This window comes from Limnohabitans sp. (assembly GCF_031539105.1).
In the GTDB taxonomy this organism is placed as follows: domain Bacteria; phylum Pseudomonadota; class Gammaproteobacteria; order Burkholderiales; family Burkholderiaceae_C; genus Limnohabitans.
The window spans coordinates 1-46,225 of sequence record NZ_JAVKLM010000019.1; the positions used below are offsets into that span (position 1 = coordinate 1).

Sequence of the window (46,225 nt, forward strand, 5' to 3'; positions counted from 1 at the left end):
ACATCAACGAATCTCTGATCGTCGAACTTTACTCGCGTTAATCCTGGTTGAAGTTTTCAACCTAACGCACCCCACGCTGCCCGCTCGCGCAGCGTGGTCCAGACACCCAGCCTTACCGGTGTAACGAACCGGGGGTATTGAAGGAAATCTGAATGCAAACAAATTTGCTGAAACCAAAAAATATTCACGTCGAGCAATTGGGTCACAACCGCGCCAAGGTTACCTTGGAGCCGTTTGAGCGTGGCTATGGCCACACCCTGGGTAACGCCTTGCGTCGCGTTTTGTTGTCTTCCATGGTTGGCTATGCCGTGACAGAAGTCACCATCGCTGGCGTCGTGCACGAGTACTCATCTATTGATGGTGTGCAAGAAGACGTGGTCAACATTTTGTTGAACCTCAAAGGTGTTGTGTTCAAAATGCACAACCGTGACGAAGTCACGTTGAGCTTGCGCAAAGACGGCGAAGGCGCTGTGACTGCTGCAGACATTCAAGTGCCTCACGATGTTGAAATCATCAACCCTGAGCACGTGATTGCTAATCTGTCGCAAGGCGGCAAGATCGACATCCAACTCAAAGTTGAAACAGGCCGTGGCTATGTGCCAGGCACTGTGCGTCGTTACGGCGAAGAGCCAAGCAAGTCCATCGGTCGTATCGTGTTGGATGCAGCTTTCTCTCCAGTCAGCCGCGTCAGCTACAGCGTTGAAAACGCTCGTGTTGAACAACGTACCGACCTCGACCGCTTGGTCATGGAAATTGAAACCAACGGTGCCATCACGGCTGAAGACGCTGTGCGCGCGTCATCCAAGATTTTGGTTGAGCAACTGGCTGTGTTCGCACAGTTGGAAGGCGACGCCATCAACGGCATCATGGAAGCAGCAGCGCCACGCGGCGGCCAACAGTTCGATCCGATCTTGTTGCGCCCAGTGGACGAGCTCGAGTTGACTGTTCGTTCAGCCAATTGCTTGAAAGCAGAAAACATCTATTACATCGGTGACCTGATCCAGCGCACTGAAAATGAGTTACTCAAGACCCCTAACTTGGGTCGTAAGTCACTCAACGAAATCAAAGAAGTGCTCGCTTCACGCGGCTTGACTTTGGGCATGAAACTCGAAAGCTGGCCACCTGCCGGTTTAGAGCGTCGTTAATTAAAAAATCACTGACTTAACCGTCCCCTGGCCGTACCTGATACGGCGGCCGGCAAAATATCAAAGGAAATCAAAATGCGTCACGGACACGGACTTCGCAAACTTAACCGCACAACATCACACCGCTTGGCGATGTTGCGCAACATGATGAACTCGCTCATTGAGCATGAAGCCATCAAAACCACATTGCCAAAAGCCAAAGAACTGCGTCGCGTCATTGAGCCGATGATTACTTTGGCTAAAGAGCCTACCGTTGCGAACCGCCGCTTGGCATTTGATCGCTTGCGCGATCGTGACAGCGTCGTGAAGTTGTTCAACGAATTGGGCCCACGTTTCAAGACGCGTCCAGGTGGTTACACCCGCATCTTGAAAATGGGTTTCCGCGTGGGCGACAACGCGCCGATGGCTTATGTTGAATTGGTAGACCGCGCAGAAGTTTCTGAGGCTTCTTCTACTGAAACAGCGGCTTAATAGGTTATACTAATACTCTTGACGCGCGATGGAGCAGCCTGGTAGCTCGTTGGGCTCATAACCCAAAGGTCGTAGGTTCAAATCCTACTCGCGCAACCACTTTAAAACGCCCACTGAATTTATTCAGTGGGCGTTTTTCTTGGGAGATTCACACATGGAAATCAGTCGCGTCGAGGCATTGTCACAACGCATTGTGCAAACCTATGCCTGGGGTGATGCTGTCTGGCATGTTTGGCGTGCCAACAACATCATCAATGACAGCACACAAGCGGGGCCTAAAGCCGTGGCAAATGTTGTGAATACCCGCACATCAACAAAATCACTTGTGTTGCTGCACGGCGGCTCTGGTAGCTGGACGCACTGGCTTCGTAATGTGGAACACTTCGCCCAAACACGTGAAGTCTGGGCGCTCGACATTCCCGGTTTTGGTGACTCAGATTTGCCGGTTGGCTTGACGGACGCAGATGGCTTGGTGCCTTACATCGCAGAAATTTTCACGCACAGCTTCAAGGGTAAGACTGTCGATGTGTTGGGTTTCTCATTTGGCGGTATGACCGCAGGCTTGGTGGCTGCGCAGTACCCACAGATCATTCGTCAACTGATCTTGATCGGTGCGCCAGGCTTGGGATTATTTGGCAAAGAATTACCCATGCGTGGCATGACACCCAACATGCACCTTGCAGCGCAACGTAATGTGCATAAACATAATTTAAACACCATGATGTTTGCGCACCCCGAGAGCGTGACAGAAGAGGTCATTGATTTACAACTAGCCAATGTGTCTCGTGACCGTTTACGACGCAGGCGTATTGCCCGCACTGATGTCTTGGCACAAGCACAAACGCGTTGGACATGCACAGTGCACGGTGTGTGGGGTGCGTTGGATGCCCTTTACCAAGACACCTTGCAGCAGGTGCCAGAAACACTGACGAGCATGGCCACATTCACAGTGGTGCCAGATGCTGGGCACTGGGTGATGTATGAGAGGCCTGACGCATTTCACGAGGCCGTTGATCCGTTGCTGCGACCCTAAGATAAAGGCAAACTTGACCATGCGCCGCAAGAGCGCACAATCAAAACATGCTGTACAAATTCAAATCAAAAGCCACGGGCGACCTCATCATGTTGGAGCCCCAAGGCAAACACATCCTCAAACTCATAGGCAAAGAAGCCGGCCCCAAGGGCATCATCTTGCCCAATGAGATGTTGGCTGCTATTGATGCACTGAACACAGCGGCACAGCGTGAAGAGCTGGCGATCAAAGCGGCCAAAGACACCGCAAAAGAAGCGACATGCCCCGAGGGGCAAGGAGATACAGCAAGCCCCGTTGCAGAGGGCGCGCGCACCATCACCCTCAAGCAACGTGTAGTGCCTTTCATCGACATGTTGCGCCGCGCACACGCTGAAGACAAAGAGGTTGTTTGGGGTGTTTGACAACGCGCCCAAGCACCATGCCTACGACGCACTCACACCCGATGTGGTGCTTGATGCCTTGTCTGATCTGGGGCTTGCCGTCGACGGACGAATGACAGCCTTGAGCTCGTATGAAAACCGTGTGTACCAAGTCATGCTGGATGACAACAGCTCGGTGGTGACTAAGTTCTACAGGCCTGAGCGTTGGACAGATGCCCAAATATTGGAAGAGCACAGCTTTGCCGCAGAGTTGATGGCGCAAGAGGTGCCATTGGTAGGGCCTCTCAGCTTGCATGGCAACACCTTGCACCACACGCATGACTTTGCGTTCAGCGTGAGCCCAAGACGCGGTGGCCGTCTGCCTGAGTTAGACGATGCCGAGGTGTTGGAGTGGATCGGCCGCTTCATTGCCCGCATTCACAACGTGGGCGCCAAGCAAAACTTTGTATCACGGCCTGCGCTGAACGTCAGCACATTTGGGATCGAGTCACGCGACTGGTTAATCGAGAGCCGTACCATTCCAATGGACCAGCAAACTGAATGGCTAACTGTGTGTAACCAAGCAATAAACATCGCCACGCATAAGTTTGCCGAACATCCAGCACACAACATACGTCTGCATGGCGACTGCCACCCCGGCAACATCTTGTGGACACCCACTGACTTAGCCAACGGCGGCCCGCACTTTGTGGACTTAGATGACGCTCGCATGGGCCCAGCCATTCAAGACCTGTGGATGCTGCTCAGTGGAGATCGTGCGCAGCGTACGCAACAGTTGTCAATGCTGCTGGATGGGTACGAACAAATGCGCGAGCTCAACCGCAGCGAGCTGTATTTAATCGAGCCCCTGCGCACCTTGCGCTTGGTTCACTACAGCGCGTGGCTGGCCAGGCGCAAAGACGACCCAGCGTTTGTGCAGCATTTCTCTTGGTTTGGCAGCAGTGACTATTGGGCTGGGCAAACGCACATGTTGGTAGAACAGTGCGAAGCCATGCAAGAAGACCCACTCTACGTTTAGCAGCCCAACAAGTCGGCCAAGGCGTGGATGTCACGTGCATGCACATCGTTCCCTGCTTGAGGCGACACATCTTTGGGTTCCAAGGCGCCAAACTCCAAAGGCCGTTCGATGTATGCCGTGCGCAAACCACATCCCCGAGCGCCCACTAGGTCATCGTGATGTGCTGCACACAGCATGACTTGATGAGGTTGCAGATCAAACACCCGAGCCACACCCAAATACGCCGCTGGGTCAGGTTTGTAAGCTCGAAAAACCTCAGCCGACAGCACGCAGTCCCAAGGCAGACCAGCACGTTTGGCCATGTTGGTGAGTAGTCCTAAGTTGCCATTGGACAAGCTGCAGATAGTGAACATCTTTTTGAGGCGAAGCAGGCCTGCCACGCTGTCGGGCCAGGCATCTAAACGGTGCCATACACGGTTGAGGTGCACACGTTCAGCCTCGCTCAAGTAAGACAAGCCAAACATTGGCAACAAGCCTTCAAGAATCAAGCGGTGCAGCTCATCAATGCGCGTCCAGCCAAGTTCACCAGAGCGCACCCTCGCCATGGCAGGCTGATAGCCAGCTCGCCAAGCCAAAGCAAAAGCGTTGGCGTCCACAGCAGGGTAGAGCGCTTGCACTTCGCGCACGATGCTGCCGTGCCAATCAACGACGGTGCCGAAAATGTCAAAGGCCAGCACTTGCGTGCTGGCCTTGATCTCGTCAAGCGAGGCGGAGGTGAGGGTGTCCATGTGTGTCATGGACCCGTTTTTACACCAAGAGCGCGTTCACCCGTTTCACATAGGCGGCAGGGTCTTCAGGCAAGCCGCCTTCAGCCAACAAAGCTTGGTCAAACAAGATGTGGGCCAAGTCGTTGAAATGCGGGTTGGCATCGGCACTCAGTTTCTTCACCAAGGGATGGTCAGCGTTCACCTCGAGCACAGGCTTCATGTCGGGCGCTTGCTGGCCAGCCTGTTTGAGCATGCGGGCCAGTTGCATGGACATGCCGTGGTCTTTCACCACCAAGCAGGCGGGCGAGTCCACCAAACGCGTGGTCACGCGCACGTCCTCAGCTTTGTCTTTGAGCGCTTCTTTGAGCTTGGCCAGCACAGGCTTGAACGTCTCTGCCGACTCCTCAGCAGCCTTCTTCTCGGCTTCGTCTTGCAATGAGCCCAAGTCCACCGCGCCTTTGGCAACAGACTGCAGTGGCGTACCGTCAAACTCTTGCACAAAGTTCAAGGCCCACTCGTCCACACGGTCGGTCATCAGCAACACCTCGATGCCCTTCTTGCGGAACACTTCGAGCTGTGGGCTGTTCTTGGCTGCAGCCAATGTGTCAGCGGTGATGTAGTAGATGGCTTCTTGGCCTTCTTTCATGCGCGCCTTGTAGTCGGCAAATGACACGCTCACGCTGTCAGTGCTCGTGCTAGCAAAGCGCAGCAGCTTGGCGAGCTTGTCTTTGTTGGCAAAGTCTTCGCCCAAGCCTTCTTTCAGAACCGCGCCAAACTCGGCGTAAAACTGGCTGTACTTGCCTTGCTTGGCTTTGTCTTCATCACTGAGAACGTCAGTCACGCCATCGGCGCCAACGGCAGGGGCTATGTCGTATTTGGCCAAGTCTTCCAATACGGCCAACACACGGCGTGTGTTGCCTTCACGAATGGCTTTGACGTCGCGGCTCTCTTGCAGCAACTCACGGCTCACGTTCAATGGCAAATCGGCCGAGTCCACCACGCCTTTGATGAAGCGCAGGTAAGAGGGCATCAGCGCCTCGGCGTCGTCCATGATGAACACGCGTTTGACATACAACTTCAAACCCGCTTTCTTCTCGCGGTTGAACAAGTCCATCGGCGCTTTACCGGGGATGTATAACAACTGCGTGTACTCGGTGCTGCCTTCCACGCGGTTGTGACTCCAAGCCAAAGGTGGCTCAAAGTCGTGGCTGATGTGTTTGTAAAACTCGGTGTGCTGCTCGTCAGTCACGTCTTTCTTAGGACGTGCCCACAGCGCGTTGGCTTGGTTGATGGTTTCCCATTCGTCGGTCAGCACCATTTCGCCTGGCTGGTCGTTCTCTCCCTCTTTCCATTCTTCTTTGCGCATGCGGATGGGCAAAGAAATGTGGTCGGAGTATTTGTTGATGACCGACTTGAGCTTCCATGCGCTCAGGTATTCCTCAGCATCGTCACGCAGGTGCAAGATGATGTGCGTGCCGCGCTCGGCTTGCGTGATGGTTTCCACCTCAAAATCACCTGTGCCCGTGCTGCTCCAGCGCACACCCTCGCTGGCCTTCAAGCCAGCGCGGCGTGACTCAACCGTGATGCGGTCCGCCACGATGTAGCCCGAGTAAAAGCCCACGCCAAACTGGCCAATCAAGGCGCCTTGATCTTTTGCATCGGTTTTCTGGTCGCCACTGAGCTTGCCCATGAATTCGCGCGTGCCGCTCTTAGCAATCGTGCCCAAGTGGGCAATGGCTTCTTCTTGGCTCATGCCAATGCCGTTGTCGGCAATGGTGAGGGTGCGTGCTTCTTTGTCAAAGCTCACGCGCACTTCGAGGTCGGCGTTGCCTTCAAACAGTGCATCGTTGTTCAGGCCTTCGAAGCGCAGCTTGTCGCAAGCATCAGACGCGTTAGACACCAGCTCGCGCAAGAAGATTTCTTTGTTGGAATACAGCGAATGCGTGACAAGGTGCAAGAGCTGCGAGACTTCGGCTTGGAAGGAGTGGGTTTGTTTGGTCATGGTCTTAAAAACAAAATTACAAAAAACAACGCCCCAAGCTGTGGGGCATTGGCCTAAATTTCAAGAGGGAGAAAACGCAGCAAATTTGGGCAACTTAAAAGCGCTCGTTCGCACCTAGGTAGCGCCATTGCCCCGCAGGCAGCTGACCCAGTTGGACATGTCCAATGCGGATGCGCTTAAGACCCACGACCTGAAGGCCGACTTGTTCGCACATGCGACGAATTTGGCGCTTTTTGCCTTCGGTCAGAACAAAGCGAAGTTGCTCTGGGTTTTGCCATTCCACCTGTGCGCGTTTGAGGGGCTTGCCGTCTAAGCTCAAGCCGTGGCGTAAGCGTTCGAGTTGGTCCTTCGGAAACACCGCTTGCACGTTGTTGGTCACTCGGTCGTGGTCACCGATGGTGCTGAGTTGGTTGGCTCTGCCGCCATAGGTGGCAGATGCGGCGTTGGCTGCGGCGGTATTTTCTTGGCCGGTGTAAGTCACGCGCACCAAATATTCCTTTTCCATCTCCGAGTCTTCGCCAATCAATTGGCGGGCGACACGGCCGTCTTGCGTCATCACCAACAAGCCTGTGGAGTCGATGTCGAGTCGTCCCGAAGGGGCGAGGCTGCGCAACTGTGGGGGCGTGAACCGTCGTTTGGACGAATCGCCCGCCCAATGCGTGCGAGGGTTGATCAACATGATCGCGGGTTCATGCCCATCTTCGGCTTGACCACTCACATAGCCCATGGGCTTGTGCAGCAAGATGGTCACTTGTGTGTCTTGGTGGCCTTTGGCGCGTGGGTCAACCTCAACACGGTCGTTGGGGCCAACCTTCACGCCCATTTCTGCAGGGCGGCCGTTGACCAACACCCAGCCTTGATCTATCCACGCATCGGCCTCGCGGCGTGAGCACAGACCGAGTTCGGCCATGCGTTTGTTGAGGCGTGTGAGTTCGGTGGGGGTGTCTGACATAGGGGGTAAATTCTAAGTGCCGCTGGCACGCAACGCAGCAAGGTCCAGCACGCGCATGCCGCCGTATTCAATGCGAATCGCACCTTGCTCTTCCAGTCGGTTCAGCGCCACGTTCACACGCTGGCGAGACAAGCCCACCAGGTATGCCAACTCTTGCTGTGTGATGCGCAGCATCTCACCCACCCCGGGGTAAAGCGTGGGGTTGAAGAGGGTGGCCAAGTTGCGCGCCACGCGCACGTCGGGGTCGGTGGAGCGGTCAATCTCACGCGCCTCAATGAACTGCGCCAAGCGCTCGTTGAGTTGGTTCATCACAAAGCGGTTAAAGCCAATCGAGTTGTCGAGCAACCAATGAAACGTGTTGATGGGCAGACCCGCCACCACGCTGCGACGCAAGGCCATGATGTTGTAGCGGTAGCTCTCATGTTTGAGCACCGTGCCTTCGCCAAACCAGCCGCCAGGCGGCACGCCTGTGAAGGTGATGGTGCGCCCGCTGGCGCTGTCTGTGCTCATTTTCAGCAGTCCCTCGACCACCCCAAACCAATAGGTGGCTTTGCGTCCTACGCGACACACATAGTCGCCAGGCATGGGGTCGCTCACGACCAGTTGAGACGCGATGCGTTTGCGCTCGCCATCTTTGAGCAAGCCAAACCACGGAATGAGTTTGAGCTCTTCGTCGGTGAGTGCGCGGCGACGTTGGTAAACGCTTGGTTCTAAAGCCATGGTGAGTGTTCAAGTGAAAAGTCAGACTCGGGTAAGTCCCGCTAGGTGTCTTCCCTAAATTGTCGTCGAAACGACAACTTAGCGTCAAACCCAGGCCTACGATCGCGCCAACATCAAAAGCGCGCCACCTGCGCGCCACGATTTTTTGTCGACACACAAAGCAAGGATTAGGAATGCAGACCACGTTCCCACGACTGTTACTCAAGCATGCCAGCGAGCGCCCCGCAGCGCCCGCCATGCGCGAGAAGGAATACGGCATTTGGCAAACCACCACGTGGGCAGACATGGCCAACTTGGTAGAGCACATGGCGTGCGGCTTGCACCAAGCTGGCCTCACACGCGGCGAGCATTTGGTGGTCATCGGCTCCAACCGTCCCCGCCTTTACGCCACCATGTTGGCCGCGCAATCTTTGGGTGCCATCCCTATTCCTTTGTACCAAGATGCGGCGGGCCCTGAGTGCGTTTTCCCACTCAACAACGCCGAAGTGCGCTTCTGTGTGGTCGAAGACCAAGAGCAAGTCGACAAGCTGCTTGAGATTCGCGCGCAATGCCCACAAATCGCTCATATCTTTTTTGATGACCCGCGCGGCTTGCGTAAATACGATGAGCCAGGCTTGGCTTCGCTTGAAGAGTTGCTCGCCGCTGGCGAGGTGTTTGCCAAGCAACACCCTGACTTTTACAAAGACGAAGTTGAAAAAGCGCACACCGATGACGTGGGCGCCATGTTCTTTACTTCCGGCACCACAGGCAACCCCAAAGGCGTGGTGCACACACACAACTCTCTCATCAACCGTGCCGAAGCTGGCGCCTTGTTTGACAAGCTCAGCTCGCACGAAGACGTGTTGGCTTATTTGCCGCCTGCTTGGATTGGCCAAAACATTTTCAGCTACGCCCAGTGGTTGTATTGCGGCTACGTGGTGAACTGCCCCGAGTCTGCTGCCACCGTCACCATCGACTTGAAAGAAATCGGACCCACTTACTACTTCGCGCCACCCCGCGTGTTTGAAGGTTTGCTCACCAGCGTGATGATTCGCATGGAGGACGCCAGCGCGCCCAAGCGCGGTATGTTCAATTACTTCATGGACGTGGCCCGAAAATATGGCCCCACCAAAATGGATGGCAAGTCCATTGGTTTGCTGGGTGGATTGCTCTATGCATTGGGTAACTTCTTTGTGTACGGCCCGCTGCGCAATAACTTGGGGCTCAGCCGCGTGCGCGTGGCCTACACCGCAGGTGAAGCGATTGGCCCAGACTTGTTTAGCTTTTACCGCGCCATTGGCGTGAACTTGAAGCAACTCTACGGCTCGACCGAAACTGCCGTGTTCGTCTGCTTGCAGCCTGACCACGAAGCACATGCCGACACCGTAGGCGTGCCTTGTGCGGGCGTGGAAATCAAAGTGGCTGACAACGGCGAGATCTTGGTCAAGTCGCCCGGCTTGCTCAAGGGCTATTACAAGAACGATGCAGCCACAGCTGAGGTGTTGACCGCCGATGGTTGGTACCACACCAGCGATGCGGGCTTCTTGGATGCGCACGGCCATTTGAAGATCATCGACCGCGTCAAAGACGTGGGCCGCATCAAAGGCGGCGTCAACGACGGTGCCATGTTTGCTCCGAAGTACGTCGAGAACAAACTGAAGTTCTTTCCGCACATCAAAGAGGTGGTGGCCTATGGCGATCAACGCGAAAAAGTGTGCGTGATGATCAACATCGACATGGACGCGGTGGGTAACTGGGCTGAGCGCCGCAACTTGCCTTACGCTGGCTACACCGACTTGGCGCAAAAGCCAGAGGTGTATCAGTTGATCAAAGAGTGCGTCGAGAAGGTCAACGCCGATTTGGCCGCAGACGAACTGTTGGCTGGTAGCCAAGTGAGCCGCTTCCTCGTGTTGCACAAAGAACTCGATGCTGACGACGGCGAACTCACCCGTACCAACAAGGTGCGCCGCGGCTTCATTGCCGAAAAGTACGACGCCTTGGTGGGCGCCCTGTACAACGGCGCGACCGAGCAATTCATTGAAACCTTGGTGAAGTTTGAAGACGGTCGCACCGGCAGCGTGAGCGCCACGCTCAAGCTGTCCGACGCCAAAACATTCGCGCCTGTGGGGAAAGCAGCATGAGTAAGAAAATCGGCGACGTCATCCTTGACGTCAAAAACATCAGCCTGCGCTTCGGTGGCGTGAAAGCCTTGACCGATATTTCGTTCAACGTCAAAGAGCACGAAGTGCGCGCCATCATTGGCCCCAATGGCGCGGGCAAAAGCTCGATGCTCAACTGCATCAACGGCGTGTACGCACCGCAAGAAGGTTCCATCACTTTCCGTGGACAAACTTTCGGGCACATGGACAGCCATCAAGTGGCCACCATGGGCATTGCGCGCACCTTTCAAAACTTGGCCTTGTTCAAAGGCATGAGCGTGCTCGACAACATCATGACTGGCCGTAACCTGCGCATGAAGAGCAACCTCCTCATGCAAGCCTTGCGTATTGGCCCTGCTGAAAAAGAAGAAATGATGCACCGCGAAAAGGTGGAACGCATCATCGACTTTTTGGAAATTCAAGCCTTTCGCAAAACGCCAGTGGGCCAACTGCCCTATGGTTTGCAAAAGCGCGTTGACTTGGGCCGTGCGCTGGCGCTTGAGCCACAGGTGTTGTTGCTCGACGAGCCTATGGCCGGCATGAACGTCGAAGAAAAGCAAGACATGTGTCGCTTCATCTTGGATGTGAACGACGAGTTCGGCACCACCATCGTGTTGATCGAACATGACATGGGTGTGGTGATGGATATTTCTGATCGCGTGGTTGTGCTCGACTACGGCAAAAAGATCGGCGACGGCACCCCCGATGAGGTGCGTAACAACGAGGAAGTCATCAGCGCTTACCTCGGCACGTCGCACTGAACGAACTCGCACGAACAAGGATTTAAAGATGGCATTCTTTTTAGAAACACTGCTCGGTGGTTTGATGGCGGGTATGTTGTATTCACTGGTAGCTTTGGGCTTTGTGCTCATTTTCAAAGCCTCAGGTGTCTTCAACTTTGCGCAAGGCGCGATGGTGCTGTTTGGCGCGCTGTCGATGGCTCGTTTTTCAGAGTGGATTCCCCAGTGGACAGGTGTGGACAGCTTGCTGATGGCCAATGTGTTGGCTTTTGCCATGGCAGCGGTGGTGATGTTTGTCGTGGCCTGGGCTGTGGAGTACTTGGTGTTGCGCCACTTGGTCAACCAAGAAGGCGCGACCTTGCTGATGGCCACGCTCGGTATTGCTTACTTCCTTGAAGGTCTGGGGCAGACTTTGTTTGGCAGCAGCATTTACAAAATTGACATCGGCATGCCCAAAGACCCCGTCTTTATTTTGGAAGGCATGTTTCAAGGCGGCGTCTTGGTGAACAAAGAAGACTTTTATGCCGCACTCATCGCAGCTGCGCTGGTGGGCTTGTTGACGGTGTTCTTCCAAAAGACAGCCACGGGTCGCGCCTTGCGTGCGGTGGCGGATGACCACCAAGCGGCCCAGTCGATTGGCATTCCGCTCAACCGCATCTGGATGATTGTGTGGTGTGTGGCCGGCGTGGTTGCTTTAGTGGCCGGCATGATTTGGGGCAGCAAGTTGGGCGTGCAGTTTTCTCTGGCCACCGTCGCTTTGCGTGCGCTGCCTGTGGTGATTTTGGGTGGGCTTACCTCTGTTCCTGGCGCCATCATCGGCGGCTTAATCATTGGCGTGGGTGAGAAATTGTCCGAGGTGTATCTGGGCGGCTTTGTGGGTGGCGGCATCGAGATTTGGTTTGCCTATGTGCTGGCGTTGGGCTTTTTGCTGATTCGTCCGCAAGGTTTGTTTGGCGAAAAAATTATTGATCGCGTATGAAATACGCACTCAATAATTTTTCAGCGCAGACTAACTTAGCAAAGCTAAGTTAAGCGAAGCGTGTCGAAGCTAAAAGATCATTAAAGGTTAGTTATGTTCTACAGAGAAAACGGTCAATTCAAAACCACTTACCGTGCCGACCAGCAAATTCTGCCGATCCGGCAAGACCGCATCGTCATGGCGCTGCTGCTGGTGTTCGCCATTGCGGTGGTGCCCTTGTTGGCTTCCGATTACTTCTTTCGCGCCATCCTGATCCCGTTCTTGATCATGTCTTTGGCTGCGCTGGGCGTGAATATTTTGGTGGGTTACTGCGGTCAAATTTCTTTGGGCTCTGGCGCTTTCATGGCGGTCGGGGCTTACGGGGCCTACAACTTCTTTGTGCGCATTCCTGGTCTGCCTTTGATTCCCGCGCTCATCTTGGGGGGCTTGTGTGCCACGCTGTTTGGCATCTTGTTCGGCCTGCCCAGTTTGCGTGTCAAGGGACTGTATTTGGCGGTGGCCACACTGGCCGCACAGTTCTTCAGTGACTGGATGTTTTTGCGCATCAAGTGGCTGACCAATGATTCACCTTCGGGCTCCGTGTCTGTGTCTGAGTTGCAAGTGTTTGGTCTGCCGATTGACAGCGCCTTGAGCAAATATTGGTTGTGCCTCGGTGTGTTGATGGTCATTGCCTTGCTTGCCAAAAACTTGGTCCGCAGTGCCGTCGGTCGTGAGTGGATGGCGATTCGGGACATGGACGTCGCCGCCGCGGTGATTGGTATTCGCCCGATGTACGCCAAGCTGAGCGCGTTCGCTGTGAGTTCGTTCATCGTGGGCGTGGCGGGTGCGCTGTGGGCCTTTGTTTACTTGGGCGCGTGGGAGCCAGCTGCGTTTTCAGTGGACATCTCATTTCGCTTGCTTTTCATGGTGATCATCGGTGGCTTAGGTTCCATCTTGGGTGGCTTCTTGGGGGCGGCTTTCATTACCTTGTTGCCGATTGCCTTGAGCCAAATTTTGCCGGTCTTGGCGGGTCTCATGGGCTTTGAGATTTCCACAGCGGGTGTGTCGCACGCTGAGCTAATGATCTTTGGTGGGTTGATTGTGTGGTTCCTCATCGTTGAACCGCATGGCCTCGCTAAGTTGTGGGCGATTGCCAAACAAAAATTGCGTATTTGGCCTTTCCCCCATTAACGCGGTTGAGCGTTTCTGTTTTTGTGTGAGTGTTGATTTTTCAAGGAGACAAGTATGAAGATACGTGATTTGATTTTGGCCGTGGCCGCTTTGGCAACTGCTGCGACTTCACTGGTTGCTACCCCAGTTCAGGCTCAGGCGAAAGAGCAGTTTTTCCCACTGCTGTCCTACCGCACAGGCCCCTATGCGCCCAACGGTATTCCGTGGGCCAACGGCAAACAGGATTACCTCAAGCTCATCAATGCCCGCGATGGCGGCATCAACGGCGTGAAGATCACGTTTGAAGAGTGCGAAACAGGCTACGCCACCGACCGTGGTGTGGAGTGCTACGAGCGTATGAAAGGTCGTCCGGGCGTGAGCGTGTTTGATCCACAAGCCACGGGCATCACGTTTGCGTTGACAGAAAAAGTAGCGGCGGACAAAGTGCCTTTGATCACCTTGGGCTATGGCCTGTCGATCGCACAAGACGGCATGGCCTTCAAGTGGAACTTCCCGTTGATGGGCAGCTACTGGACCGGCGCTGACATCTTGGTGCAGCATTTGGGTAAAAAAGAAGGCGGCTTGGATAAGCTCAAGGGCAAGAAAATCGCCTTGGTTTATCACGACTCACCGTTCGGTAAAGAGCCTATTCCTGTCTTGCAAGAGCGCGCCAGGATGCATGGTTTTGAATTGCAACTCATCCCTGTCACGGCGCCTGGCGTCGAGCAGAAGTCAGCTTGGTTGCAAGTGCGTCAAAGCCGTCCTGACTACGTGATGTTGTGGGGCTGGGGCGTGATGAACTCGACAGCTTTGAAAGAAGCCCAAGCCACAGGCTACCCTCGCGACAAGATGTATGGCGTGTGGTGGGCGGGTGCCGAACCTGACGTCAAAGACGTGGGCGAAGGCGCCAAAGGCTACAACGCCTTGGCTTTGAACACATCGGGCACGCAGCCCAAAGTCATCCAAGACATCTTGAAGCATGTGCATGGCAAGAACCAAGGTTCTGGTCCCAAAGACGAAGTGGGTCAAGTGCTCTACACACGTGGTGTGATCATTTCAATGCTCAGCGTCGAAGCTGTGCGCCGTGCGCAAGAGCGCTTTGGCAAAGGCAAAGTCATGACTGGCGAGCAAGTGCGTTGGGGCATGGAAAACTTGGCGCTTGACCAAAAGCGTTTAGACGCTATGGGCTTCACCGGCATCATGCAACCGCTGTCGACATCATGTGCTGACCACATGGGCTCGAGCTCTGCGCGCGTTCAGACGTGGGACGGTAGCAAGTGGAGCTTCTCGTCTGACTTCATTCAAGCCGACGAGCAAATCTTGAAGCCCATGATCAAGGCCGGTGCTGACAAGTACCTGGCTGACAAGAAGATGACCCGTCGCACAGCTGCGGATTGCCAATCTTGATCAACCCTTTGAGGTGATTGTGTTTGATGGTTCACGCTGAGGCGTGAGCCATCAACTGAAAGACCGGTCTGATTGACGCGTCTTTCAGTTGATTCACAAAGGTTATCCATGAACGCTTCAAACATCATTCTCAACGTCAATGGCATTGAAGTCATTTACAACCACGTCATCTTGGTGCTCAAGGGCGTGTCGCTCAATGTGCCTGAAGGCAGCATCGTGTCTTTGCTAGGCGGTAATGGCGCTGGCAAAACCACGACCTTGCGCGCGATTTCCAACCTATTGCAAGGCGAGCGTGGCGCGGTCACCAAGGGCAGCATCGAGTTGCGTGGCGAGCGCATCGAAAACCTCACGCCCGCAGACTTGGTCAAGCGCGGCGTGGTGCAAGTGATGGAGGGTCGTCACTGTTTTGCCCACTTGACCATTGAAGAAAATTTGTTGACTGGCAGCTACACGCGCTCCAGCAAAAGCGAGATCGAAGCCAACTTGGAGAAGGTCTACAACTACTTCCCACGTTTGAAAACACGCCGCACATCGCAAGCCGCCTACACCTCGGGTGGCGAGCAGCAAATGTGCGCGATTGGCCGCGCCCTCATGGCCAACCCCAACATGGTGTTACTCGACGAGCCGTCGATGGGCTTGGCGCCACAAATCGTGGAAGAGGTGTTCAACATCGTCAAAGACTTGAACGAAAAAGAAAAAGTCACTTTCCTCATTGCTGAGCAAAACACCAACATGGCTTTGAAGTACGCCGACTACGGCTACATCATGGAGTCGGGCCGCATCGTGATGGATGGCGCAGCTGCTGATTTGGCCAACAACGAAGACGTGAAAGAGTTTTACCTCGGCATGGGTGGTGGCGAGCGCAAGAGCTTCAAAGACGCCAAGAGCTACAAGCGCCGCAAGCGTTGGTTGGCGTAAGAGGAGCCGCCATGTCCAACCATTACGACGCACTCGAAATCCGCAATGCAGCCGAGCGCGAAGCTGCGCTCATGTCTGCTTTGCCTGCGCAAATTGCGCACGCACAAAAACATTCACCTGCATTCACCAAGTCATTGGCTGGTGTAAACGCTGCCAGCATCACGAGCCGCGAAGCGCTGGCCAAACTGCCCGTGATCCGCAAATACGAGTTGTTGGCGCAGCAGCAAGAACAACGCGCCACCAATGTGTTTGGCGGCTTCGCCGCCATTGGTTTTGGCAAAGCCATGCCACGCGTGTTTGCCAGCCCCGGCACCATTTATGAGCCCGAAGGCGCGCGCGCAGACTACTGGCGCATGGCTCGAGCCATTTACGCCGCAGGCTTTCGCTCGAATGAGTTGATTCACAACTGCTTCAGCTACCACTTCACGCCTGCGGGCTCGATGATGGAAACTGGCGCGCACGCCCTTGGCTGCACTGTGTTTGCGGGCGGCACAGGCCAGACCGAGCAGCAAGTGGGCGCCATGGCTGAGTTAAAGCCTGCGGGCTACATCGGCACACCCAGCTTTTTGAAAATCATTGTTGAAAAAGCTGCCGAGATGGGCGTCAAGTTGCCCACCGTAACCAAGGCTCTGGTGTCGGGCGAAGCGTTTCCACCCAGTTTGCGCGATTGGTTGGCCGAGCGCGGCATTGCGGGTTATCAGTGCTATGCCACAGCTGATCTCGGCTTGATTGCGTACGAGACCGAAGCCCGGGAAGGCTTGGTACTCGACGAAGGTGTGATCGTTGAAATCGTGCGGCCAGGCACGGGCGATCCTGTGCCTGAAGGCGAAGTGGGTGAATTGGTCGTGACGTCGCTCAACTCCGATTACCCCTTGATCCGTTTTGGTACCGGCGATTTGTCTGCTGTACTGCCTGGCCATTGCCCCACAGGTCGCACCAATGTGCGTATCAAAGGGTGGATGGGCCGTGCCGATCAAACCACCAAAGTGCGCGGTATGTTTGTGCATCCGGGCCAAGTCGCCGAGGTGGTCAAACGCTTTCCCGAAATCAAACGTGCGCGTTTGGTGGTCACGGGCGAAATGGCCAACGACCAAATGAGCCTCAAAGTTGAAGCGCAAGATGCGGATGGGTTGGTTCAAAAAATTAGCGACGCCGTGCGCGACATCACCAAGCTACGCGCTGAAGTGACGATGGTGGCCGAAGGTAGTTTGCCCAACGACGGCAAGGTCATTGAAGACGCGCGGACTTACCAGTGAATACGGTATGGGCGCTTTCTTTGATGAACACCAAGGAAAGCCCTTACGTGAAAACCGAAATGGCGAAACTGTCAATAGTGCTTTAGTATGGGGAATTATTAAGAGGAGTCACCCATGAAACAACTGTTCACTTTAAGTTTGCTGGCCGTCGCCGCATTGACCGGCGCCCATGCTGCCGATTTCCCTGTCAAAGATAAGCCGGTCACCATCGTGGTGCCGTTCACGGCAGGTGGTCCAACCGACCGCGTGGCACGTGACTTGGCTGAAGCCATGCGCAAGCCTTTGGGTGCCAACGTGGTGGTTGAAAACGTGGCAGGTGCTGGTGGCACGATTGGCGCCAACAAAGTTGCCAAAGCCCCTCAAGACGGCCACACCGTGTTGTTGCACCACATTGGCATGGCCACATCGCCTGCTTTGTATCGCAAGATGCCTTACAACACCACCGATGATTTTGAATACTTGGGCATGGTCAACGAAGTCCCCATGACTTTGATCGGCCGTCCCACATTGCCTGCCAACAACTACAAAGAGTTGGCTGTTTGGATTGAACAAAACAAAGGCAAGGTCAACTTGGGTAACGCTGGTTTGGGCGCTGCCTCTCACCTCTGCGGTTTGTTGTTCCAAAGCGCGATCAAAACCGACATGACCACAGTGCCCTACAAAGGCACAGCACCTGCCATGAACGACTTGATGGGTGGTCAGATTGATTTGTTGTGCGACCAAAGCACCAACACCACCAGCCAAATCGAAGGCAAAACCGTCAAGGCGTTTGCTGTGACCACTGCCAAGCGTTTGACCACACCGGCTTTGAAGCACTTGCCTACGATGCAAGAGTCTGGCATCAAAGGTTTTGAAGTCACCATTTGGCATGGTTTGTATGCCCCTAAAGGTACGCCTGCTGATGTGACAGCCAAGATCAACGCAGCCTTGAAAACTGCTTTGAAAGACCCAGAGTTCATCAAGAAGCAAGAAGCTTTGGGCGCGGTCATCGTCACCGACAAGCGCACCGATGCTGCTGACCACAAGAAATTTGTGTCCTCAGAAATCGCCAAGTGGGGCCCGATCATTCAGGCTGCTGGCGTATACGCAGACTAAGCCAAATACTTCGTTTGGTTGAAAAAAAAGCCACCTTCGGGTGGCTTTTTTAATGGGGTAAACACGGACGAATTTCGAAGCAGAGGTGACAGTTGTAACCTCGTGTGAATGGCAACATGAATCTGTCAAACATCAAGGATCCACCATGACACTGCACCGCCGTCGATTCACGCAAGCATCTTTGTTTACCGCCATGTTGTTGATCGGCGGTGCGACCCATGCACAGCAGGCGTGGCCCAGCAAACCCGTGCGCATTGTGGTGCCGTTTGCACCAGGGGGCACCACCGATATTTTGGCCCGTGCGATTGCGCCAGAGTTGACGCGCGCATTCGGTCAAACCTTCTTTGTAGAAAACAAAGCCGGCGCTGGTGGCAACTTAGGTGCTGATATCGTGGCGAAGTCGTCCAACGATGGCTACACGCTGCTGATGGGGACTGTGGGAACGCATGGCATCAATCGCGCGCTGTATAGCAAGTTGCCGTTTGACCCGATCAAAGACTTTGCACCTATCACTGTGGTGGCGGGTGTGCCCAATGTCATGGTGCTCAACGCCGACATGGCCAAAGCTCGCAACATCAATTCTGTGATGGATTTCATTGCATATGCCAAAGCCAATCCAGGCAAGCTCAACATGGCATCCAGCGGCAACGGCACGTCCATTCATCTGGCGGGTGATCTGTTCAAAAGCATGAGCGGTACCTACATGGTTCACTTCCCCTACAAGGGCTCTGGCCCCGCCATCCTTGACTTGTTGGGCGGCTCTATGGATGTGATGTTTGATAACCTGCCCTCTGCCATTCCACACATCAAGTCTGGCAAGCTCAAAGCGTTGGCAGTCAGCAGCGCCCAGCGCTCAGAAGCCATGCCCGATTTGCCTACGATTGAAGAGGCCGGCGGCCCTACGCTGAAAGGCTATGAGGCGAGTTCATGGTTCGGCTTGTTAGCGCCTGCAGGTACGCCAGCAGACGTCGTGCGTCGCATCCAACAAGAGACAGCCAAGGCCATGGGTACGCCTGTCGTGAAGGAGAAGCTCTTGGCACAAGGCGCCATCCCCGGCGGCAACACCCCTGAAGACTTTGCCAAGTTCATTGATGTCGAACACAAGAAGTGGGCGCAGGTGGTGAAGGTGTCTGGCGCCAAGGTCGACTGACGCGATGGATCAGCCCATCAGGTGCTCAAACGGCAGCGCCTGCTTCACCAAAATCACCGTGCAAGGTGCTTCCATCGCCACCTTGATGGGCACGGTGGCCACAAAGCGTTGCATCTGCAAACCATGCGTGGCCGCGCCCATGACGATCATGCTCACGTTATTGCCCTCGGCGTAGCGCACGATGGCGTTGGCCACATCGCTGGCCTCCAGTACGTGAAAGGAGGTTTGGTGTTGTTCCAAGTCCAGTGGCTGTGCCCATTGGTGCAGCATGGTGAGGTATTGGCGGTGCACCGAGGTTTCGCTTTTGATGCTTTCCGTGGCGCTGGTTTGGTTGGGTGATATCACCGTGACCACCGCCAAGCGCGCGCCGGGACGAATGCCCAGCGAGCGCGCCACCGCTTGACGCAGCGAGTACAGCGTGGCGTCGCTCACGTCCAGGTGCGGCACGGCCACCATCAAAATCGGCACTTCGTCAATTTGCTGCGACGGCAACGGGCTGGGCTGGTAGTGCATGCCAGCCGCTTTGAGCCAGCGTTTGACGTGTGTGAAAAACGGTGTGCTTTGCAGTTGCTTGCCACGTTTGGTCACCTTCACCTGTTCGGGGTGTTCAAGGTCAAACGCCAAATGCGCCGCCGATGGGTAACGCTTGGCAGCCTCGGGCTCTAGGCAGCGCAGCACCACTTCTTGCAACCATTCGGGCAAGTCGTCGCGCAAGCGGCGAGGCGGTGTTGGGTCCATCCACAAACGCTGTCGCATGCCGCCTTGGGTTTGTGGGTTGCCAAAAGGCAGCTCTCCCGTGGCCAGCTCGTACAACATCACGCCGATGGCAAAGATGTCGCTGCGGGGGTCGCCACGCACGCCCACCACTTGCTCGGGGGCAATCCACGCGGGCGAGCCCACGGCTTTGCGCAGCTCTTCAGCCAGCAGGTCGGGGTAGTGCGCGTGGCAGGACAAGCCAAAGTCCAACAGCACCGCATGGCCGTCGGGGTGCATCAACACATTGGCAGGTTTGATATCAAGGTGGCAGGTGTTTTGTTGGTGCAGGCTGTGCGCGGCACGGGCGATGGCGGCGCCCATGCGTGAGATGTCGGCCACGCTGGTCTGCGTGCGTTCGTGTGTGTGCGCATCCAGCACTTGTTGCAAGGTTTGGCCTCGTACATGCTCCATCACCAAATAGGGCAAGCTGATCAAATCACCGGCCGCCACAAAGCGGGGGACATGCGTGCCGTGCAGCACTTGCAAAATTTGGTGTTCGACTTCGAATCCCACGATGTTTTCGGCACCATCGCTAGCAGTCATGCGCGGCACCTTCATCACCATGTCAAATGGGGCGGGGCGTGCGTCTGTATAGGTCACTTCGTAAATGTGCGCCATGCCACCGGCGTGCAAACAAGCGCCAATGCGAAAGCCGTCTAGCTCAGTGCCTGCAGTTAAGCGTTTCATTTGCCGGTCTCCAAGCGTTGGGCAAAGTATTCTGGCAAGCCGGCTTCGCGCACGGCACGAGCGGCAGCGCGGTGGTCGTAGGCCACGCGGTGAAAGGTCAGTTTGCAAGCCGAGCTATCAAACACCGCATACATCGCGCGTGGGTTGCCATCGCGCGGCTGGCCCACCGAGCCAATGGTGGCAATCCACTGCCGATGTTTGGGCGTGGGAATCGGCACGCCCGATGTGGGCTTGAAAGCCATCAGCTGACGGCCTGTGCCTCGGTAGTACAGCGACTGGTGGTGCACATGGCCACCAAACACGTAACGCACATCGGGGTGGGTGCACGCGGCGTCTAGGCTTAAGCTTGCCGTGCGTTCGTCGTTCACATAACGCCAAAGATCGGGCGCATCGGCGCTGGCATGCACCAGCAGCATGTGTTCGACCTGTGCGGTGAGCGGCAAAATTTCAAGCCAAAAGCGTTGTGCGGGCGACAGCTGGTCATGTGTCCATTGCGCCGTTTGGCTGCCCAATGAGGGGTTGGGGCTGGCTGTGTTTATGTTGTGGGTTTGAATCAGTTCTTCGTGGTTGCCCCGCAGTACGATCGCGCCGTCTTTTTGAAGCGCTTGGCAACGTGCCACCACGTCAGCGGGAAAGGCGCCGTAGCTCACCACATCACCCAAGATGGCAATACGATCCACGCCTTGGGTTTGCGCATGCGCCAAGCACGCGTCGAGCGCATGCAAGTTGCTGTGTATGTCGGAGAGCAGGGCGTACTTCATGGCGATGCGTGTGATGCAGCGGCGTGACGTATCTCAGTAGGTGTAGACGCCGCGGCCTGTTTTGCGGCCCAGTTGGCCTGCGGCCACCATCTCTTTGAGCAAGGGGCACGCACGGTATTTGCTGTCGCCAAACTCTTGCAAATACACGTCCATCACAGCCAGGCACACATCCAGACCAATCATGTCGGCCAAGGCCAAGGGGCCGATGGGCTGGTTGCAGCCCAGCATCATGCCGGCGTCAATGTCTTTGGCGGTGGCCACACCTTCGGCCAACACAAAGAAGGCCTCGTTGATCATGGGCACCAAGATGCGGTTGACCACAAAGCCCGGCGCGTTCTTCACAGTGATGGGGCTCTTGCCCAAACGGGTGGACAGGTCGTGCACAGCTGCGTGTGTGGCGTCTGAGGTTTGCAAACCACGGATGATTTCGACCAAGGCCATCATGGGCACGGGGTTGAAAAAGTGCATGCCAATGAATCGGTCGGCACGTGTGGTGACGGCGGCCAGCTTGGTGATGGAAATGGATGAGGTGTTGGACGCGATGATGGCTTCGGGTGCCAACATGGCGTCGAGCTGCTTGACGATTTTGACCTTGAGGTCGTAGTTCTCAGTCGCCGCCTCGATGACGAGTTGTGCGCTTTTCAGGTCGTCGTAGCTGGTGCTGGTTTGGATGCGCGACAGGGCTGCAGCTTTGTCGGCTTCGGTGATTTTTTCTTTCTTGATCAACCGGTCCAAGCTGCCCGACACGGTGGCGAGGCCTTTGGCCACGGCAGCGTCAGAGATGTCGACCATCACCACGTTCACGCCAGACACGGCACAGGCTTGCGCAATGCCATTGCCCATGGTGCCGGCGCCGATGATGCCTACGGTTTGAATGCTCATTTTGCGATCCTTGTTTTGTCGGTTGAATTAATAAATCAATATTAGCGGGGGAAGGGTTGCGTTTGGCTGACGTGCGTTAATTTCTTACACTCCAGCGAATTGACTTGGGGCGGCTTCCTCATGCTGGAGTACCAGAAATCGTCAGCCGCCCCAAGCCAACTCACTTACGGTAGTTAGGCGCGAAAGCGCTTCTTCGTCAGGTGCAGGGCAATCTTCCAACCTACAAGTGCATAGGCCGCCAACACGCCTAAGTGCAGTGCTGGGTTGACAGGCCATTGGTCTAGAAACAAAGGGCGGACTAAGGCAATGGCTTGCGTGAGGGGCAGCCACTCTGAGATGTCGCGCACGATGCCGGGCAACTGATCACGCGGAAAGAACACGCCGCTCAAGAACATCATGGGGGTGAGGAACAGCGTGAAGTAGTAGGTGAAGAAGTCGTAGCCTTTGGCTAGCGCATTGAAGATGAGCGCAATGCAGCTGAAGGTGATGCCCACGCACAAGAGGATGGGCCACGCGGCCAAGAGCTTCCAGCTTTGCGTGATGCCCAGCGCCGCCATGACGCCCAAGATGGCGGTGATGGTGAACAGTGCTTTGAAAGCGGCCCACAACATTTCGGCCAAGAGCACGTCGTCCAAACGCATGGGTGCGTTCAAGATGCCGTCCCATGTTTTTTGCACATGCATACGCGAGAAGGCCGAGTACAGCGCTTCAAACGTGGCGGCGTTCATGGCGCTCATGCAAATCGAGCCACTGGCCAAGAACAAGATGTAGGGCACTTTTTGTTCGTCCAAAGTCACCTCGCCTACTAAGGCGCCCATGCCGTAGCCAAAGGCCACCAGCCACATCAAGGGTTCGGCAATGTTGGCCACGAGGCTCGGAATGGCGAGCTTGCGCCACACCAAGAGGTTGCGCAAGAAGACGGGCCAGAAACGGAAATAGGTGTTCATCGCGCTTAGCCTTCCTCGCGGATTTGGCGTCCGGTCATTTTCAAAAACAAGTCTTCCAAGTTGGCAGGGCGGTGCAGCGTGCGCAGGCCTGCGTGGGCGCTGAGCGCCTGCAGCAAAACAGCTGCATCTTGGGTGTAGAAAAACACGGTCTCACCGCTGGTTTCCACGCGTTGTGCCAAAGCGGCAATGGGGCTGCTGACCAATGCCAATGCGCCGTTGCCGTAGACCTCCACCACATCGGGTTCCAGGTGTTGGGCAATCAAATCGCGCGGTGTGCCTTCGGCAATTTTTTTACCGTGGTCGAGCACCAACAGTCGGTTGCACAAACGCTCGGCTTCATCCATGAAGTGCGTGGTCAGCAAAATCGATTTGCCTTGTTGCAGCAGCTGTTGCAAACGCTCCCACATCAGGTGGCGCGCTTGCGGGTCAAGGCCGGTGGTGGGCTCGTCCAGCAGCAGCAAATCGGGGTTGTTGATGAGGGCGCGCGCAAGGCTGAGTCTGCGCTTCATGCCGCCCGACAGCTCGCCCGGTTTGGCGTTGGCTTTGTGCGAGAGCGCAGCAAACTCCAGCAGCTGCGGAATGCGTGCTTGGATGTCAGCCTTCTTCATCCCAAAGTAACGGCCAAACACCACCAAGTTTTCGGCGCAGGTGAAGTCGGGGTCGAGCGTGTCGAACTGGCTCACTACCCCTAAGCGCGCTTTGATGGCCAGCGCGTCATCGGGCATGGACAAACCAAACGCGTGGATGGTGCCGCCATCGGGCTGTGCAAGGCCGAGGCACATGCGCAGCGTGGTGGTTTTGCCTGCGCCGTTGGGGCCAATCACGCCCAAGCATTCGCCGGGTGCGATGTTGAAAGACACGTCGTTGACGACGGTGTTGTCACCGTAGCGTTTGAGAAGGTGCTTGCATTCAAAAAGTGGGGTACTCATGGTGCTATTTTGCACGCCTAAAATTGCAAGATGAATGAAAAAACCTTTGTGACTTTGCAACACATCCTGCCCAAGCAGTGGCTCACGCAATTCGCAGGTGCTGTGGCGCGTGCGCGTTGCGGCAAGTGGACACATGCTTTGATCAAGTGGTTCGTTGGCAAGTACCAAGTCAACATGGACGAGGCCGCTCAGCCCGACATCACGCAGTACGCGTGCTTCAACGATTTCTTCACCCGTGCCCTCAAGCCAGGCGCTCGCCCCTTGGCCGATGCGGCGTTTGTGTGCCCTGTGGACGGTGCCATCAGCCAACTGGGCCACATTGACGGCGACCAAGTGTTTCAAGCCAAAGGCCACAGCTACAGCACGCAAGCGCTGGTGGGTGGTGACGCCACATTGGCTGCGCAATTCCAAGATGGCGAGTTCGCCACGATTTACCTCAGCCCCAAGGACTACCACCGCATCCACATGCCCAGCGCTGGACGCTTGCGCCGCATGATTCATGTGCCCGGTGATTTGTTCTCGGTCAATCCCGCCACAGCCCGCGGCGTGCCCGGCTTGTTTGCGCGCAACGAGCGTGTGGTGTGTGTGTTTGACATGCCCGCGGCCTCAGGTGAAAAGCCTCAGCAATACGTGCTGGTACTCGTGGGCGCCACCATCGTGGGCAGCATGGCCACACCATGGCATGGCGTGGTCAACCCACCCCGCCCTGGCACCGTGCGTGAGTGGACCTATGACGACCAAGACCTGAGCTTGAAGCAGGGTGAGGAAATGGGTCGCTTCTTGTTGGGCTCCACCGTGGTGTTGTTGTGGCCTAAGCACACCATTGCACTCAACCCTGCTTGGCAGGCTGCACAAGGTGTGCGCTTGGGCGAGAAGATGGGTGATGCCGCGTAAGGCTTATTGAAACGCGACTTCTGCAAAGCTGCGCAGCTTGCGGCTGTGCAGTTGCGCAGGCCCTTGCTGTCGCAACAACTCAATGGCTCGCATGCCGATGCGCAAGTGTTGGTCCACCCGCTCGCGGTAAAAGTGGTTGGCCATACCTGGCAGTTTGATTTCGCCGTGCAGCGGTTTGTCGCTCACGCACAGCAGCGTGCCGTAGGGCACACGAAACCTAAAACCGTTGGCGGCAATCGTGGCGCTTTCCATGTCGAGCGCCACTGCGCGGCTTTGGCTGAATCGGCGTTGCGGTGTGTTGTCTGGTAACAGCTCCCAGTTGCGGTTGTCGGTGCTGGCCACCGTGCCTGTGCGCAAGATGCGTTTGAGCTCGGCGCCTTCGCATTGCGTCACGTCTTTCACGGCTTGCTCTAGTGCCACTTGAATTTCGGCCAGCGCAGGAATGGGTACCCACAGCGGGAGCTCTTCGTCCAGCACATGGTCTTCGCGTACATAGCCATGGGCCAGCACGTAGTCGCCCAATTGCTGCGTGTTGCGCAGACCCGCGCAGTGGCCGAGCATCAGCCACGCATGAGGGCGCAGCACGGCAATGTGGTCGGTGATGTTTTTGGCGTTGGCCGGGCCCACACCAATGTTCACCATGGTGATGCCAGTGTGGTCTGCGCGCACCAAGTGGTAGCCAGGCATTTGTGGCAAACGCGGTGGCACTTTGCCCAGCGCATCGTTGGCCTCGGCTGGCAGGCACACGCGACGCGTCACCACGTTGCCGGGCTCCACAAACGCGATGTATTCGCTGTGGGGGTCTTGCATGGTCTCGTGGCCTAAGCGCACAAACTCGTCGATGTAGAACTGGTAGTTGGTGAACAACACGTAGTTTTGAAAATGCTCAGGGCTGGTGCCGCTGTAGTGGCGCAGACGCTGCAGCGAGTAGTCCATGCGTGCGGCGGTGAACAGCGACAAGGGCTGTGGTTCGCCCGCTTTCGCCTCAAACGTGCCGTTGGCAATGCCGTCGTCCATCGCAGTGAGGTCGGGCAGGTCAAACACCTCGCGCATGAGTTGGCGGCGCTCCGCGCTCATCTCGCCTTCTACGTGGTCGTGGTCAGCAAATGAGAAGTGCACAGGGATGGGTTGGTGGCTCACGCCCACTTCCAGCGTGCCGCCATGGTTTTGCAGCAGCAGTCGGAACTGTTCGCGGTAATACGTGGCAAACAAATCGGGGCGGGTGAGGGTGGTCTCGTACCGGCCAGGCTCGGCCACAAAGCCGTAGCTCAGGCCAGCACCGTCGCTGTTGGCTTGTAATGCGCCGGTTTTGGTGTGGATGCGCACAAACGGGTAGAACGCCCGCACGCGCTGTTCAAAGTGCGTGCCGGCCACAAACTCGCGCATGGCTTGGCGCAAGTGGTCGAGGCTGGTTTGGTACAGCGCCTGCACTTGGGCAAGTGCGCTGTCGGCGTCGGTGTGACGGGTGGGGGCGGTGAAGGGGGGACGAATACTCATGCCCCGATATTACCGACTACATATTTCGACGGTACTGCCCACCCACCTCGAACAAGGCGTTGGTGATTTGGCCGAGTGAACATACACGCACCGCGTCCATCAACACCTCAAACACGTTGGCGTTGTCGATGACGGCTTGTTGCAGGCGTGCCAGTTGCACCTCGGCTTCGGCCTTGTGGCGGGCGTGGAAGTCGTTCAAGCGGTTCAACTGGCTTTGCTTTTCCTCTTCGGTCGAGCGAGCCAGTTCGAGCTTGTCCATCACTTGTTCGCCGTGCGGGTTGCGGAAGGTGTTGACGCCGATGATGGGCAGCTCGCCGGTGTGCTTGAGCATTTCGTAGGTCATCGATTCGTCTTGAATCTTGCCGCGTTGGTAGCCTGTTTCCATGGCGCCCAACACACCGCCGCGCTCGGCAATGCGCTCGAACTCAGCCAGCACGGCTTCTTCCACCAACTCGGTGAGGTCTTCGATGATGAAGGCACCTTGGCTTGGGTTTTCGTTTTTGGCTAAGCCCCACTCGCGGTTGATGATGAGCTGAATCGCCATGGCACGGCGCACCGAGTCTTCGGTGGGCGTGGTGATGGCTTCGTCAAACGCGTTGGTGTGCAGGCTGTTGCAGTTGTCGTAAATCGCGATCAGCGCTTGCAGCGTGGTGCGGATGTCGTTGAACTGAATCTCTTGCGCGTGCAGCGAACGGCCAGAAGTTTGGATGTGATATTTGAGTTTTTGTGAACGCTCATTTGCGCCATATTTCTCTTTCATGGCCACTGCCCAAATGCGACGTGCCACGCGGCCCATCACGGTGTACTCAGGGTCCATGCCGTTGCTGAAGAAGAAGCTCAGGTTTGGCGCAAAGTCGTCAATGTGCATGCCGCGGGCCAAGTAGGCTTCCACAAAGGTGAAGCCGTTCGACAACGTGAATGCCAATTGCGAAATCGGGTTCGCACCAGCTTCGGCGATGTGGTAGCCGCTGATGGACACGCTGTAGAAGTTGCGCACTTGGTTGTGCACAAAGTACTGCGCGATGTCACCCATCACCTTCAATGAAAACTCAGTGCTGAAGAGGCACGTGTTCTGCCCTTGGTCCTCTTTCAAGATGTCGGCTTGCACCGTGCCGCGCACGTTTTGCATGACCCACTCTTTGATCTTCGCGGTCTCGGTTTCGGTCGGGTCGCGGCCGTTGTCCTTTTTGAACTTCTCGAGGTTTTGATCGATCGCGGTGTTCATGAACATCGCCAAGATGGAGGGTGCGGGGCCGTTGATGGTCATCGACACGCTGGTGGTGGGGTTGCACAGGTCGAACCCGTCGTACAACACCTTCATGTCGTCCAGCGTGGCCACGTTCACGCCTGAGTTGCCCACCTTGCCGTAAATGTCTGGACGTGGGTCTGGGTCATTGCCGTAGAGCGTGACCGAGTCAAATGCGGTGGACAAACGCTTGGCATCCATGCCCTCGCTCACCAGTTTGAAGCGGCGGTTGGTGCGGAACGGGTCGCCTTCGCCGGCAAACATACGCGTGGGGTCTTCGCCCTCGCGCTTGAATGCGAAGGTGCCAGCGGTGTAGGGGTAGCTGCCGGGCACGTTGTCGAGCATGAGCCACTTCAAAATTTCGCCTTGATCTTCGTAGGTGGGCAAGGCCACTTTGCGAATCACTGTGCCGCTGAGGGATTTGGTGGTGAGCGCGGTGCGAATTTCTTTGTCGCGAATCTTCACCACGTACTCGTCGCCTGCGTAGGCAGCTTGCATGGCAGGCCATTGGGCCAACAGCTTGCGCTCGGCGCCGCCTAAATGCTCTTCACGCGCAAAGGCCAAGTCAATGGCAGCTTCTGAGGCTTTGGCACGGCCTGGTTTGTCTTCTGCCAACATGCGTGCGGCTTCGCGCAGTTGTTGGATTTCGCGGGCCAGTTTGGCCTGCGTGCGTGCGCGCTTTTTGTAGCCGCGCACCGTGTCGGTGATTTCGGCCAAGTAGCGCGCGCGTGCGGCAGGCACCACGGGGGTTTGGTTGCTGCTGTGGCGCACGCTGACCAATGGCAAACGACCTTCTTTGAAGCTGAGGCCCAGCTCGGTCAATCGACCTTTGAGGGCTTGGTACAAAGCAGTCACGCCGTCGTCGTTGAAACGCGCGGCCATCGTGCCAAACACCGGCATTTCTTCGGTGGGCGTGTGCCATGCTTCTTTGTTGCGCTGCACTTGCTTGGCCACATCGCGCAGCGCGTCGCTGGCGCCTTTGCGGTCGAATTTGTTGATCGCCACAAACTCCGCAAAGTCCAGCATGTCAATTTTTTCCAGCTGGCTGGCCGCGCCAAACTCGGGCGTCATCACATACATGGGCACGTCCACGTGCGGCACGATGGCGGCGTCACCTTGGCCAATGCCCGAGGTTTCCACAATGATCAGATCGAATCCTGCGCACTTGGTGGCTGCCAGCACATCGGGCAGGGCTGCGCTGATCTCGCTGCCAAAGTCACGCGTGGCGAGCGAGCGCATGAACACGCGCTGACCGCTGCTCCAAGGGCCGATGGCGTTCATGCGAATGCGGTCGCCCAACAAAGCACCACCGCTCTTGCGGCGTGAGGGGTCAATCGAAATCACGGCAATGCGCAGCGCATCGCCTTGGTCCAAACGGATGCGACGCACGAGCTCGTCGGTCAGTGACGACTTACCCGCACCGCCTGTGCCGGTGATACCGAGAACGGGCACTTGGTGCTTGGCAGCTTCTTGGCGCACGGCCTCAACCAATTTGGCATCTGCTTTGCCGTTCTCTAGCGCGGTGATGAGTTGTGCCAATTTGCGCCAAGACATTTCGTCGTGGCCTTGGATTTCTTTGAGCGTTTGGGGTGCATGGCCCGACAAGTCTTTGTCGCAGCGCATGATCATCTCGCCAATCATGCCTTGCAGGCCCATCTTTTGGCCGTCTTCTGGGCTGTAAATGCGGGTCACACCATAGGCTTGCAGCTCACGAATTTCTGGCGGCACGATCACACCGCCGCCACCGCCAAAGACTTGAATGTGCTCGCCACCGCGCGCGCGCAGTAAATCCACCATGTACTTGAAATACTCCACGTGGCCGCCTTGGTAGGAGCTGATGGCAATGCCTTGCACGTCTTCTTGCAGCGCGGCTGTGACCACCTCGTCCACCGAGCGGTTGTGGCCCAAATGAATCACCTCGGCGCCCATGCCCTGCAAGATGCGACGCATGATGTTGATGGCCGCATCGTGCCCGTCAAACAAAGAAGCGGCGGTGACAAAGCGCACTTTTTGCGTGGGCTTGTAGTTGGCAAGGGCTTGGAATTCGGCGGACAAGTCAGACATGGAATGCTCCGAGAAACGGAAGATGAAACGAAAAATTGCAGTTTACGTTTACGTAAACGTCAATCATAACCAAACACCCCAGATTAACAACTACCTGTTAACCCCACCTGTCCTGTGAGCTCGCCTAGACATCTCCAGATCTCCTTCTTAGTTTTTACCATATTACCTAGGACTTTGCAAATTTATTGTGATTAACTCAAGCGAAAATCAAGATCCGGATAGGTGTTAAAAAATTGATGTGGCACGTTCGGTGCGAGGGGGAAGTCAACTCCCAATTGGGGTGACAGCTACTGTAAGTCCACTATGTTTGTACACTGATAAAATGTTGGTTAGTTTTTTAATGATGGGTGCATTCATTCAAGGGATACAAATATTGATACGAAATCGAGCATCTAAGATACTAATTGACCGCATAAAAAGAGTATGCGCTAACCTTTCAAACCAACAAAGCAATGGCACTCCCAGACCAATGCATTTGTAGCAATACAGGATAGAAAATGGCTATATCAGTGGTAATTATTGAAGATGATCCTATTGTTTCAAATTATTTGTCAGCTTTGATTAGAAATTCTCCCCTGTGTAATCTTGTGGGCGCGGCATGTAATAACGAACAAGCGCAAAAACTCATTGCTGAAGATGCCGACGTCTATCTCGTTGATATTGGCTTGCCAGATGTCAGCGGCATAGATTTGATGCGACAAATTAAAGGCAAATGTGTAAACGCTTCAGTTATGGTTTTAACATCACTCGCAGATATGCGCCATGTCATGCAAAGCATCGAAGCCGGCGCTTCGGGTTACTTGCTCAAAGACGACCAGCCTGAAGAACTCATTGAAAAATTGGTATCTCTTTATAACGGGAACTCTCCGCTTAGCCCTAGCGTCGCCAAGCTGCTGATTAAAAAAATCACCGAGACCCCGCAGCAACAACCTGTAGGCCCAAACTACGAAATGGTTGAAAAACTCGGACTGAGCCGCCGCGAGTATGAAGTTCTGATTGAGCTACGCTCGCCCATGCCCGTCAAGCTCATCGCCGAAAAACTCAACATTTCCTATTTCACAGTCAACCAGCATGTGCGCCGCATCTATCAAAAACTCAAAGTGGGCACACGATCCGGCGCGCTGAGTAAAGCGACCGAACATGGTCTTTTCTAAATTACTGCGCTGGGCAAGCGCAATCACCTTGCTCGTTTTGGCTTTGATAGGAACCTTTAGTGCGTTGAAGCAGATCGATCAAGAGCAAGCAAAGCTCTACACCCCAAAAGCACTGACCGTTATTACCAGCAGTGAGACGGGTGAGCAATCCACAACCATCAGATCGCTGCCTTACCTGTTTCAAAACAAAGCCTCAGAACTGCGTGCGCATCGGGTGACTTTTGAGTTCAATCCGGCAATCGACGACAGACCTACTGCCAACTTGGCGCTCTTTTCGCCTCAAATTATCCATGGTGGTGATTTCTATATCAACGGGCATTGGTTCTTTGGCATCCCAGCATCAACGCCGAGCATTCGCCACACATGGTATTCACCATTGCTAGCACCCATCCCACAAGACCTTCTTCTGAGCGATCAAATTAACCGAATTGAGATTCGCTTTCATTCATATCAACGTGGTTTTGTCGTCCCCTCGGTGTACGTGGGCCCTCTGAGCATCGTGCATGCGCTGCATAGCAAGTACATATTTATCAGTAATACATTGGCGCAAGCCTCAAATATTTTTTGCTGGATCGTCGGCCTGTTCATGTTGAGTCTTTGGTTTACCACTCGTAGTGGTAGCCTTTTTGCTTATTCAGGTGGTGCAACCATCTTGTGGGCTACCCTCTTTACTCTCGCTCTTACACCCGAGCTCGATTTGGCCTTTTGGCGGGAATGGCGTTTCTTGCTCTACATATCAACAGGTGGCTTGGTTTTGCTCATGAGCTTGTTTCTTATTGAGTACGCCGAGGTCCGGTTGTCGCGCCATGTTCGCCGACTTATGGTCCTGAGCACCCTTGGCGTTCCAATGCTTTTTCTGATTCTGGGCGCCCAAATTGAATACTGGCTCGATGTTTACTGGACTGGCCTCGTTATTTTCTTGTACGTGATTTCCATTGTCATATTGCTGTCGCGAAAATACCGAAACATGGACGCCATCACCTGGGTCTTGCTCGGGTACTCAATCATCGCGACGCTGTGCGCGTACCACGACTATGGTGTGCAAGCAGGCCCCTTGATTGAGAACCATGGCGCCTTACTGGAGTTGGGTGTACCCTCGCTTTTGATTGAACCTATCTTCCTCACGCATTTCACTTTGCCCGTTTTGCTCATTATTGTGGGCGCCATTTTGTTGCGCGTGCATGCGAGCAACGTCCTTGCCATTGAAAACGCCAACGAGACGCTTGAAGTAGAGCTAATTAAACGCGAGCGAGAACTCGAGTGCGCCCATGCTGAGCAGCGAATAGTTATTGCAGACAACGCCATGACCGAGGAGCGCAATCGAATCTTGCAAGACATTCATGACGGTTTAGGGTCCAGACTAGTCAACTTGCTACTCCAAGCCAGAACCGGGCAAATCACCATCAAAAACCTCCCTATCGACTTGCAGGCTTGTTTAGAAGATCTGCGCCTCATTGTGAGTGGCCAGTTTTTAGGTGATGTGTCGTTTAAAGACGCGCTGGAAGAGTTTTGTAAACGTGCCGTCCACAGCCTGCGGGGCGTGGGGGTCTTGCTTACCTATGAAATTGAGCATTTTGATTCTGAACACTTAAGCCCTCAAACGACAATTCACACGTTAAGAATCATTCAAGAGATGCTTACCAACACAATCAAGCACTCACACGCCACCGAGTGCAAGATTCGAGTTTCGGACACAGGGAGCGAACTCAAGATATGTGTTCAAGATAACGGAGTTGGGTTCGATGTAGATACCGATACCTTCCCTATGAAGCGAGGAATGTTAGGCATACACAAGAGAATTAAAGAGCTTAATGCTGAATCAAAATTAACGTCTGACGCATCAGGTACTCGCTTGGATTTAATAATAAAAACAAGCAAATCTTAAATATTGGAATTTTCAGACTCGGAGAAATAACAAATAAATAGCAATTTATAGTTGTTTGTTGCGGTTTATTGTGATTTATTGATATTTTTTTGCGATATGCAAAAGATCGACAAAAACTAAAAATTCACCCCAAGTTAATTAACTACTTGGGACATGAAAATTAAAAAAGTTTTTGTATTTTTGGGGGGCTTGTATCTCCAACTTTGTTTTTCTGCGCATGCTCAAGTTTTCTCGGTTGAGAGTTTTTTAGAGTCAATTCTCTCAAATCACCCTGCGGTTTTGGCTGCGCGTGCTGAGACGCAAGCTGCGCGCTTTGAAGTCGTTGGTGCTTGGCAGCAAATGTTGCCCGAGCTGCAGGCTACAACAGCTAAACCTACCAACAGAGATCCAAAGCAGGTCACGCAGCCCAAATCTACTTTGGCTGTTGAGCAAAAGTTGTGGGCGGGTAACAAACTCACTGCCACCGTCGAGGCGGCTGAGATGGCTGAGAAATCTGCGCAAGCCAAACTCAACGAGGCCAAGTTAAACATTGCGTTAGTAGCGGTCGAAGCTTTACAGGCTTTTCGCTCTGCGGTGGAACGCTTGCGCGTCAACGAGCAAACCACACTACGCCTCAGCCGTTTTGAATCCTTGATGGCCCGACGCGTGGAAGCAGAAGTCTCGGCCCCCATCGATGCCACCTTGGTCCGCTCGCGCATGCTGCAGGCCCAAGTCGACCAATCCAACGCTCAAACCGCCAAGCGCGTGGCCATCTCTCGCCTCGAACAACTTAACTTGGGCGGTCCAGCCGTCGCGTGGGAAAGTTTGAACGCACAAAGCCTTGGCGGTGCCATCAACGTGCCGCTGCCTTTGGATGAAAAGCAAGCTTGGGACGCCTTGCAATCGCGCATAGACGCACACCCCAGCGTCGTTCGCTACAGCGCAGATGCGCAAGTCGCCCGTGCCCGCCAAGACGTGCTCTCTGCCGACCGCTTCCCTGTGGTTTACGCACGCCTTGAGCGCAACCGCTACGACAACACTGGGTTCTCGACCCAAGATGGCGTCACCGTTGGCTACGTCGGTATGCGCTTCACCCCGGGCGCCGGCTACGCCAGCTACTCACAAGCGGTTGCCGCTGCAGAGCGCGCACAAAGCGCTCAACAGCAAGCCGAAAGCAGTCGACGCGAGATTACCAATCAACTGCGCCAAGATCTCGAAGAATGGCGAAGTGCCACGGCACGTTTGGTCGATTACAGGAGTGCTGTCAAAAATGCAGCATTGGTCAGCGAATCCTATGAGCGCCAATTCATCGTCGGTCGTTTGAGTTGGCAGCAAACACTCGATGCGGTTCGCGAGCACGGTCAGGTCAGCATGTCGCTGGCGGATACAGAAGCGTCACTTTGGGCTGCGAGTTATCGCTTGCGCTTGCGCAGTGGTGACTACGACCTCCTTGCGCAAGGAGATGCGCGATGAGCAATCAATTTGAGCAGCTTTCATGGGCTTTCGCTGCAATCGCTAAACTTCAAGGGGTTGCCCTTGATCCTTCCCGTTTACACACTGTTTTTGCGGGCGTGGCAGATGAGCGGCGCCCCGATATTCAGGCCATCTGTATCGCCCTCGACATTGATGTGGCATCTCACCTAGACATGCCCGATCGCGTGCTACTGCCGCTGCTCTACCATGATCAGATTCGCGGTTGGGGTGTTTTGGTTGACCAACAACCCAACGGCTGTTGGGTTTTTGTGCAAGAGCAAGGTCAGCTTGCAATTCCTCAAGAGCAGACCACAGCCAACGCCGTCAAACTCGGATTTGTGCGTTATAAAAAACAGGCACAAGCCCGTACCTTCGAAAAATACTTCAAGCAATCCCTTAAGGCCTACCAAGGTGTTCTTGGTGAGGCCATCATGGCCTCGGCTTTTATCAGCTTTGTAGCGCTCGCGGCATCGCTTTTCTCTATGCAGGTCTATGACCGCGTGATTCCCACTCACAGTAGCAGCACCTTGATTGTGCTCGCCGTTGGCGTCACCTTGGCTATTGGCTTGGAGCTTGCTATGAAGTTTGCGCGCTCGCATGCTATGGATGCTGTCATAGCAAGCTTAGATGCCAAGCTTTCCCGTGAAATCTTTGAGCGCCTGTTATCTGTTCGAGTTGATCAGTTGCCTGGATCTGTCGGAAGTTTGGCGGGGCAGCTGCGCGGGTACGAGCAACTACGCTCCTTTTACACGGCAAGTACGTTGTTTACTTTGGTCGACTTGCCTCTGGGAATCATCTTCATCGTAGTTATTGCTGGCATAGCCAGTGTTTTGATGGCATTTGTTCCTTTGTTTTTTGGCTGTCTTGCAGTCACCCTTGGTTACTACTCGACCAAACGTGTTGATAAATTAGCCAAGCAGAGTACGGCAGCCTCTAATCTGAAAACAGGTCTCTTAGTCGAAGCTGTTGAGGGTGTCGAAACTATCAAATCAGGCTCTGGTGGTTGGAAATTTTTATCCCGATGGATAGACGTTAATGCCGAGGCTATGAGCAGCGATATGGCTATGCGTGGCGCTAGCGAACATGCCGCCTATCTCTCGGCTACCTTGCAGCAAGTCAGCTACACCGCCACAGTCATCGTTGGATCTTGGCTGGTGATGGAGGGCAAGATCACCATGGGTTCGCTTATTGCCTGCTCAATTTTGGGTGGTCGCATCTTGGCTCCCATTACAGCCATACCCGGCCTTATGGTGCAACGCGCTCACTCTAAGGCAACTTTGGAAGGCCTTGAAAAAATCTACGCTCTTCAAACAGATCACCACGGTGTAGAGCGTCCACTCACGCCAGACACTATCAAAGGCAATTTTTTGGTCGAGTCTGCAAAGTTCTCTTATATGGGTGGCCCAGTGGCGGCCAAAGTGGAGCGCTTGGTCATTCAATCCGGTGAGCGCATTGGCGTATTAGGGCCCATTGGTGCGGGTAAATCTACCATTTTGCGTTTGTTGTCTGGCCTCTATCGACCTCAAGAGGGGCGCGTGCTTGTTGATGGTCTCGACCTTGCGCTCATAAATCGTCAAAGTATCAATCAAGAAATCGGTTACTTACAGCAAGACCATCGCCTTTTTGTCGGAACCTTGCGTGAGAACCTTCTAATCGGTACTCCTGATCCAGGGGACGAAGTCCTTCACAAAGTCATGGTGCGCACCGGACTAATCCGCTTGGTTTCTGCGCACCCTAAGGGGCTAGAACTTCCGATTCAAGAGGGTGGGCGAGGGTTGTCTGGGGGGCAACGTCAACTTGTTGCATTCACTCGCTTGGTGTTGTGCGATCCCTCAGTCTATTTGCTCGACGAGCCTACGGCTTCCATGGATGAAGAGCTAGAAAAGCAATGCTTGAGTGTTCTTCAAGAGGAGATCCAGAAAGGCAAAACACTCATTGTCGTCACACACAAGCCATCGATCCTCCCGTTGGTTGATCGACTCATCGTTGTGGCTGGTCACCAAATTGTCTTAGATGGTTCGCGTGATGCAGTTCTTAGTCGACTTCAAACGCCACCAACTAGTGTTGAGCGATCGCCAGTTTTTAAAGCAGCCGCTAACGCATGAACGCAATCAAACCTACTATGACTTCACACAGCCCCACACTCACGCGTGCACGTTGGATGTTGCGTATCGCCATGGGCGGTATTGTCATGCTCGTCATCTGGTCAGCCTTTGGTGAAATTGACCAAGTTACTCGTGCGCAAGGGCAAGTTATTGCTGTTGCACGCACTCAGTCCATCCAAGCTTCCGACGGTGGTGTTGTATCAGAAATTCACGTTAAAGAGGGCGAGACCGTTAAGCAAGGTCAACTCCTTGTTACCTTAGAAAAAGGACGTGCCCAAGCCGCGGTTGATGATAGTCGTGCCAAAGTCGCAGCGCTCAAAATCACCCTCGCGCGTCTTAAAGCGGAAGTTTATGGACAGCCGCTCAAATTTGCCTCGGAGCTAGAGGCCTATGGTGAATACATCTCAAACCAACGTGATCTTTATCACAAGCGAAAAAGCGCAATCGACCAAGACGTTGCAGCATTGAACGAGATGCTCGGCCTTGCCCGACAAGAGCTCGATATGAACAAAGACCTCGCTAAAACGGGTGACGTCAGTAAGGCCGATCTCCTGCGCTTGCAGCGCAGCGTTGCTGACATCCAGGCACAAATCAATAACAAACGTAACAAATACTTCCAAGAGGCTGTGGCTGAAATGACCAAAGCCCAAGAAGATCTAAATACACAACAAGAGCAACTGCAAGATCGTTCACAACTTTTAGAGCACACCGAGCTTGTTGCTCCTGCCAATGGAGTAGTCAAGAATATCAAAGTGACCACACTTGGCGGGGTTGTGCGAGCAGGTGATCTTGTTCTTGAAATACTTCCGATTGGTGAGTTAGTTGTCGAAGCAAAAATTACTCCCTCCGACATAGCCAACGTCAAACCTAGCCAAGAAGCTATTGTCAAGCTCGACGCCTATGACTATGCCATTTACGGCACTCTCAAAGGGCACGTCAGTTACCTCAGTCCTGACACCTTGCTTGACGAATCACGCCAGCAGGGCGTTGTCCCTTACTACCGCGTTCAGATCGTTTTAGACGAAAAGCAATTTCACGGCAAAAAAGCAGAGGTCATAGATGTGCGGCCTGGTATGACTGCCACCGTCGAAATCAAAGCACAAGAAAGAACCATCTTGTCCTATCTCACCAAGCCTGTGACCAAAACCATTTCTGAGTCAATGGGCGAGCGTTGAGCCGGCCCCAAATTTTTCCAATAGGAGCGCCCATGAGCCATACACAAATCACCATGACCGACAAAAGCAACCTTGCAAAAGGACTGCGTAATTCATTGCTCGCTTGTATCGGCGTCACCGTGGCCTACGTACTTGGCAATATCTGGTTGCTTGACAGCATTATTCGGTTGGTTAAAAGCGCGGCAAACCCTTTTTTTGCCGTGCTCATCATCGCAACAACAGTGTTTGGGCAGGCGCTCGCTATGTATCACGCCTTCAAAATATTGAGTGAAGCAGGGCTCGTGCAACGCATCAGTGCTGCCATCGCATTGCGAAAAGGTGACCCTCAAGAAATACAAGAAAGTGAAGTCACAGAAGTATTGGGTTTGCATGCGCAAGACCTCTCCTCATGGCATCTTTTTAGTCACTTTGAGGCGGGACGTAGTCGTGCGAACGGCTATGACCAGCTTGCTTTGCGCTCTCAACTCCAGGCCTTCGAAGATGCCATTCAGCGACGCATCACCTTCCCACAATACATTGCCAACACGCTAATTGGTTTGGGTTTGTTTGGCACCTTTTTGGGTCTGATCGTCACACTCAAAGAAGTTGCTGGCCTCATCGGTGTTTTTGCCATCAGTGGCAACCTAGATTCCGCCGACATGATGGGGCAATTCTTCCAAAAAATGAGCGGTCCTCTTGCCGGTATGGGTGAAGCCTTCGTGGCTTCTTTGCTTGGTTTGGGCGGCTCCATCGTCAACAACCTGCAACTGCTATCACTCAAGAAGTTACAAGCTACTGTTGTAAACGCAACTGAAGCCAGTTACTTTGATGTCGCCGAAATCATCTATGGCCCACCCACTACCGATGCCGAAGGTAAACAAGTCGCCTTAGACGTGCGCTTGGCGCAGCTTCAGCTTGAAGAAATAGCCGGTCTGCGCATGGATATCAGCAAACAAACTGATGCCATTTTGATTGCCGCAGCAAAAATGCGACTTGCCTCGGAGTCTATGGGGAAAACCATGGAAATGCTGGAGCGTGTTGCAACACAAGAGGACATGCGCCCCAATTTTGACCGCCTTGCCATCGTCATGGAACAGCGCCTCAACACCATTGTGGGCAAACTGGACGACAGCCAAATGGTGCACTACAGCTTGCTCAACGTGGCCAAAGACTACAGCGAGCGCTTTGGCCAAATCAGTCAAAACACTGACCAAATCATCCACCACATCACCTCACAACTTGCCGAGCTCTCCGCCCTGCGCCGAGACATCAGTGAAGCCGACGCCCTCGGTCGTGGTCATCAGCAACAAACCATCGATAGCCTCAAAGAAGCCATCCACCGCGACATGGGCTTACTCGCCGCCGCCATGGCCGAAAACGTGCGCATCTTGCGCGAACAAAACCAAACACTCATCGACATCAACAGCCAAAGCATGCAAGCCAACTTGCAGCTCAAAGCCATGGAAGCCGGCACCCGCCGCGCCATCGAGCACGTGCAACCCCAAATCGTCGAAATGATTGCGCGTTTAGAAAAAACGGAGCAAACCCACGAATATGTTGCCAAGTACGACTGGGGCCAGCTGCACACCAAAGTTGACAAGCTCCAAGCCAGCCTCAACAGCGGCAAAGCCCCACTAAGAAGCTAAATCGCTTCGCCCCTTCTCGCCCTTGCCCACCCACCACTTTTGACACACACCATCATGGCCAAACGTACTCCTTCACCCCAAGCCAAAGCCGCAGAGCTTCACACCATGCCTGCGCAGGACGTTGTCACCATGAACGAAGGCAACGCACAGCCGTTACCGGCTGTCGTCAAAAGCAGTGGCAAAAGCAAGGCCAAAGCCAAACTCGACACGGTCCGTGACGACGACCCCTTGGCCGCCGACCAAGACCCCATCGCCACTGCGTCAAGCGAACACAGCTTGACTGACAATGGTCACGATGTGGTGCTTGCCCAAGCCAATACCTCTGGCAGCACGTCATCTGCCCCCGCCAGCGTCGGTGAAGACTTGTTGCGCCAAGCTGGCCCCATCCCCACCAAAACAGCAAACACACAAGACACCGGCTTCTTCTCCTCTCCATGGGTCCTGCCTGTGGCCATTGGTGGAGGCGCGCTCGCGCTGGCTGGAGGTGGCGGAGGTAGTGGCTCAAATACGCAGCAGCCCGTGGCGGTGGCTGAAACAACCAGCTTCACCGTCGTTCCCTACGCGGGCAAGTTCATTGATAGCACCACCAACCTCACCGCCAAACTCTACAAAGTCAGTGCATCGGGTGTTGAGACAGAAATAGGCAACAGCACCGTCGTCAAAAACGGCAGCATGTCAATCAGTGCAAAAAACACAGACTTGGTTCTTGACGCTGGTGAGTACCTGAAAGTCAAGTTAATTGACAACACAATGGCCCCCGACTTCCTCGACGAAGCCCAGACCGATGATTCCGAGGGTGCCTCAGGGTCTGCGAAGGTCAACCTGGGTCATGAATTAACCACCTTGCTCAGCGCTGCGCCCAAAGCCGGGGGAACTGTCGCTGTCACTCAACTCACCACGCTGGCCACGCTCAAGTTTGACGAGCTTGCCGCCGCCACCAAATCGGCTGACATCAAAGCCGCGATCGACACCAGCAACAACACGGTGAAAGATGCTTTCAGCATTCAAACAAGCCTTACCGACTCCAACCCTGCGAATTCGTCTAGCTACCAAAAAGCGCTGGGCTTGATTTCGGGCTATGCCAAATCACTAGGCGCTACCCCTGCCGATAGCAAGACAAGCGAGGTTCTGGACGCATTGAAAGCGGCCATTTCAAAATCAAGTGCAAACGAGGTTGCTGCCGCCATCCAAAGCATTTTGCAAACTGGCGTGAACAACTTACCTCCTGACTACACCAACCCCAATGGCAGCTCACCATTTGTGGTGTCGAGCTTGGAGTTGACAGACACCACCACCCCAGTCAATGGGCAGCCCACTGTCAACCTCGTCAACTACAACGATGGGCTCACCTTCAAAATTAATCCCGGCACCGGCACACGTGTGGGCGACAAAGCCACACTGACCTTCACCGACAAAGACAGCGGCGCCAAATTTACCTACGTCTACACCTTCAAAGGCAACAGCGTCGATGGCACAGAGCCTGGTAATGAAATTTACAGCGCTGAAACAATTACCATCCCTCGCTTCAGCAACCTCAACCTTGCAGCGCTTGCAGAGTACACAGATGCCAATGGCAACACCTTGCTGCCATTGACAAACGGGCATCCCGATGGGGCCATTCATCGCTACAGCGTTGACTTGCGTGTCGGTACCCTTGGTGTCGGCAAAGGCCTGAGCGACTTCGGCCTCAACACAGCCTCTGTGACATTGAGCAACCCTGCACTAGAGGGCAGCACCGTTTTTGGCACCACAGACACCCTCACGGTGAATGTGGCACTCACTGAAAAAGTGGCTTGGGCCAATGGTAACCCCACCCTCAAACTGCATATCGCTGACGGCTATGACATCAGCCTTCAATTGCTCTCTGGCTTTACAGGTACGGGCTCCACGGTGCCCACCAATGTTCTGACGTTTCAAGTCAAACTCAAAGACATAGGGTCGCATAGCGGCCCCATCAGCATTGCAGCCAACGCGATTGAGTTTCCGGCAGGTGCCACGATCATGAACTCGCCCGGCGGCATAAAAGATGCCACTTGGTTCAATACCCTGGTAGACACCACGCTCACCCCCGCCCTGAACATCGACACCGTTTTGCCGTCGACAGCGTACTTGAAGGCGAAGACGGCAAGTGATGTGGTGGTCCTCGATGCAGATCAAGCCAACAAATCGAACCTCAATCTCTATGATCGCGTCACGCAAAAAAATCAACTGGCACTCAATGTCACCGTTGAAGACCAAGACCTCACTGGCACAGGCGCCACTGTGCGCTTGTTTTGGAGCCGAAATTCTGACGGTACAAGTTTGGTTGCGTTGGGTACAAAAGCCGTTACCGATGGCAACCCTGTGGTGTCATTCGATGTCCGTGACTATCAGGAAATTAAAAGTGGGAAGCAAGTCCCTACCTACATTGGCGGCGCCACTGGCCCTAATGCGACGGGCACTCCTTACTACCTCTACACGCAAGTGGTCGATGCCGCAGGCAATGTGGGCCCTTTGTCGTCATTTTTCAAAGTGGTGCTCGACAACACGGCCCCGACCGCACCCACGCTCGATCTGGCAACAGCAAGCGACACGGGGCAGCTCACCAATGACAACATCACAGCAGTGTCCAAACCAAACATCACTGTCACGGGTGAAAAGGGTGCCAAAGTTACTTTGTTTGACGACACCAATAGCAATGGGGAAGTCGATGCGGGTGAAACGTTGTCCGAGGGGTTCATCAACACCACCCTAGACACAGACTCGACGAACAAGTACAGCTATTCTTGGACGCCTGCGACCAATTTATCGGCAGGCACCCATCACCTCAAAGCCAAACTGACCGATGTGGCAGGCAACACCAGCTTGAGCAGCGCGTTGGATGTCGAGGTGCTTGCCCCTCTCACCACCAAGCCGAGCCTGGCATTTGTCAGTGCGCCCACCGCTGGCGCTAGCTACAACATGGTCACGGCCTCCCAAAAAACCATCACCGCCACCGTCACCTACGAGCGTGCCATGTATGTGGCAGCGGATGCCTCGACTTTGACCTTGACGCTCAATGTGGGTGGGGTAACACGCACAGCCACTTACAGCGGCATCAGTGAAGACCGCAAAACCCTCACCTTCAGCTACACCTTGGGCTCGTCTTCGAATAATGACAGTGGTTTGTCTGGCCAAGTGAGTATCACCGCTTTGAATCGGGCGGACACGCTGTTGTCAGACATCGCGGGCAACCCTGCGCCTTCAGGTGTGACACCGTTCAGTGGGACCGCGCCCACAATTGACACGCTGGCGCCTGCCTTGCCCACCATTGCCATCAAAGACGCGCAAGCAGACCTCACCAGCGTCACCACGGATGGCGCTGTGGCTATCAAGGCCGAAGCCGATGCGACTGTCACTGTCACGTTCAAAAACACCTCAGACACGACGAAAGCAGCACAAACCGTTGTTGTCACTGGCAAAGGCACGGGCGTCAATGCTGAAGAAGTCCTTGCCAAGCTCTCGTCAAGCCAAGTGACGGATCTAGGCCAAGGCACCATCCAAGTCACGGCCGAGGCCAAAGATGCCATGGGCAACAGCAGCGGCACTACCACCGCCACAAGCGCGCTGTCCTTCACGCTTGACACCGTGGCACCCTCTGTGACCTCAGTCAGCGATGCCACCCTAGCAGCAGTGACCAAAGACAACATCGTCTTCACTGTCAAGTTTTCAGAGCCCTTGGCGGCCACACCCACGGCCAACGACTTCACCGTTACCAACGGCATAGGCACCATCGGCAGCGTTGTGGTTGATGGGAGCAATGCCAACAGCTATCGCGTCACCGTCATCCCCAAGCCCAACACCCCCAGTGGTCAAGTGCAACTGGGCTTGAGCGCTAGCAGCACCATTCAAGATGCGGCGGGCAACAAAGCGGCTGACAGCTTGGCCAAGTTCAGTGTGGCCACGCAAGCCATTGACACACAGGCCCCCACGGTCACGGCTGTCACCAGCAGCAAAGCGAGCAGTGTGGCCACTGGAGCGTTTGACTTCATCGTCACGTTCAGTGAGGCCATGGGGCCGGCGGCCATCGCTGGCAACCCGCTCAGCACGAGCAACTTTGCTGTGACCAACGGCCAAGTCACCAGCGTCACACCTGTCGCCACCAAAGATGGCAGTGTTCAATACAAAGTCTCGGTCACACCCAATGCCGGTGTAGACGCAGGGCCTAACGCCAACATGGTGCTCAGTCTGGTTGCTAGTGCTGTTGATACCGACAGCTACGTGGCCGACGCACTGGGCAACTTGGCCGTCAATGCGCCTCTCAACGTCACTGGCTTAGGCGGTTCGCAAGCCATTGACACCCTGGTCCCGGCGCTGCCAACCATCAACGTGAAAACGGCTGCCGCCAATTCAAGCAACGCACAGGCTGGGGCTGTGGCCATCAAGGCCGAAGCCGATGCGACCGTCACCGTCACTTTCAAAAACACCTCAGACACGACGAAAGCAGCACAAACCGTTGTTGTCACTGGCAAAGGCACGGGTGTCAGTGCTGAAGAAGTCCTTGCCAAGCTCTCGTCAAACCAAGTGATGGATCTAGGCCAAGGCACCATCCAAGTCACGGCCGAGGCCAAAGATGCTGCGAAGAACAGCAGCGGCACCACCACAACCGTTTCGAGCTTCACCCTCGACACCATCGCGCCCACTGTGCGCAGCATCAGCAGCAACATCGCACAGCTCAAATCCGGCGGCACCGCCACAGTCACCTTCACCTTCAGCGAAGACCCTGGTGTCAGCTTCGGTGTGGACGATGTCACGGTCACCGGCGGCACACTAAGCAACATCACCGGCACAGGCACCACGCGCACCGCCACCTTCTCGGCAGACATGGCCAATCTATCGGGTCAGCAAGCCACCATCGCAGTCAAAGCCGACAGCTACACCGACGCAGCACTCAACCTTGGCGCAGGCTTGCCTTCGCCTGCCAGCTTGATTTTTGTAGACACCACGGCACCCACCATCACGGGCTTTACCAGCACCAGCAGCAGCGGCACTTATGGCATCGGTCGCGACATCAGCTTGCGCGCCACCGCCTCTGAAGCTGTGGGGTCAGCGGCTTATCTTGACGTCACGCTCAACACCAACCCCGCGCAGACGGTGCGTTTGACGCGCAACACCACGAACACCACCTTGTTTGAAGGCACTTACCGCGTGAACTCGGGTGACACCACCTCCGGTTTGAAAGTGACCAGCTTCACGGCCAGCGGCGCAGACGGCGTGGGCAATGCCATCGCCACCACCTTGCCTGACAGTACTGGCAGCTTGGGAGCCTCCTTGGTCATCCAAGGCATTGCACCTGCGGCACCGGCAAGCTTTGCCCTGAGCACCGCCTCTGACACCGGCGTGGTGGGTGACTACATCACCACCCAAACCACTCCCGGTTTTGATTTCAAAGGTTTGGTGGTGGGCCTCACCGTCAAAATTTACAACGGCAATACCGTGGTGCACAGCTTTGTGGCCAACAGTGTCGAGATGAGTAACGTCCAACTGCCCTCAGCCTTGTCAGTGGGCAACTACGCCAATTTGAAAGTCGTGCAGGTCGATGCCATTGGCAACGAAAGCACCGCCGTGCCCTTGCCGACGTCGCTGCAAATTCAATCGCTAACAGCGAAGCCAGCCGCCTTGTCGGCGTTGACCTTGGATCCCACGCTGGACGCGCAAAACCAATACCAATACGAAAACAACATTACCCCAAACATCCGCGTTCTCGACAATTCGACGTTCCTGTCTGCACCCAAGTTTCAGTTCAGTGGCGGCACAGTGGGCAATACCGCACTGTTGTTTCGCGACATAGATGGCGATGGCGCGTACAACAAGGACAAGGATATCTTGCTGGGCACCGAGTTAATCACAGAGACGAGCAATAGCCTTCACAGCATCTCTGTCAATCCCACCAATGCCTTGGCGAACACGTCTCCCATCAGCCAAGGCTACACCGAAATCAAGGTGGTGCAGCAAGACGCAACAGGCCAAATCAGCGACGCCTCCAATGCAGCCTTGGGCGCTGCCAGCGGTCCGCGCGTAGGCTTGGGCTTGATCATTTACAACACGTCTTTAGGCAGCCATTTGGCCGACTTGACCGGGTTCGCGCTTGCAGAGTCATCCACTTTTGCCAGCAACACACCCACACTCACCTTCAACGTGCGCGGCACAGTGCTGGGTGCCAAGGTGGTCATCACCGCAACGCAAACGCTCAATGGCGCAACCAAGGAAATCACCTTACCAGACACAGCCCTCACAGGTGCTGCGAATGCTGTCAACAACCTAGTGGTTGATGTCAGGGGTGTAGAAGGCACGCTATCCAACTTCAAAGCCAAACAAACATGGGCGGGCGTGACAAGTACCACAGCCATCAGCAACACGGGCAGTACCGCCCCCGTCATCTTGGACCATGTGGTGCCCACGGTGGCCATCAGCATCGACCCTGCTCAAGGGGCGCTCTTGAGCCAAGGCGAAACACGCCTCGTCACATTCAAGTTCAGCGAAGAAGTGACTGACTTTGACGCGTCAGACATCACAGTCAGCAGCGGGACCCTCACAGGACTTGCACAAGACAACCTCGATAGAACCCTTTGGACCGCCACCTACCAAGGTGCGCCAGGCAACACCGCACCTGCTTACCTCTTTGTGGGCAGTGGCAAATTCCAAGATGCGGCGGGCAACCGCAACACCGATGGCGCAGATGCCAACAACATCCTCAACTTCCAGTTCCGACCGAGCAACCATGCACCCACGGGGGCGGACAGAACTTTCACGGTGAATGAAGACAGCAGCACCACGCTGGCGGTGGCTGATTTTGGTTTTGCCGATGCCAGCGACACGACCCCCAATGCGTTGAAAAGCGTCATCATCACCACACTGCCTACAGCGGGCACGCTCAAGCTCAACAAC

General features: G+C 55.0%; 33 protein-coding genes and 1 tRNA gene. 23 read left to right on the forward strand and 11 right to left on the reverse strand.

Annotated elements, in window-relative coordinates; genetic code table 11:
• The first annotated feature begins 152 nt into the window (after window positions 1–152).
• From RMR24_RS05485 to RMR24_RS05510, 6 genes are all read left to right on the forward strand, one after another.
• Complete coding sequence (locus RMR24_RS05485; RefSeq protein WP_310614079.1) at window positions 153–1,145, forward strand: DNA-directed RNA polymerase subunit alpha; 993 nt, start codon at window positions 153–155, stop codon at window positions 1,143–1,145.
• A 75-nt stretch (window positions 1,146–1,220) separates the two neighbouring features.
• Window positions 1,221–1,616: a 50S ribosomal protein L17 gene (gene rplQ / locus RMR24_RS05490; RefSeq protein WP_108360234.1), complete on the forward strand. Its 396-nt coding sequence runs from the start codon at window positions 1,221–1,223 to the stop codon at window positions 1,614–1,616.
• 22 nt (window positions 1,617–1,638) lie between these two features.
• Window positions 1,639–1,715 (forward strand) — tRNA-Met (locus RMR24_RS05495).
• A 55-nt stretch (window positions 1,716–1,770) separates the two neighbouring features.
• On the forward strand, window positions 1,771–2,649 hold the full coding sequence (locus RMR24_RS05500; RefSeq protein WP_310614080.1) for an alpha/beta hydrolase: 879 nt from the start codon (window positions 1,771–1,773) through the stop codon (window positions 2,647–2,649).
• Between the two features lie 47 nt (window positions 2,650–2,696).
• Complete coding sequence (locus tag RMR24_RS05505; protein WP_310614081.1) at window positions 2,697–3,050, forward strand: DUF1840 domain-containing protein; 354 nt, start codon at window positions 2,697–2,699, stop codon at window positions 3,048–3,050.
• On the forward strand, window positions 3,034–4,047 hold the full coding sequence (locus RMR24_RS05510; RefSeq protein ID WP_405023311.1) for a serine/threonine protein kinase: 1,014 nt from the start codon (window positions 3,034–3,036) through the stop codon (window positions 4,045–4,047). Before RMR24_RS05505 ends, RMR24_RS05510 begins: the two co-directional genes overlap by 17 nt.
• On the opposite strand, the gene RMR24_RS05515 is transcribed toward RMR24_RS05510, so the two are convergent.
• The 4 genes from RMR24_RS05515 to RMR24_RS05530 all read right to left on the reverse strand — a co-directional run bounded on the left by RMR24_RS05515 (window position 4,044) and on the right by RMR24_RS05530 (window position 8,428).
• Window positions 4,044–4,775 (reverse strand): haloacid dehalogenase type II, encoded by a 732-nt coding sequence (locus tag RMR24_RS05515; RefSeq protein ID WP_310614083.1) that lies wholly within the window; start codon window positions 4,773–4,775, stop codon window positions 4,044–4,046. The genes RMR24_RS05510 and RMR24_RS05515 overlap by 4 nt on opposite strands.
• A gap of 19 nt (window positions 4,776–4,794) precedes the next feature.
• Complete coding sequence (gene htpG, locus RMR24_RS05520) at window positions 4,795–6,756, reverse strand: molecular chaperone HtpG (RefSeq protein ID WP_310614084.1); 1,962 nt, start codon at window positions 6,754–6,756, stop codon at window positions 4,795–4,797.
• Between the two features lie 94 nt (window positions 6,757–6,850).
• Window positions 6,851–7,708, reverse strand: coding sequence for a pseudouridine synthase (locus tag RMR24_RS05525; protein WP_310614085.1), 858 nt, complete (start codon window positions 7,706–7,708; stop codon window positions 6,851–6,853).
• Between the two features lie 12 nt (window positions 7,709–7,720).
• Window positions 7,721–8,428: a Crp/Fnr family transcriptional regulator gene (locus tag RMR24_RS05530; protein ID WP_310614086.1), complete on the reverse strand. Its 708-nt coding sequence runs from the start codon at window positions 8,426–8,428 to the stop codon at window positions 7,721–7,723.
• A 173-nt stretch (window positions 8,429–8,601) separates the two neighbouring features.
• Between RMR24_RS05530 and RMR24_RS05535 the strand changes: the two genes are divergently transcribed.
• The 9 genes from RMR24_RS05535 to RMR24_RS05575 all read left to right on the forward strand — a co-directional run bounded on the left by RMR24_RS05535 (window position 8,602) and on the right by RMR24_RS05575 (window position 19,260).
• Entirely contained in the window at window positions 8,602–10,548 is a 1,947-nt protein-coding gene (locus tag RMR24_RS05535; RefSeq protein WP_310614087.1) for an AMP-binding protein, read from the forward strand.
• The gene (locus RMR24_RS05540) at window positions 10,545–11,327 is read left to right on the forward strand and encodes an ABC transporter ATP-binding protein (protein WP_310614088.1); all 783 of its coding nucleotides are present in this window, start codon (window positions 10,545–10,547) and stop codon (window positions 11,325–11,327) included. The genes RMR24_RS05535 and RMR24_RS05540 overlap by 4 nt, the downstream gene beginning before the upstream one ends.
• A gap of 28 nt (window positions 11,328–11,355) precedes the next feature.
• The gene (locus RMR24_RS05545) at window positions 11,356–12,285 is read left to right on the forward strand and encodes a branched-chain amino acid ABC transporter permease (RefSeq protein ID WP_310614089.1); all 930 of its coding nucleotides are present in this window, start codon (window positions 11,356–11,358) and stop codon (window positions 12,283–12,285) included.
• A 93-nt stretch (window positions 12,286–12,378) separates the two neighbouring features.
• On the forward strand, window positions 12,379–13,455 hold the full coding sequence (locus tag RMR24_RS05550) for a branched-chain amino acid ABC transporter permease (protein WP_310614090.1): 1,077 nt from the start codon (window positions 12,379–12,381) through the stop codon (window positions 13,453–13,455).
• Window positions 13,456–13,509: 54 nt separating this feature from the next.
• On the forward strand, window positions 13,510–14,841 hold the full coding sequence (locus RMR24_RS05555) for an ABC transporter substrate-binding protein (protein ID WP_310614091.1): 1,332 nt from the start codon (window positions 13,510–13,512) through the stop codon (window positions 14,839–14,841).
• A gap of 108 nt (window positions 14,842–14,949) precedes the next feature.
• Window positions 14,950–15,759, forward strand: coding sequence for an ABC transporter ATP-binding protein (locus RMR24_RS05560; RefSeq protein ID WP_310614092.1), 810 nt, complete (start codon window positions 14,950–14,952; stop codon window positions 15,757–15,759).
• Between the two features lie 11 nt (window positions 15,760–15,770).
• A complete protein-coding gene (locus RMR24_RS05565) occupies window positions 15,771–17,015 on the forward strand; it encodes an AMP-binding protein (protein WP_310614093.1) in 1,245 nt (414 codons plus the stop codon).
• A gap of 114 nt (window positions 17,016–17,129) precedes the next feature.
• The gene (locus RMR24_RS05570; protein WP_310614094.1) at window positions 17,130–18,110 is read left to right on the forward strand and encodes a tripartite tricarboxylate transporter substrate-binding protein; all 981 of its coding nucleotides are present in this window, start codon (window positions 17,130–17,132) and stop codon (window positions 18,108–18,110) included.
• A 193-nt stretch (window positions 18,111–18,303) separates the two neighbouring features.
• Window positions 18,304–19,260, forward strand: coding sequence for a tripartite tricarboxylate transporter substrate binding protein (locus tag RMR24_RS05575; RefSeq protein WP_310614110.1), 957 nt, complete (start codon window positions 18,304–18,306; stop codon window positions 19,258–19,260).
• A gap of 9 nt (window positions 19,261–19,269) precedes the next feature.
• On the opposite strand, the gene RMR24_RS05580 is transcribed toward RMR24_RS05575, so the two are convergent.
• The 5 genes from RMR24_RS05580 to RMR24_RS05600 all read right to left on the reverse strand — a co-directional run bounded on the left by RMR24_RS05580 (window position 19,270) and on the right by RMR24_RS05600 (window position 24,222).
• Entirely contained in the window at window positions 19,270–20,703 is a 1,434-nt protein-coding gene (locus RMR24_RS05580; RefSeq protein WP_310614095.1) for a bifunctional serine/threonine-protein kinase/universal stress protein, read from the reverse strand.
• Complete coding sequence (locus tag RMR24_RS05585; RefSeq protein WP_310614096.1) at window positions 20,700–21,464, reverse strand: metallophosphoesterase family protein; 765 nt, start codon at window positions 21,462–21,464, stop codon at window positions 20,700–20,702. Before RMR24_RS05585 ends, RMR24_RS05580 begins: the two co-directional genes overlap by 4 nt.
• A 33-nt stretch (window positions 21,465–21,497) precedes the next feature.
• Window positions 21,498–22,346: a 3-hydroxybutyryl-CoA dehydrogenase gene (locus RMR24_RS05590; RefSeq protein ID WP_310614097.1), complete on the reverse strand. Its 849-nt coding sequence runs from the start codon at window positions 22,344–22,346 to the stop codon at window positions 21,498–21,500.
• Window positions 22,347–22,519: 173 nt separating this feature from the next.
• Window positions 22,520–23,293 (reverse strand): ABC transporter permease, encoded by a 774-nt coding sequence (locus RMR24_RS05595; protein WP_310614098.1) that lies wholly within the window; start codon window positions 23,291–23,293, stop codon window positions 22,520–22,522.
• Window positions 23,294–23,298: 5 nt separating this feature from the next.
• Window positions 23,299–24,222, reverse strand: a complete 924-nt coding sequence (locus RMR24_RS05600) for an ATP-binding cassette domain-containing protein (protein WP_310614099.1) — start codon at window positions 24,220–24,222, stop codon at window positions 23,299–23,301.
• Window positions 24,223–24,252: 30 nt separating this feature from the next.
• On the opposite strand from RMR24_RS05600, the gene asd reads away from it, so the two are divergent.
• On the forward strand, window positions 24,253–25,116 hold the full coding sequence (asd, locus tag RMR24_RS05605; RefSeq protein WP_310614100.1) for an archaetidylserine decarboxylase: 864 nt from the start codon (window positions 24,253–24,255) through the stop codon (window positions 25,114–25,116).
• 3 nt (window positions 25,117–25,119) lie between these two features.
• Here the strand turns inward: asd and RMR24_RS05610 are convergent, their stop codons facing one another.
• A complete protein-coding gene (locus tag RMR24_RS05610; RefSeq protein ID WP_310614101.1) occupies window positions 25,120–26,613 on the reverse strand; it encodes an AMP nucleosidase in 1,494 nt (497 codons plus the stop codon).
• Between the two features lie 16 nt (window positions 26,614–26,629).
• Window positions 26,630–29,923, reverse strand: a complete 3,294-nt coding sequence (gene icmF / locus RMR24_RS05615; protein WP_310614102.1) for a fused isobutyryl-CoA mutase/GTPase IcmF — start codon at window positions 29,921–29,923, stop codon at window positions 26,630–26,632.
• Window positions 29,924–30,420: 497 nt separating this feature from the next.
• On the opposite strand from icmF, the gene RMR24_RS05620 reads away from it, so the two are divergent.
• The 7 genes from RMR24_RS05620 to RMR24_RS05650 form a co-directional block, all read left to right on the forward strand.
• A complete protein-coding gene (locus tag RMR24_RS05620; RefSeq protein WP_310614103.1) occupies window positions 30,421–31,077 on the forward strand; it encodes a response regulator transcription factor in 657 nt (218 codons plus the stop codon).
• Entirely contained in the window at window positions 31,064–32,962 is a 1,899-nt protein-coding gene (locus RMR24_RS05625) for an ATP-binding protein (protein ID WP_310614104.1), read from the forward strand. Before RMR24_RS05620 ends, RMR24_RS05625 begins: the two co-directional genes overlap by 14 nt.
• A gap of 153 nt (window positions 32,963–33,115) precedes the next feature.
• On the forward strand, window positions 33,116–34,414 hold the full coding sequence (locus RMR24_RS05630) for a TolC family protein (RefSeq protein WP_310614105.1): 1,299 nt from the start codon (window positions 33,116–33,118) through the stop codon (window positions 34,412–34,414).
• Window positions 34,411–36,519 carry an ATP-binding cassette domain-containing protein gene (locus tag RMR24_RS05635; protein WP_310614106.1) on the forward strand — a complete coding sequence of 703 codons (2,109 nt, stop codon included), beginning with the start codon at window positions 34,411–34,413 and terminating at the stop codon, window positions 36,517–36,519. The genes RMR24_RS05630 and RMR24_RS05635 overlap by 4 nt, the downstream gene beginning before the upstream one ends.
• On the forward strand, window positions 36,516–37,694 hold the full coding sequence (locus RMR24_RS05640) for an HlyD family efflux transporter periplasmic adaptor subunit (RefSeq protein ID WP_310614107.1): 1,179 nt from the start codon (window positions 36,516–36,518) through the stop codon (window positions 37,692–37,694). The genes RMR24_RS05635 and RMR24_RS05640 overlap by 4 nt, the downstream gene beginning before the upstream one ends.
• 32 nt (window positions 37,695–37,726) lie before the next feature.
• Window positions 37,727–39,319: a MotA/TolQ/ExbB proton channel family protein gene (locus RMR24_RS05645; protein ID WP_310614108.1), complete on the forward strand. Its 1,593-nt coding sequence runs from the start codon at window positions 37,727–37,729 to the stop codon at window positions 39,317–39,319.
• A 54-nt stretch (window positions 39,320–39,373) separates the two neighbouring features.
• A partial coding sequence (locus RMR24_RS05650) for an Ig-like domain-containing protein (RefSeq protein WP_310614109.1) occupies window positions 39,374–46,225 on the forward strand: 6,852 nt, incomplete at its 3' end.

Excerpts from the sequence above, each read along its gene's own strand:
- RMR24_RS05640 (WP_310614107.1), top strand. The coding sequence starts at position 36,516 with ATGAACGCAATCAAACCTACTATGACTTCACACAGCCCCACACTCACG.
- icmF (WP_310614102.1), bottom strand. The coding sequence starts at position 29,923 with ATGTCTGACTTGTCCGCCGAATTCCAAGCCCTTGCCAACTACAAGCCC.
- RMR24_RS05515 (WP_310614083.1), bottom strand. The coding sequence starts at position 4,775 with ATGGACACCCTCACCTCCGCCTCGCTTGACGAGATCAAGGCCAGCACG.
- RMR24_RS05625 (WP_310614104.1), top strand. The coding sequence starts at position 31,064 with ATGGTCTTTTCTAAATTACTGCGCTGGGCAAGCGCAATCACCTTGCTC.
- RMR24_RS05505 (WP_310614081.1), top strand. The coding sequence starts at position 2,697 with ATGCTGTACAAATTCAAATCAAAAGCCACGGGCGACCTCATCATGTTG.
- asd (WP_310614100.1), top strand. The coding sequence starts at position 24,253 with ATGAATGAAAAAACCTTTGTGACTTTGCAACACATCCTGCCCAAGCAG.
- RMR24_RS05555 (WP_310614091.1), top strand. The coding sequence starts at position 13,510 with ATGAAGATACGTGATTTGATTTTGGCCGTGGCCGCTTTGGCAACTGCT.
- RMR24_RS05570 (WP_310614094.1), top strand. The coding sequence starts at position 17,130 with ATGAAACAACTGTTCACTTTAAGTTTGCTGGCCGTCGCCGCATTGACC.
- RMR24_RS05535 (WP_310614087.1), top strand. The coding sequence starts at position 8,602 with ATGCAGACCACGTTCCCACGACTGTTACTCAAGCATGCCAGCGAGCGC.
- RMR24_RS05565 (WP_310614093.1), top strand. The coding sequence starts at position 15,771 with ATGTCCAACCATTACGACGCACTCGAAATCCGCAATGCAGCCGAGCGC.
- RMR24_RS05610 (WP_310614101.1), bottom strand. The coding sequence starts at position 26,613 with ATGAGTATTCGTCCCCCCTTCACCGCCCCCACCCGTCACACCGACGCC.
- RMR24_RS05630 (WP_310614105.1), top strand. The coding sequence starts at position 33,116 with ATGAAAATTAAAAAAGTTTTTGTATTTTTGGGGGGCTTGTATCTCCAA.
- RMR24_RS05590 (WP_310614097.1), bottom strand. The coding sequence starts at position 22,346 with ATGAGCATTCAAACCGTAGGCATCATCGGCGCCGGCACCATGGGCAAT.
- RMR24_RS05500 (WP_310614080.1), top strand. The coding sequence starts at position 1,771 with ATGGAAATCAGTCGCGTCGAGGCATTGTCACAACGCATTGTGCAAACC.
- rplQ (WP_108360234.1), top strand. The coding sequence starts at position 1,221 with ATGCGTCACGGACACGGACTTCGCAAACTTAACCGCACAACATCACAC.
- RMR24_RS05540 (WP_310614088.1), top strand. The coding sequence starts at position 10,545 with ATGAGTAAGAAAATCGGCGACGTCATCCTTGACGTCAAAAACATCAGC.
- RMR24_RS05485 (WP_310614079.1), top strand. The coding sequence starts at position 153 with ATGCAAACAAATTTGCTGAAACCAAAAAATATTCACGTCGAGCAATTG.
- RMR24_RS05600 (WP_310614099.1), bottom strand. The coding sequence starts at position 24,222 with ATGAGTACCCCACTTTTTGAATGCAAGCACCTTCTCAAACGCTACGGT.
- RMR24_RS05550 (WP_310614090.1), top strand. The coding sequence starts at position 12,379 with ATGTTCTACAGAGAAAACGGTCAATTCAAAACCACTTACCGTGCCGAC.
- RMR24_RS05585 (WP_310614096.1), bottom strand. The coding sequence starts at position 21,464 with ATGAAGTACGCCCTGCTCTCCGACATACACAGCAACTTGCATGCGCTC.
- RMR24_RS05595 (WP_310614098.1), bottom strand. The coding sequence starts at position 23,293 with ATGAACACCTATTTCCGTTTCTGGCCCGTCTTCTTGCGCAACCTCTTG.
- RMR24_RS05645 (WP_310614108.1), top strand. The coding sequence starts at position 37,727 with ATGAGCCATACACAAATCACCATGACCGACAAAAGCAACCTTGCAAAA.
- RMR24_RS05525 (WP_310614085.1), bottom strand. The coding sequence starts at position 7,708 with ATGTCAGACACCCCCACCGAACTCACACGCCTCAACAAACGCATGGCC.
- RMR24_RS05530 (WP_310614086.1), bottom strand. The coding sequence starts at position 8,428 with ATGGCTTTAGAACCAAGCGTTTACCAACGTCGCCGCGCACTCACCGAC.
- RMR24_RS05635 (WP_310614106.1), top strand. The coding sequence starts at position 34,411 with ATGAGCAATCAATTTGAGCAGCTTTCATGGGCTTTCGCTGCAATCGCT.
- RMR24_RS05545 (WP_310614089.1), top strand. The coding sequence starts at position 11,356 with ATGGCATTCTTTTTAGAAACACTGCTCGGTGGTTTGATGGCGGGTATG.
- htpG (WP_310614084.1), bottom strand. The coding sequence starts at position 6,756 with ATGACCAAACAAACCCACTCCTTCCAAGCCGAAGTCTCGCAGCTCTTG.
- RMR24_RS05575 (WP_310614110.1), top strand. The coding sequence starts at position 18,304 with ATGTTGTTGATCGGCGGTGCGACCCATGCACAGCAGGCGTGGCCCAGC.
- RMR24_RS05620 (WP_310614103.1), top strand. The coding sequence starts at position 30,421 with ATGGCTATATCAGTGGTAATTATTGAAGATGATCCTATTGTTTCAAAT.
- RMR24_RS05560 (WP_310614092.1), top strand. The coding sequence starts at position 14,950 with ATGAACGCTTCAAACATCATTCTCAACGTCAATGGCATTGAAGTCATT.
- RMR24_RS05580 (WP_310614095.1), bottom strand. The coding sequence starts at position 20,703 with ATGAAACGCTTAACTGCAGGCACTGAGCTAGACGGCTTTCGCATTGGC.